This window comes from Arthrobacter sp. UNCCL28, assembly GCF_900102805.1.
In the GTDB taxonomy this organism is placed as follows: Bacteria; Actinomycetota; Actinomycetes; order Actinomycetales; family Micrococcaceae; genus Arthrobacter; species Arthrobacter nicotinovorans_A.
Genome location: NZ_FMWE01000006.1, coordinates 1 through 57,671, shown reverse-complemented (window position 1 = coordinate 57,671; position 57,671 = coordinate 1). Strand labels below are relative to the sequence as shown.

Genomic DNA, 57,671 nt, shown 5'->3' with positions numbered 1-57,671 from the left:
TACGGAACCTTCGTTCCATCCGCGGAGAGGGCAAAGTGCTGCTGGACCTCGTACGCGGCTTCGTTGAAGAACGACGGCGACCGCTTCACTTCCGCATGCCGGCTCACAACGCCGCCGGACTGCTTGTCCCCGGCGGTGGTGAGGGTTCCCCGGGTCAGGGTGGTGGGAGTGATGAAGCCGGTGGCCACCAGCCAGAAGTCATTGCCGGCAGCGCCTTGGTCTTCGTCATCCACGGCGTAGGCGTTGACGTCATGCAGGGGTGGGCAGGCGTCCAGGGGGGTGGACGCCCAGGCCCCTGCGGAGTCAACCGTGGAAGGGTCCAGTACCCGGATCTCGGAAGAAACGTCACGCAGGAGGTTCAGCAGCAGGTAGTCCTTGGTCCAGCTCCAGGACTGCAGCGAGGTCTGGGTATCCGGTGTGAACAGGACCAGCAGTGCACGGGATCCGGCCAGGTAGGACTCAAAATCGGCGGCCAGCAGCGATCCGGCAGGGTAGAGGGAACCGGACAGCTCCCAGTCTTTCTGCGGACGGAACAGCAACCAGTCGCGGTGTGCACTGATGTTGACGTCCGTGGGAACGTCGATTGCCACCCACGAGTCATCGCGCAGCAGCCAGGTGCTCCTGTTGTAGAAATCGATGTAGTCCACGGCGAAGGTGCGCTCGTAGCCGGGGGTTGAGTCGTGGGCCACCATGGCCAGCATATGGTCTTGGGGGATCTCGAAAAGTCGCTCCGCCTCGGCCAGCGTCTGGCCGCGTCGGAGCTTTACGCCGGTCCGGGCGTAGGAGGACGTCGTTGCAGGCAGCCCGTCCGCTGTGCTGGATACCAGCAAAGTGTCCGCATCGAGCCAGCTCACATTTCCCTTGGCGGTGGGGAGGTCGAAGCCGCCCTCCACAAAGGTGCGGGATTCGACGTCGAACTCGCGGTGCCGGTCCGCATCGCCGCCGTCGGGGGAGAGCGAGACCATGGCCAGCCGGTACTCCCCGCCGTCGGCCGGCCGGAGGAAGCCGGCGCCGTGGAAGACCCACTCCACGCCTTCGGCGGCGGAAAGAGCGTCGATGTCCAGCAGGACATCCCATTCCGGCTGCTCAGTGAGGTAGCTTTCCCAGGTGGTGCGGCGCCAGAGGCCTTTCGGGTGTTCCTGGTCTTTCCAGAAGTTGTAGTAGTAGTCCCCGCGTTTGGAAACCATGGCGATGCGGTCCGTTGAGTCGAGGACTTCCAGGATCCCGGCTTCAACAGCGGCGTACCCGGCGTCTTCGAGCAGTTCCTCGGTGCGGGCGTTCTGTTCACGGACCCACGCCAGCTGTTCTTCGCCGTGGATGTCCTCGAGCCAGACGTTCTCATCGGTGGGCTCAGGCGCGAGGTCTGCGGCATGGCGCGGCCCGGAGGTAGTGGTGCCCGTCCCGGGAAGTGGCGTCTGATCAGCTTCTGTGGTGGTCATCGCCCCATCCAAGCAACAGTGTTCGACTGGAAGCAAGTCACACAGAAGTTAGGCTTGAGCGTGGCTAAATCGCAAACCATCCGTGTTGCCCTGGTAGGGGCCGGCCCCAGGGGCACCAGTGTCCTTGAGCGGCTGCTTGCGAATTGGGCTGCAACCACACCAGAGGGATCACGCCTCCAGATCGATGTGGTGGATCCCTTTCCTGCCGGTTCGGGCCACGTGTGGCAGCCGGAGCAGTCGCGCCTGTACCTGATGAACACCCAATCGTTTTATCCGACGCTCATCCCCGAAGACCCGCAGCTGGCTGAGCCCTTGGCAGGTGGTTCCTTCGACCAATGGCGTGAGGCCCGGCGTCGTGTTGGCGAGGGACTCAACGAGGCCGAAAAGGCGGAGCTGGCCACGCTGGAATCGCGCGACTTCCCCAGCCGCGCCCTGTACGGCAGGTACCTCCGCCAGACTTTGGCGGGCGTGCTGGAACGGCTGCCCGACGGCGTCGAAGTCACCTTCCATCAAACGCTCGCCGTTGCTGCGCGGCCGGTAAGCCGCGGCACGCAGGACGGATTCGACGTCGAACTCGCCAACGGCGACACCCTCACCGTCGGCTCGCTGGTCCTCGCGCTGGGGCACATTGAGTCCCGCCTGAATCCGGAGCAGCGTTCTTTCCAGCGCGCAGCCGAGGACCAGGGCCTGCTGTATTTCCCGCCTGCCCCGCCGGCGGATGTGGACTGGCAGGGGGTGCCGGACAACGAGCCTGTACTGGTCCGCGGCATGGGCCTGAATTTCTTTGACGTCATGGGCCAGTTGACGGAAGGCCGGGGCGGGAAGTTTGTTGAGGCCGGTGCCCCGGGAGCCGGGGTTCTGGAGTACCGGGCGTCGGGGAGGGAACCCAAAATCATCGCAGCTTCCCGCCGCGGCACGCCGTACCGGGCCAAGGCGGGCCTTGATGGCTACTATCCGGCCAGCGTCACCATGAGGTACCTGACCGAAGATGCCGTGGATGTTTTCCGGGCAGCAGGAATCCAGCCTGGTTTTGACCATGATCTGTGGCCGCTGCTGCACCGCGACGCTTTGTGGGCCTACTATTCAACCCTGGCCCGTTCCCAGCCCGCGGCCATCAAGGACCCCGCGCAGTTCCTGGCCGATCTTGAGGATGCGCTCCAGGTCCACGCCCATACCACCACGCATTGGGAAAGCAGCGTGGGCGACCTCGTCGAAAAACACGTTGTCCCCTCACGCCGCTTGAATCTCCGGGGGCTGGCCGCACCGCTCGCGGGACGGACTTTTGCCTCCCGGCACGAGCTGGACCTTGCCATCACGGCCTATTTGGATGACGATGCCCGGCGCTCCGCCCTGGGCGAGGCAGACCCCGTCAAGATGGCCATCGGAGCGCTCCACACCGGCCGGGCCATCCTCAAATCGGTGGTGGCCGATGGCGGCATCACTGACGAATCATGGCTCTCCGGCTTGCGGGGCTGGTTCGAGTCCTTCGTGGAAGGACTGGCCAGCGGAGCCCCTGCGCTGCGTTCGGAGCAGTTGGCAGCTTTGGCGCGTGCCGGCGTCGTGAGTTTTGTCGGTCCGGATCCGAAGTTCAGCGTGGACCGGTCCGCCAAGGTTTTCCGGGCCGCCTCGCCGTGGGTGCATGACGCCCCGGTGGAAGCCCCCACCCTCATTGAGGCGATGTCGCCGGCGAACCGGGTGGCCATGAATGTTTCCCCCCTGCTGGAGCAGATGCTCGCCGATGGCCTGGTACGCCCCAAGATCATGATGGGTGGTGAGGGTGCGCCCGTGCAGACCACCGGACTGGACGTGGAGCCACATCCCTACAGGCCATTGGCCGCGAATGGTTCCATTACCCGGAACCTGTACGTCCTGGGCCTTCAGCTGTCCGCAACCCAGTGGGGCACTGCCATTGCTGCCGAGGCCCGGCCAAAGAAGGGTCCCGCCTACGCCAGCGGACAGCGGACCCTGCGCGATGCCGACGAGATCGCCCGAAGCATTCTGGGTTGCTGACGGCTTCAGGTTGTGGGGCACCCGCCCTTCAATGCGTGCGGTTCTCCGGATGGAATGTACCCCGCCACCAAGTAGCTGCCAAGCACAAGTAATTCCCAAGCAGAAGTATCTCCCAAGCACAAGGCAGGGCCCCTCACGACCAAGATCGTGAGGGGCCCTGCCTTTATTGTTCATGCCCGGAAGCGGTTAGCCCCTCAGGCACCTCTGGTACTCCAACCAGGCGAGCCCATACCTGAGCCAGCCCACGATGTCGTACCACTTGGAGGGTTTGGTGGGTGCGGTGCACTGGGGCGGGTTCGGGCCGGTCGCGGCAACCTTCACGAGTGCCTTCACCACGGTCCCGCTTTCGACGGCGGTCAGCACCACGGTGCCGGTACCTGCGGCCGCCGCTGTGGGAACCTTGAGGTCCACGGTGGCCGCCCCTGCTGTTACCGGCACGGATCCGAGGGCCAACGTGGCACCCTTGCTGTCAACAAAGACTGCGTTCAGTGTTGCGTTGGCTGGGCTGCCGATCGAGGTGAGGTTCAGCTTGGAGACAGCCAGCGTGATGGATCCGCCTGCTTTGACCTCTGCTGCGGTGGAGTTCACCACGGCGACGGAACGGCGGGCGAAGTCCGGCGACACAGGCTTGTGCCCCTGCAGATACTTGATCCACGCATCACGGTCCACCAGCCCGGTGTCCTTCGTGTTGCTCCCCTCCTTAAAGACCCGGAAGTTGTCACCACCGGTAGCCAGGAAGCTGAAGGTGCCGATCCTGTACTGCTTGGCGGGGTCGATCACGGCGCCGTTCACCCAAATGCCCGTAATCCGGTCTCCGGCAGCGCGTGCGGCGTCGTAGGTGTAATTGACGTTCTTGGACAGACCCAACTGCTGGTAGGGGCGGCTGGGTACGGTTCCGTCAGGGTTTGTCTGCCACTGCTGCTCAAGAAGGGTCTTGAACTGTGCACCCGTCAGGGAGGTGGTCCACAGGTTGTTCACGAACGGCAGGACCGCATTGGCCTCGGCGTAGGTGATGATGCCGTCCGGCGCGTAGTAGAGCTCGTTGCGCAGGCCGCCGGGGTTGACGACGCCGATCTCCGCGGCTCCCAGTTCTGGCGCCTTGAGCGTATCCACCAGGGAGTCCGCCACCAGGTTGCCCAGCGTGGACTCGTTCGCGCGATCATCGCGCTTAGGGGCCCCGCCGGCAGGATCGGGAGTGAACGCCGTGGTGATATCAGCAGTGACTGCGCCTACTGGCTGGTTGCCAATTTCCGCTGCCTGGGCCAGTGCCTTGTCCACGATCGTCTTTACCGCGGCAACCCGTGGGTAGGCAGCCACCAAGGCCTCCGCGGTTTCGGTGGTCCGGTCCACCACGGCTGCCTTGTAAGCAGTCACAGCTTTGCTTGCGGTATCCACCGTGAGCGTCACGCTGCCCACATTCTCGCCGTAGTTGCCGGTCTGAACGATGGGGCGGGTCTTGCCGGTCGGCTGGCCGTTGGAGTCCAGTACCGGGGCGTCCCAGGCGTATTCCTTATGCGTGTGGCCGGTGAAGATCGCCGCCACGTCCGGAGTGGTTTCGTTGACCAGTTTGGCGAACGGGCCACCCGCTGCGATTTCCTGCTCCAACGTGGCACCCTCAGGGGTCCCGGAAGCCGCGCCGTCGTGGTTTTCCACGATGATGAGGTCGGCGAGGTTGCCGGCCTTGATCTTGGCCGCCACCCGGTTGATGGCCTCCACAGGATCGCCGAATTCGAGGTCCGCGATTCCGGCCGGGGTAACCAGGGAGGGAACTTCCTGGGTGACCGTGCCAATGACGGCCACCTTCATCCCGTTCATGTCCAGGACCTTGTACTCCGGCAGGACCGGTGTGGTGGTGCCTTTCTGGTAGACGTTGGCTCCGAGGTAGGCGAACTTCGCGTTGGCGCCTCCAGCGACGACGCGGTCGCGCAGGTCCGGCCAACCGCCGTCGAACTCGTGGTTGCCCACAGCAGAGGCCTGCAGTTCCAAAGCGTTCAGGACGTCAATGGTGGGCTGGTCCTTTGCCACCGCAGAGGCGAAGAGTGAGGCTCCGATGTTGTCACCGGCCGATATGAAGGCCGTAGCGCCGGGAGCGGCCGCCGCCCTGAGCTTTTCGACCGTTCCGGCAAAAAGCACCGTGTTGGTGTCGATGCGTCCGTGGAAGTCGTTGATCCCCAGGAACTGCAGGTCAACACTTGCCGGTGCGTCCGTGGCCAGGTTCAGGCCCACCACCACGGGGTCGTGGTCGCTGGCCCGGAACTCGTCCGCGGCGTAGTGGTTGGTCACATTGTTGTTATACCTGCTGTACTCCAGTGCGACGGACTCCACGGAGTTGATATTCCAGATGTCGGTGCCGGTGACCACCTTGTGGGCGGCCGGGGAGGCGAGGATGTGGTCCAAAGAACCCACCATGCCGCCAAAGAGGTACGAGTGCTTGCCGGTGCCTGCCTCAAGGTCGGTGTACCCGGCTCCGGTGAGGACGTTGATGGGGTCTTCCTTGGCGTAGGCATTGAAGTCACCGATCAGGAAGACCTTATCGGTGCCCTTTGAGGCCTGGAGTTCCTTGGAGAAAGCGAGCAATGATTCGGCCTGCTTGGTACGGGCGATGTTCGAGGCACCCTGGCCCTTGTCGGTATCGTCCGCGGTGGCGGCCGAGCCCTTGGACTTGAAGTGGTTCACGATCGCGATGAACTTCTTGTCATCGGCTCCGCCCACCGGCTTGAAAACCTGCGCGAGGGGCTTGCGGGCGCTGGCGAATGCCACGGTGTCGTTGTGGATGACTGACTCGCCCACAGGCTCCGCCACGGACTTCTTGAAGATGAATGCGGTCCGGATCATGTCCTCATCGCTCAACGGCGGAGCGTTTGCGGGAGTGCGCACGTAGTCCCACACCCCAGGTGTCTTGACGTTGAGCGCGTCCACCAGCTTGGACAGGGCGTCATCACGGTTCTTGCCGAACTGAGCCGAGTTCTCGATTTCCTCAAGGGACACGACGTCGGCACCCGACTTGGTGATGGCCGCTACGATTTTGTCCTGCTGGCGCTCAAAGTTCTCTGCGTTGGCAGCGCCGCGTGCATTGCAGCCGTCCTTGACCGTGATCGGGTTGCCCTCGCGGTCAGTGTAGAAGTTGCAGCCCGTGAGCTGGTCCCCGGTGGTGGGGAAGTAGTTGAGCACGTTGAAGGAAGCCAACTTGAGGTTGCCGCCAACATCGGACGGACCGTCGGGCCGGCTGGCGGTGAAGCCGGCCGGTTGGACGGACTCAGCGTTGGCCGGGCTCAAGGCAGCAAGGGGCTGGAATTTCCAGGAGTTGTTGCCGTAGCCCAGGATGACGTCCGTGCGGAACTGCGCGGCTGAACCGACGCGTACGGGATCTGTGGTTGTCAGGTACGGCAGGGCCTGGGCTTTGGTGGTGGCGTCCTTGAGGAAGTTGGTGGACGCGCCGTCGTCGAGCTTGATACCACGCAACGCGTTGTCCGCCACCACTGCCGCGTACTCGGCTGAGCCGTAAGCGGCCACAGCCGTGGGCTGCACCAGGGGCGACTTCCCGGCCGCGAGGCCGATTTCGCCGTACTGGTTCAAGGAGTAGTTGTCCGTGACGGTGAAGTCGCCCTGGGGTGCCACGAGCATGCCTTCGAGGCTTTCCCTGGCGGCCTCATTGGCCGGCAACGTGAACGGTGTGGACTTGACCTCGGGGGCGGCCTCAGCGAGCTTCTTCAAACCGGCAGCTTCAACCGTGAGCTGGGTCTGGTTGGCGAATTCGCTGACCACGCCTGTGAGTTCCAGATAGTCGCCTGCCTGGACTGTGGCGGCCGTTGACGGTGAGTAGATAAATACAGCGTCCGACGCCGGCCTGGCCGCCCCGGCGGTCCCGCCGCCGGTTCCGGGAGTCTGGACGTAGTAGCCGTTAAGGCCGCCCGTGGCATACACCGCGGTGACCTTGCCCCGGGTAGTGACCGTGCTGCCCACCAATGGGCTGGCCGTGCCGGTTCCCTGGACCTCGGCAATGGTCTTGACACCGGGCTCCGGGTCAGGGCCCGGGTCAACGGGCGGAGTTCCGCCGCCGTTGGAGGAAGTGGGGGTGATGGTGGCGCTGAGGCTGAAATCGGCCGCGTTGGAATTGGTGTCAACGCCGTTGGTGCGGTTCAGGCTCTTGACGTCCGAGTTGCCGGTGGGTGCAGTTACCGCAGCCGTTTCGAAAGTGTTGGAGGTGCCGTAGCCCAGAAGGTCGGCAATTGATGCGTTCTCTGTTACCGGGCCCGCAGGAAGCGGGTTAACGGCGGTGGCCTGCCGTGCCAGGACCAGCGTTCCGGTGGTTCCACTGGGGTTCAGTGTCCCGGTGGCCTGCACATCGGCCGTGGGAAGGGCCGGAGCTGTGGAGGTTCCGCTGTTGGTGGCGCCCTGGACCAGGAAATAGCCCTTGGCGGGGATACTGCCGGTCAGCGGGGTGATCCCCGTGGGAGCAGCGGTGGCAGTGCCGGACCGGTACTGCAGCGACCATCCCGCCAGACTGACGGGAGAGTCGGAGGAGTTGTAGAGCTCCACGAATTTGTTCTTGTAGGCGGCACCGGCGCTGCCACCGCTGAGGTAGGCCTCGTTGATGACCACCGGCGACCCGCCGGCAGACGCCGAGGGATCATCCGCTGCCATGGCCGGAGCGGCTGTCAGCGGGGCCGCAAGCAACCCCGCCGACAGGACCGATCCTGCCAGTACTTTCCAATGTTGTTGGTGCATCCGCTCTAACTTTCATTAGGGGGCCCTGTGGGGCCCTTTGGACGACGCCCACGCTCTTGTGAAGTGGGCGTTGTTCCGGAAGTTACTCCGGGGTAAACCTGTTGCTCGGGCATAGCAGAACACGGTGGAATGAATGGGAGGTGGACCGGGGGTGGCCGGACGGTTCCTTGGATCACAAGGACTATTTGGCGGCGCCCTTGAGTGACCCGGTGGTGGCGGCTCCGGACGCTCCGCCGACCAGGCAGACGATTTCGCGGTCGCCGTTTTTCCAGGAATCACTGGTGGGGTGCAGGAAGGTGACCTCCAGCTCGGATTCGTCGAACGGCAAGCCAACGAAGGTGGTGAATTGGGCACCGCAGTACTTTTCGGCCTCGGCACCGACTTCCGTGTCGCCGGGGAACGTTGAGGCGTCCATATTGGTTACCCCGTAGGCCTCAAGGTCGTGGCTCTGATCGCACGGAATGATGGTGACATCCACAACTTCCTGGCTGTCCGGATTGGCGATGCAGTCGCCAAGTTTGACCTTGAAGGCATCGGCCTTGGACGATTCCGTGGGCTTTCCTGATTCGTCCCGTTTGGCATCGCCGCTGCTTATCAACGAACAGCCCGCCAGCGCGATCGATGCCATGCCAAGTGCGGCGGCAGTCTTCAGGCCTCGTGAAAAGTGGTGCATATGGGTCCTCGTTCCCGAAATGATCACAGGCGCCAGGCCTATGGTCGGCAGTGAGGGACCAGACAAGGACCCACGCCGGCGGATCCCCCAACGCCGGCAATGAGCGGATCCGGCCAGCCGCCCCTGGGTAGGAGGCAGACGGCCGGGCCCAATGGGTTAAATCTAGACGGTTTGGCCCAGGTCCTGAATGACCTTGAAGACAGCGCCCGTGGGGTCCTGGAGAGTGGCCAAACGGCCAAAGGGCGTGTCCTCGGCGGGCTGCGTGATGGTTGCACCCAAGGCTGTGGCTTGTTCCACGGCGGCGTCCGTGTCCTCAACGGCGAAATAGACGCTCCACATGGAAGGGACCTGTTCCGGGAGGAAACCGGAGGCATCCATAATGCCCGCCTTGGCCTCGTCCCCGGCGCCAAGGGTGGTGTACCTGAACTCCGGGGTATCGCTCATGACATCCGTGTTCCACCCGAAGACCTTCTGGTAGAACGTGACCGCGGCGTCGTAGTCCTTGGAAAGGAGTTCATGCCAGGCGGGAGCACCGGCCTCAGCCGCGAGCTCGTAGCCAGTCATTTCACCGAACTCCCAAGCGCCGATCGAGGCACCTGAGGCATCGCCGTACATGGCCATGCTGCCCTGTTCCGGGACCTCCATGGGTTCCAGGTAAACCTGTCCGCCATTGGCAGCTGCTGCCTCGGTGGTTGCCTTGATGTCGTCTGTGCGCAGGTAAGTGGACCACACGTCCGGCATGGCGCCCATGTCAGCCTGCTTGGCCATAATGCCTGCCACCATCCGGCCTTCTTTGAGTGCCGTGATGTAGCCGCCGTACTTTTCCTCGTCCCCGGTCTCGTACGTCCACCCGAACAGCGCGTTGTAGAACGTCTTCGCTTTCTCGGTGTCAGACGTCATCAGATCAATCCAGCAGGGTGCGCCGGGAGTGATGTCAGGCTTAGGCATGGGTCAGGCTCCTGTTGTCTTTCCGCGGCGGAAGCTACGGCATATGTCAGTGGTGTGGAGACAGACAGAACACTATGCGGGGGGTCAGACAGTTTCAATGATCTTCCGGGAGCCAGTTCCCGCTTCCGGGTTTCGCCGCCCTTGTAAGGGCCTTGGAAGGGCCTTGTAAGGGCCTTGTAAGGGCCCGCAAAGACGCCCGCACGCGGCCTGCGAAGGGCCCGCAGACGGCCCGGACACCCGGAAGAAAAGTGCTCCGAGGGCACAAAAATGCCCCGGGTCCTGGGACCCGGGGCACCTGCTTGGCGGAAGGTAAGGGATTTGAACCCTTGGTACGGGGTTACCGCACACTGGTTTTCAAGACCAGCTCCTTAGGCCGCTCGGACAACCTTCCTCGCCTAGTAGTGTTTCATAGGGAGTTGGCTGTTCCAAAACATCACGTCCTCCAACCCCTGCCCCGGGGGCCCGAGGACCAGCAAGAAACCGGGAGTTCGTCATGAAAGCCGTCTACATCCCAGAGCCAGGCGGGCCCGAAGTCCTCGAAATCCGCGAGGTCCCTGCGCCCGTGCCGGGCACCGGCGAGGTGCTCATCGACGTCGTCGCTGCCGGCCTGAACCGTGCCGATGTCCAGCAGCGGCGCGGCTTCTATCCGCCGCCACCGGGAGCTTCGGAGATCCCCGGCCTTGAAGTCTCCGGACGCATCGCAGCCTTTGGACCAGGAGTCACCAAGGCATTCTCCGTGGGAGACAAGGTCGTGGCGCTGCTCTCCGGCGGTGGCTACGCCCAGCAGGTGGCCGTTCCCGCTGAGCAAGTGCTGCGAATTCCCGACGGCGTGGACCTGATTACTGCCGCTGCCCTGCCCGAAGTGGCCGCGACCGTTTACTCAAACCTCATCATGACCGCTCAGCTGCAGCCCGGGGAGACGGTACTTATCCATGGTGCCACCGGAGGCATCGGCACCATGGCCATCCAGTTGGCCAAAGCGCACGGCGCAACAGTGGCCACCACCGCTGGAACGGACGAGAAGGTGGGAACCGCCAAGGCTTTCCTGGGTGCGGACATCGCCATCAACTACACCGAAGAGGACTTCGCCCAAAGCCTCAAGGCACAAAACGGGGGCAAAGGCGCGGACGTGATCCTCGACGTCGTGGGTGCCAAGTACCTCCAGCAGAACATTGAGGCGCTCGCCGACTACGGCCGGCTCATCGTCATCGGCCTCCAGGGCGGGACCACGGCCGAGATTAACCTGGGACAACTCCTCAGCAAGCGTGCTGCGGTGATTGGCACAGCGCTTCGGCCGCGCCCGGTGGCGGAAAAGGGCATCATCATGTCCGCCGTCCGCGAGTCCGTGTGGCCGATGCTCACCGATGGCAGGATCAAGCCCCTGGTAGCCAAGTCCTTCCCGCTGGACCAAGTCCGTGAAGCCCACCGGTATTTTGATTCCGGTGAGCATGTGGGCAAGGTCCTGCTGCTTCTCTGACCTGTCCGTCCAATCCGCAGCGAGGAGCTTTATGTCCATCCGGCACAGCCTGCTGGCCCTGCTCCAGGACCAGCCCCGGTACGGCTATGAGCTCAGGGTCGAATTCGAAGACCGGACCGGCGCCGCCTGGCCGCTGAACATCGGGCAGGTCTACACCACCCTGGACCGCCTTGAGCGCGATGGCCTGGTCAGTAAAGACGGCGACGACGGCGGTGGCCACGTCATCTACAGCATCACTGACGCCGGGGCTGAGGAAGTGGTGGCTTGGTTTGCAGGCGCCGTGGAGCGCGGCACTCCAGCGCGAAACGAGGTGGCCATCAAGCTGGCCCTTGCCGTGACCTTGCCTGGTGTTGATACATCCGCTGTGATCCAGTCCCAGCGGGAGGTCTCCGTCAGGGCGCTGCAGGAGCATACGCAAGCGAGGAAGTCAGTGACCACCAATCAGCGCGCTGTGGATACTGCCGGACTCCTGGTCCTCGACTCGTTGATTTTCCAGGCCGAAGCCGAAGTGCGCTGGCTGGACCTGTGCGAGGCGCGCATGGTGCAGGCCCAAGGACGTCCGGGGGAGTCCGGCGCCAGCTAAGGACCGTTCGTCGCACCATTGATACCGCTCGTCGCAACAGCATCGGTGTTCCGGTGGGTTTTGTCCCTCCAAGGGGTACCTCATTGCTAGCTTGCCCGTGACACGCGCCCGTGCCACGGCAGCGCAGTGGTTCTCAAGGAGGAGATATGGCCAAGGTTCCTGACAAGACCGGACCCGCGGAAGGACTGGACCCCACACTTCCTTCGCCGGCCGTTGACGACGCCGCACGGGAGGCCGAAGAGCGGAACTGGACTCCGGCCAAGATCGGGCTGTGGATAGCAATTTCGTTGCTGGGTGCGGTGGCATGGTTCATGCTGGCGCTGGTCCGGGGCGAAACCGTGAATGCGATCTGGTTCGTTTTCGCCGCGGTATGCACCTACCTGATCGGCTACCGGTTCTATTCCAAGGTCATTGAGCGCTACTTGCTCAAGCCCGATGACCGGCGCGCCACTCCTGCCGAATACAAGGCCGATGGCAAGGACTACGTCCGCACTGACCGCAACGTGCTCTTTGGTCACCACTTCGCCGCCATTGCCGGCGCAGGTCCGCTGGTGGGACCCGTCATCGCAGCCCAGATGGGGTACCTGCCAGGCACTATCTGGATCATCATCGGCGTCGTTCTTGCCGGCGCAGTCCAGGACTACCTGGTCATGTTCTTCTCCATGCGCCGCGGCGGCCGTTCCCTCGGCCAGATGGCACGTGAAGAGCTGGGCGTCATTGGCGGAACGGCGGCCCTGGTAGCCACGCTGCTGATCATGATCATCATTGTGGCCATCCTGGCGCTTGTGGTGGTCAACGCCTTGGGAGAGAGCCCCTGGGGCGTCTTCTCCGTGGGGATGACCATCCCCATCGCGCTGTTCATGGGTGTCTACCTGCGCTTCATCCGGCCCGGCAAGGTGATGGAAGTGTCCATCATCGGCTTTGTCCTGCTCATGGCTGCCATCATTGGCGGCGGGGCAGTGGCCGGAACCGAATGGGGTGCGGCCTTCTTCCACCTGGACAAGGTCACCATCGCCTGGGGCATCATCGTTTACGGCTTCATTGCCGCCATCTTGCCGGTCTGGCTGCTCCTGGCGCCGCGTGATTACCTCTCCACCTTCATGAAGATCGGCGTGATCGTGATGCTCGCCCTCGCCATCATCGTGGTGCGGCCCGAAATCAACGTCCCGGCGTTCAGCGAGTTCGCCAGCCGCGAGAACGGTCCGGTCTTCTCCGGTGCGCTCTTCCCGTTCCTGTTCGTCACCATCGCCTGTGGTGCCTTGTCAGGCTTCCACGCCCTCATTTCTTCCGGCACCACGCCCAAGTTGATCGAGAAGGAACGGCAGACCCGTTTCATTGGCTACGGCGGCATGCTGATGGAATCCTTCGTGGCCATCATGGCCCTGGTGGCTGCCATTTCGATCGACCGTGGCATCTATTTCGCCATGAACGCACCCCTTGCGCTCACCGGCGGAACGGTCGAATCCGCGGCGCAATGGGTGAACAGCCTCGGCCTGGCCAACGTGAACATCACTCCCGACGTCCTGGCCCAGACAGCCAAGGACGTGGGCGAGGAAAGCATTATCTCCCGTTCCGGCGGCGCACCCACCTTGGCGGTGGGCCTGGCGCACATCATGCAGCAGTTCATCGGCGGGCCCGGCATGATGGCCTTCTGGTACCACTTCGCCATCATGTTCGAAGCGTTGTTCATCCTCACCGCAGTGGACGCCGGCACGCGTGTTGCCCGCTTCATGCTGCAGGACTCCATCGGCAACTTTGTTCCCAAGTTCAAGGAAGCCTCCTGGCGTCCCGGTGCCTGGCTGTGCACCGCCATCATGGTGGCAGCCTGGGGCGCGGTGCTGATCATGGGCGTGACGGATCCGCTGGGCGGCATCAACACCTTGTTCCCGCTGTTCGGGATTGCCAACCAGCTCCTGGCCGCAATCGCTTTGGCCGTGTGCATGGCCATCACGGCCAAGAGGGGAGTGTTCAAGTGGTTGTGGATCGTTGCTGTGCCGCTGGCCTTTGCCGCAGTGGTGACCATCACGGCCAGCTTCCACAAGATCTTCTCGCCGGTTCCGGCAGTCGGTTACTTCGCCAACAACCAGGCGTTCTCCAAGGCCCTGGCTGATGGCAAGACGGAGTTTGGCACCGCCAAGACCGTGGCCGCCATGGAGGCGGTGGTCCGGAACACCATGATCCAGGGCGTGTTGTCGGTCATCTTCGTGACCCTGAGCATCATCGTGATCGTGGCGGCCCTGCTGGCAACCGTCAAGGCCATTCGTGCCGGTGGCGGACAGGACCATGAAGACCCCGCCGTGCCCTCCAGGGTGTATGCGCCCGCGGGCTTGATTCCCACAGCCGCGGAGAAGGCACTGCTGGCCGAGTGGAATGCCCTGCCTGCGGAGAAGCGAACGCAACCAGCCGGACACCACTGATGAACGCCGTGGCCAAAGGGCTCCGCGGGTTCGCTGCGTACATGGGCTCACTCATGGGGGCGGATGCGTACCGGAAGTACCTTGAACACTTCAACGCCAGTGGTCACGCCGGTCCCGCCATGACCGAGCGTGAGTTCTGGCGGGACCGCATGGACCGGCAGGACAGCAACCCCCAGGGGCGGTGCTGCTGAGCGGAAACCAGGTTTCGCTACGAACGAAGTCCAAATTGAGGGACCGGACGGCGGTTCCGGGGAACCCCATGAGAGTATGAACGAATGAGCGATCTGAACAACATTCAGCCCACGGATGACGCTTCGGATGACACCCCCGTGGAGGGAACCATGCTGGAAGAGGGCCTTGAGACGTCCCCTGCTCAGCAATCGGGCGGGGGAGAGTCCGGGAAGACTGCCAAGCCCAAGGGTGGGAATCTTCACGAACTTGTTGACGAGCCGGCCAAGGTCATGAGGATCGGGACCATGGTCCGCCAGCTCTTGGAGGAAGTTAAGGCCGCTCCTTTGGATGACGCTGCCCGTGGGCGCCTCGCCGAAATCCACGAGCGCTCCATCAAGGAACTCGAGGACGGGCTCGCGCCCGAACTTATTGAGGAGCTGGAGCGCATCAGCTTGCCTTTCCCTGATGAAAAGGCGCCCTCGGATGCTGAGCTGCGTATCGCCCAGGCGCAACTGGTTGGCTGGTTGGAGGGCTTGTTCCACGGCATTCAAGCGGCGATCGCGGCCCAGCAGGCTGCCAAGGAACATGCCGCGGCACAGATGCAGCTTCGTCAGCTCCCGCCGGGGACCATGATCGCTCCGGGGATTGTCATCGGCGAGAATGGCCAGCCGCAGCGCGCCGCTGCCCCGGGAGCTCCCGGGGCTGCTCCCCAGCAAGGCCGGCCGGAAGACCCCGATCACGGTCCGGGTCAGTACCTCTGAGCTCCCGGGTGGGTTTCTTTGGGGCAGTCCGCCAAGGACGTAAAGACGATCTGGAGCTTGGCAAGGGGTTGTGGCGCCGTGCGCACGACCGCTTCCACCGTGGCCTGGATCGGTACCACCAGGTCCTCGAGGGCGTCGATGACGAGCAGCTCTACAACGAGCTTGTGGAGATCGCGAACGAGCTCGCGGAGTTGTCGCCCCGTGTCAGGACCATTTGCGTGGAGGCGCAGAGGCGCTCGCCCAGTGATGGGCTGGATGTCCCCGGGGCTCTGGCGGGAGTACACCGGGCGTTGTCGAAAGCCGGAAATTCCCTCGCCACCACTGCCGAGGCTGCTGCCATGTTGAGGTTGGCGGTGGGGCCTGTTCCAGTGGGTGCGCTCTCCGTCCGGCGGCGTGCGGAGTCAGTTTTCGAGCAGGTTGCTGATGCGGAGCGTCTGCTCGCTGCGGAGTAGGCCGGAGAAATAAGCAGCGCGTGCGCAACTACAAGCGTGCGCCGATATTCCTCAGGTGCAAGAAGTTAAGCGCATAGCTTATATGCGTAACAAACCGAGCTTTTGGGAGCTTCTTGCTGGCAGGATGGCAAACATGACTTCGTCACCAACACTTACTTTCAACGACGGCAACACCATCCCCCAGCTCGGCTACGGGGTGTGGCAAGTTGAAGACGATGTAGCCGAAAAGGTAGTACGCCAGGCGTTCGACGCCGGGTTCCGCCACATCGATACCGCCAAGATCTACGGCAACGAGGCAGGCGTCGGCCGCGCCATTGCTTCCTCCGGCCTCTCAGCCGAGGACATCTTCATTACCACCAAGCTGTGGAACGCCGACCAAGGCTACGATTCCACCCTGGCTGCCTTCGAGGAGTCCATGGACCGCCTCGGCCTCGAGACGCTGGACCTGTACCTGATCCACTGGCAGCAGCCCAAGCAGGAAAAGTACGTTGACACCTGGAAGGCCCTCATCGAGCTCAAGAAGCGCGGCCGGGTCAAGTCCATCGGTGTCTCCAACTTCACCAAGGAAGGCCTGCAGCACATCATCGATGAAACCGGCGTTGTTCCGGCCATCAACCAGGTGGAGCTTCACCCCTTCTTCAACCAGGCCGAGCTTCGCGAATTCAACGCGTCCAAGGGCATCCTGACCCAGGCCTGGTCCCCGCTGGGACAGGGTGGCGAGCTGCTCGAAAGCGCCACGGTTGCTGAGATTGCCGCCAAGCACCAGGCAACCCCCGCCCAGGTGGTCATCGCCTGGCACCTGGCCATCGGCAACGTGGTCATTCCCAAGTCCGTCACCGAGTCCCGCATCCAGGAGAACTTCGCGGCGCTCAATGTCACGCTGGACGCCACGGACATCGAGGCCATCAACGGTCTTGACCGCGGTGCCGAAGGACGCATTGGACCCGACCCGGCAGTCTCCGACTTCGCCTAGAGCCGAAGCCTGGTCATCAGTGCCCCGTCCCCCTCGCCGGGGGCGGGGCACTTGCCGTTAACGCACGACGCCGGCACTCGGCGTCGTGACGCACCGCACCAAAGTCCGTGGTGAAATTGAGCAAACCCAGCCCACGAAGGACGGAACTTGCATGGTGGTCTTTGACGCCCTGGAACGGCAGATCGTTGCTGCGCTCCAACTTGATCCCCGCTGCCCCTGGCGGAAAATGGCAGCCGTCCTGGGCGAGGCGGAGCGAACTGTCGCCCGCCGTGGGTCACAGCTTTTGGAGTCCGGTGCCGTCGCGGTGGTGGGTATCCGGCCCCAGCCGGCCGTGGTCCTGGTGCAGATGCGCTGCCTGCCCGGTACGGTGCGGGCGGCAAGCCATGCCCTGTGCCAACGGCTGGACACCACCTTCGTATACACCACCACCGGTGCCGGGGATTGCGTGGCGGAGATCCTTACGGAACCTTCACGCATGGGCGACGTCCTCTCTGACGGGTTGCCCGCCACCATCGGCCTGCGTGACTCCACCAGCTACCCTGTGCTCCGGTACTTCCGCACCATTCGCGGCTGGCGGCCGGAAATCCTCGGCAATGACAAGGCGGAGGCGCTCCGCTCGAGCCTCACGCCGGACTCAGGAAGCCTGGTGGCGCGGCAGGATCTCAGCCGTCAGGACCACGAGATCGTGGACGCCCTCTGCGCTGATGGTCGGATGAGTTTTGAAGCGTTGGGCCGGCGGGTCGGCGTTTCGGAAGCGACAGCCCGCCGCCGCACCGACTGGCTCCTGGCCAACAACCAGGTTCACCTGCGCGCGATCGTCGAGCCCGCATCCTTTGGGCTGGACGTCGAGGCATTGCTGTGGGTCCGGGCTTCTCCCCAACATGTCGAACAAGTGGGCCGGAGCTTGGCCGAGCTGCCCACCGTCCGCTATGCAGCGGCCATTGCCGGCGACTACCAGATCATGGCGGATGTGACGGTGGAGGACATGGCCGCCCTCTACCGCTTCATCACCGACTCCGAGTGGGCACAGCATGCTGTCACGGTTGATGTTTCCATCCTGCTGGACGCTGGAAAACGCGGCGGCCGGGTTATGCGTTCACGGTAGTCAGTGGCTCCCGGGCCGGGGTAACAACGGGTGCGACGGCGGCGTAGCCGGTCTGCTGTTCGAAGGCGCGGCCATACCGGAGCAACTGCATGTCCGTGTAGTGGTTGGTGGCCAGTTGCAGCCCGATGGGGAGGCCGGAAGGTCCAAAGCCTGCCGGCACGCTAAGCACAGGCAGCCCCGTTGCCGACAACAGGCAGGCCGAGCGCATCCAGTCCAGATACGTTTCGGAAGGCACCCCGGCAATGTCCGCCGGGTACCGCTGCGAGGCATCGAAGGGGAGGACCTGGGCGCACGGGCTGGCGAAGAGGTGGTACTGCCCAAAGAATGACTGGACGCTTTGTTCCAGCCGTGTTCGGGCCGCCGCGGTCTCAATCAGGTCCCGGGCAGTGAGATCGAAGCCCTTCCGGACGTTCCAATGCACCTCGGGCTTGATGACGTCTCCGGCGCGTTCCAGGATCGGTCCCAGCCCTGCGGCGAAGTCCATGGCCCGGGTATTGCCGAACACGAGGTCTGCCTCGCTGAAATCGGGGGTGGCTTCTTCCACGATTGCGCCCAGGCCTTCGAAGACCTTTAGTTGCCGTTCGAGGTGCTCCAGGATTTCAGGATCCACGGGAACTCCGATTCCGAAGTCCCTGGACCAGCCGATCCGGACCCCGCGCATGTCCGCCTCGAGCCCTGCCCGGAAAACGCCGGGTTCCAGAACCGCAGGGTGCGGAACGCGGGAATCCTTGCCCGCAGTCACGGACGTGAACAAAGCGATGTCCTCCACGCTCCGAGCCATGGGGCCAGTCCTTCCCAACCACGCGTAAGCGTTGACGTCGGACGGCATGGGGATCACCGCCGTCGAGGGCCTGAAACCCACCACGTTGCAGAAGGAGGCCGGGATGCGGAGCGAGCCGCCCATGTCGCTGCCGTCGCCGATGCTTTGGACGCGGGATGCGACGACGGCGGCCACCCCGCCACTGCTGCCGCCGGCGCTGAGGGTGGGCGCGTAGGGGTTGGTGGTGGTACCGAAGAGGTCGTTGAATGTGTGGGAGCCGGCTCCGAACTCGGGAACGTTCGACTTTCCGGTACTGACCACGCCGGCCGCCTTCAACCGCGCGATGATGAGGTCATCGGCGTCGGGAACGAAGTCGCGCAAGGCGAGCGAGCCCTGCGTGGTGCGCATTCCAGCGGTGTTGTTGGTGTCCTTGTGGGTCATCGGCACACCGTGAAGCGGCGGCAGCTCTGCTCCCGTTGCGGTCATCTGGTCCGCACGATGCGCCAAGGCCTGGGCACTTTCGGCGTCCAGGGTGACCACTGCATTGACCACGGGGTTGACCGCGGCAATCCGCTCCAGGTGATCGGCCAGGGCTTCGCGTGCCGAGATCTTCTTGTTGCGGATCGCTGCGGAAAGTTCGACGGCGGACAGCTCGCCAATGGACTCGGGCATGGTGCTCCTTTGCTGGATGTGTACTGCTTGAAGTGTGCCGCGTCACACCGCGCTGCCGGAAGCCCATGCGAAGCGAAACAAGGGTATGACGGATTCGGCCATGATTCAGGCTGATTCCGTCAGCTATTGAAGGTGATCAGGCTCATAGTCAAAGGTGTTGGTAACCCCACGGCCGATCCGGCTGGTGGGAATGGATTTGCCCCATTGCGCCACACGCCGGACAACGTCGTCCGGAGGTGGAAGTGCTGCGGGGCACACACCGGAGGTTTCCATGCACCGACTCCTGGCCCAACAAGCGGCCCTGCAAGTGCCCACCGAATCAACCGACATCATGTCCGTCGCCAACAATCCCGTCCTGTGGATCTGCGTCGCCGGCGTCTTCGGCGTCATCATCATCCAGTCAGTCATCTTCATGAAGGCCGCCCGCCGGGCAGCGCCGTCGGTAGAGATGAGCCCGCAGGACATCAAGACCTCGTTCCGTTCCGGTGCGGTCTCCGCGATCGGACCTTCCTTGGCGGTGTCGCTCGTAGCCATTGCCCTGCTGGGCCTCTTTGGTGCTCCCGCAGTGCTCTCCAGGATCGGCCTCATCGGTTCAGCAGCCTATGACGTATCGGCCGCCGGCATTGCCGCAGGCTCCATGGGGGCCAAGCTCGGCGATGCCAGCTATACACAAAGCGTCTTCGCCGTGGCCTTCTTTGCCATGAGCATTGGCGGTGCCATGTGGATGCTCGCCACCCTGATCCTGACCCCACTGCTCCGCAAAGGAGACGCCAAGATCCGCTCGGTAAATCCTGCGGCCATGGCCATTGTTCCGGCCGCTGCCCTGATCGGAGCCTTCTCTTGCCTGGGCTTCACCGAGCTCCCCAAATCCGGTGTCCATGTGTTGTCGTTCATGGTCTCGGCCGCGGTGATGGGCCTGTGCCTGCTGCTGGCCAGGAAACTCGGCAAGAGCTGGCTGCGCGAGTGGGGGCTTGGTTTCTCCATCGTCATCGGGCTTGGGGCCGCCTACCTCGCCGTCGGCGCGTGATCCCATCCGCGTGATCCCGTCCGCGTGATCCCGCTTCCGGTCAAAAGCCTTGATTCTTGAGCACGAAAGGAACACCCCTCATGTCCTCCATCACTTCCGCTCCTGCCAGTACCAGCAGCTCCACAATGGCTGATTTCAACCGCACCACCTCCCGCTGGGGCCAGATCACCATGATCTGCGGCCTGCTGATCTCGGTAGCCGGGCCCCTGTTTCTCGTCTTCGCCAGTGGCCTGGACATCGGGCCCGCGCAACTGTGGATTGCTTTCGCCGCAGTGGCTGCAACCTTCGGCATCATCTGGATCGTTGAGCCCCTCACCTACTACCCCATCCTTGGCCCTGCAGCGATGTACCAGGCCTTCATGATCGGCAACATCTCCAACAAGCTCCTGCCGGCCGCCCTGATCGCCCAAACCAACATCGGCGCCAAGCCGGGAAGCAAGCGCGCCGAGCTGGCCGCCGTCGTCGCTATCTGTGGTGCCGCAGCAGTGCATCTGGTTTCGCTCGCCATTTTCGTGGGCCTCCTGGGGAGTTGGCTGATCAGCGTCATCCCGCCGTCGGTGCTGCTGGTGACGCGTTCATACGTGCTGCCCGCCGTCCTTGGCGCGGTGCTGGTGCAGGCCATCGTGTCCCTGAAGCAGCCCCGCACTACGGTATTCGCCCTGCTGGTCTCGGCAGTGGTCGTGTTCGTGGTGTTGCCGCTGGTGCCCTCGCTCGCCATGGTCTCCACCGCCATCGCCGTCCTGGGCACCATCTTGCTGGGGTGGTTCTTCCGCGGCAAGACATCCTTCACCGAAGCGAAGCCGATCCACATGGAATAGCACCCTCCAGCGCAGCACGCAGCAGCCCCAAAAACCACCCAGGAAGACAGGCCAATGACCCAGACAGCCACCTCCACCGCACTTGCCACCGCCACGCCACTCGATGCCGAACAGACCGCCAAACTGCACTCCCTGTACCGTCGCTTGCATGCGCATCCGGAACTGTCCATGCAGGAGTTCGCCACAGCAGGATTGATTGAAGATCAGCTGGACGAACTCGGGATCGAGCACTTCCGATGCGGCGGGACAGGGGTGGTGGGCATCCTTCGGAACGGCGACGGACCGGTAGTGGCGTTCCGCGCCGACTCGGACGGGCTTCCCATTGAGGAAGCCACAGGACTGGACTACGCCAGCACAGATACCGGTACCCTTCCGGACGGCACGGTGGTGCCCGTCATGCATGGTTGCGGGCACGACACCCATGTTGCCAGCCTGCTGGGTGCCGCCGAAGTCCTCGCTGGCAACCTGGAGTCCTGGTCCGGCACGCTGGTACTCATTTTCCAGCCCGGCGAGGAAACTGCAGCAGGAGCACTTGCCATGCTGGACGATGGGCTTTGGGACAAAGCACCGCGTCCGGAGGTGGTGTTCGGACAGCACGTCATGCCCCGGCCTGTGGGTACTGTCGCGATCTCCAACGGTCCGGTAGCCGCTATGGCGGATTCGCTCCGGGTGACGGTCCACGGCCAACAGTCCCATGGATCCCAGCCGCAGGACTCCATCGATCCCATCGTCATGGCCGCGCACATGGTCACGCGGCTCCAGGGGATAGTTTCCCGGGAACTTGACCCACGCAAGTCCGCCGTCGTCACGGTGGGGACCTTCCACGCAGGACTGAAAGAGAACATCATTCCCGCCTCGGCCGAGTTCACGCTCAACATCCGCACCTTCGACGACGACGTGCGTGGGCAGGTTCTCTCCGCCGTTCGCCGCATCATTGAGGCAGAGGCCGCAGCATCCGGGGCGCCTGCGCCGGTCATCGAGGAAATGTACCGCTTCCCCCAATGCTTCAACGACCCCGACGCCGTCCCTGACGTGGTTGAGGCACTGCGGCTGGCGTTGGGGACTGAGGCAGTTGAAATCACTCCGCCCATGATGGGCAGCGAAGACTTCGGGCACTTGGGCGCCGCTATCGGGGTCCCGTCAGTGTTTTGGATGTTCGGCGGTACCCCTGCCTCCGGGCACGAAGGCCCCGGCCCAATTCCCGTCAACCATTCGCCGTTCTTCGCCCCGGAGTTGGAAGGTTCGCTGGCCGGAGGAGTCGCGGCCGCCGTCGCAGTGTTGATGTCCCGGCTGGGAGTCAGCCTTTGATCCGGTGCCCGTAATCCGGACGCAGGGCCAAACCTACGGGCTCGGCCTAGGATGGGCGCATGGGGGATACCGAGGATCTTTTTGACGGGCCGGCATCTGCATTGCCGGCAGCGCTTTCGAGCAAGGCTGTGCTGAATCGACGCACTGCCGGGTACTTGCCGGCGCAGGAGGAGGGAACCCCGGTCAAGCACCTGGGCGGGTACGCGCCGTTCGTGCTGTTCTGCGAAAGCAAGGGAGTCTCCGGCGGCCGGCTTGCCGCGGACATATCAGCGTTGCTGGAATTCCTTCGCTCCACTATCGGCGATATCTCCGTTGAACCGGGTTTGAGCGAGGCCGCCACAATATTCGTGGGAAACGCCATTGCGGCCATGCGCCCGGAAGCATCCTGGAGAATCATGCCGGACGGTTCCCGCGAAGTCGGAGACCGCGGCATGGTGGTGACGGTGGACCGCTTGGTTGAGGGATTGCGGAAGGCCGACGACGAGATGGTGGCCGGCCTCCTGGCCCACCTTATGGAGTGGGCCAGCGAAGAGCCGGACGGTCCCGCGCCCGCCGAATTGCGGCCGGTTCCCACGGGGCAAGCTCCTGAGCTTTTCATACGGCCGGAGTTGCCATCACGCGAGTACCGGGACATCAACGGCCAGGCGATCGAATACGGGAGCAGATGGGGTTCGGACAGCCCTCCGGAGGACTCCTACAGCGTTGACACCCACGGCGAACGCTTCGAAGGGCTGCACTTGGTTGCCCGGGCCTTGATGGGGTTCCTCGACAAAACCTATGACGTAGATGTCAGTCAGGTCCCGGCACACGCGCCGGAGGTGTCAGTGAGCGCCGGTGAGGTGATCGACGTCGTTCGTTTGGCACCCCGGGACCCGCTTGCGGCGCCATTGACGTTCGTGCTTACCAGTCTTCCGTCAGTGGTGGTCCGTGCTGGAGTGCTGCACGACTTTCCGTTCCCCATCTGCGGTTGCGACGCCTGTGACGAGACCGCAGAGAGCGAAGCTTCGCGTTTGGAGGAGTTGGTCCTTGGCGTTGCAGCAGGCGGTTACGGGGAGCGCTATCCTGTGGGCCGGAAGCGCTGGGCGGAGTATGCGCTCTTTGCTGCCGATGGATCCGGCAGCCGCAGCGGTTCGGGTCCTCGGTCGGCCTCACCTGATCAGCTCGCCGCTGCTGAGAAGCGGCTGCAGGCCGTCCCGAATGGATGGAGGGCGTGGCCACCCAGGGGGAGCAGAACCCCTGTTCGCGCTTCGGGGACAGCACCCGCCTAGGTCACGGCCGCACCTCCAGCTTGGAAAAGCGCGGTACCAAAGCGACGTCGCGGCCCACTGCCCTGATGGCCTGCATGGCAACGACGACGGAGACTGCTCCGCCGGCTTCGAGACGTACGATGGTTCCCCGGGTGACGCCCAGTTTCACGGCGAGATCCTGCTGCGTGATTGCGGCTTCTTTGCGCGCATCTGCGATGGACCTACCTAGGGAGGCGGCATCGACAGCCCGGCCCACTTCCTGAAATGTCCTATATCTCGAACATTTTGTAAATTACGGTAAATGTTCGATATTTCCAACATCACCTCTGCCGCGCGGGCCGGGCTTAAAGCGAAAAGCCCCGGACTACCCAACAAGGGTTGTCCGGGGCTTGGCCCGAGCTTCCTATCAGAATCGAACTGATGACCTTTTCATTACGAGTGAAACGCTCTACCGACTGAGCTAAGGAAGCACCGCGTCCATCCCCGGTTTCCCGGCGATCACGCAAGACATAACTGTAATAGAGGCACCGCACCCGGGTCAAAACGAGGGCGGTGGCGGCAGTTGCGGGGATGTTCACTCACGCGTCGGGCCGGGTTCAGGCGGGCGTTTCCCTGCCGCCGGAAGCTGGGGAATCAACTGTGGCGGGTACACCCGCCACACAGACAAGCCAAAGGAGCCGCTCAATGACCGGGGACGCATTGACCAGGGACGCCAGCCACACCACCAACCGGCTGCGGCTGGCCGTAGTGGACATGGTGGGTACCACCATCACCGATGACGGCCGCACGGAGCGGGCCATGTCGCGGGCATTGGTGGAGCACGGCGTCGAACCCGGCAGCACCACCTTCGAGAGCATGCTGGGCTATGCCCGGGACACCATGGGCTTCTCGAAAATGACCGTGTTCGGCCACCTTTTCGACGACGCAGCGGTGGCAGCCAGCGCCAACAAGGTCTTCGAGAAGGCCTACGACGAAATGATTGACGACGGCGGCGTCCGGGCCATTCCCGGTGCCGAAGACGCCATCCTGTGGATGCGTGAGTCCGGAATGCAGGTCTGCCTGGCCACGGGCTTCGGCAGGCATACGCAGAACATGGTTTTGGAATCCCTGGGGTGGATGGGCCTGGCGGACTTGAGCCTGTGCCCGGCGGATGCGGGGCGCGGGCGGCCCTACCCGGACATGATCCTGACCGCCGTCCTCGCCCTGGACCTTGACGACGTCCGCGAGGTGGCGGTGGTGGGCGATACGAGCTCGGACATGCTCTCCGGCGTCCGTTCAGGAGCCTCCCTTGTTGCGGGCGTCCTGACAGGATCCCACTCCGAGGCGACGCTGCGCGCGGCCGGCGCCACCGCCGTCGTGGATTCCATCAAGCACCTCCCGCTGCTGGTGGAGAAGCGGGAAGCCAGCCGCCTTTAGCAGGTGAGGCCGTCCTGCGGCAGCTTTCCGTCCACAAAGTACTCGTCGACGGCGGTGCTGACGCACGAGTTCGAGCGGCCGTAGGCGGTGTGCCCCTCGCCTTCCCACGTGACCAGTGAGGCGTTCTCCAACTGCTTCCGCAGCGACTGGGCCCACTCCAGGGGAGTGGCGGGATCGCCGGTGGTGCCTACCACCACGATCGGAGCGGAGCCCTTGTAGTCAACCGGTGCAGGGGTCCGGGTGTTTTTGTACGGCCAGTCCTTGCAGTTGACTCCGCCGTAGGCAAAGAAAGCGCCGAAGGTGGGGGAGTCCTGGATCAGTCGGGCTTCCTCTGCGCGCATGCCTGCGGTGTCAGTGACCATGGGGTAGTCCAGGCAGTTGATGGCTTGGAAGGCAAAGGCGGAGTTTGAGCTGTAGGTGCCGTTTGGCTCGCGGTCGGCGCCAAGGTCAGCGAGCCGCATCATCTGGGAGGCGTCGCCGGAGAAGGCGCTCTCCAATGCCTGGGTCAGGGCGGGCCAGCTTTGGTCGTTGTAGAGGGGGAGGATCAAGCCGTTGACGAAGTCGTTGCCCGTCACCAACCGGCCGTCCTTGGCCGTTTGTGGGTTCTGGTCCACGGCGTTGATGAGTTCACGGATTTCCTGGACCCCGTTGTCTACGGAGCCGCTGAGCGGGCACTGGTTCTGGCCCTGGCAACTGGCCACGTAGGTGCGGATGGCCCGTTCGAAGGCCCGGGCCTGCCCGGCCGTCAGTTCCTCGTTGCTGATGGAGGGATCCACGGCACCATCGAGCACCAGGTGGCCGACGTTGTCCGGGAACAGTGTTGCGTAGGTGGATCCCAGGAAGGTGCCGTAGGAAAAGCCCAGGTAGTTGAGCTTGGCGTCATTAAGCACCGCACGCAGGACGTCCAGGTCCTTGGCCGCACTGACGGTATCGATGTGCCCCAGGACATCACCGGTCTGCTCCGAGCACTGCTGCGCGAAGGACTTGTTGAAAGCCAGTGCAGCTTCCAATCCTTCGTCCGTGTTTTTCCGGAATACCTTTTCGCGGGCAGCGTCACGTTCGGCGTCGGTCATGCAGGTGACAGGAGCGGAGCGTTTCACACCGCGGGGATCAAAGCCCACCAGATCGAAGTTGTTCTTCAGCTTTTCGGTGAAATTGGTGTTGCCCGCATCCTTGAGGTAATCCACGCCCGAGCCACCGGGACCACCGGGATTTACCAGGATGGACCCCTGTTTGTTGCCGGTGCTGGCCAACTTGATGACGCCGAGCGAAATTTCACCATTGCCAGGGTTGGCGTAGTCCTTGGGTACCTGGACTTTGCCGCACTGGAAGCCGTTTTCGCAAGAGCTCCACTCCACCGGCTGGGAGTAGAACTTCTCCAAGCCCTTGGGTGCAGAAGCTGCGATGGACGGATCAACCGTGCTGGTGGACGGCTTGGCCGTAGGCGCCGGAAGGAACGGCACAGTGCACGCGCTCAGAACCAGCGCGGCCGCAACGGCAACACAGGCAGCCACGAAGCCGCGACCGGCCCCACGCTTGGCGGACCGGTCCCTTGAAGGGGCACCGGCGAACCGGCGGGGTGCGGACGTCATGGGGTTCTCCTATTGCTGGATGAGGCTCGTGGCCATGGACTCGACCGCCAACAAGGGAGCCACGTTGGTGGTGGTGATTCGGACACGGGCTTTGTTGATGGCATCCATCCGGGCCAGCGTGGTTTCCGGGGTTGAACTGCCGGCGTAGTCTTCCAGTTCGCTCTTGAGCTCAACGTTGACCAGCTCCACGGCGTTCCCCAGCTGGATGATCAGCACGTCGCGGTAGAAGGACAAAAGATCCGTCAGGGTACGGTCCAGGGAATCGGTAATGGACCGCTTGGCGCGCCGCTTCTGGTCGTCCTCGAGCTGTTTGACCTGGCTGCGCATGGAAGGGGGCAGCGTGCCCGACTCCGGAGCGCCCAGGCTTGCCAGCAGCGCAATCTTTTCCGCGGCATCGCGTTCGTCATTGGAGCTGTTGGCTTCCTCGGTGGCGATCTTCACCAGCTTCTCGGCCATCATTACCGCTGCCGTGACGCCCCGCAAACCCAGCGGAATCCTCACGGTATCCAGCCGGCGCTGCCTGGCATCGGCGTCGCGGGCCAGCCGCCGTGCGATGCCGATGTGGCTCTGCGCAGCCCGGGCGGCGCGGTCAGCGAGTTGACGTTCGACGCCGTCGCGCCTCACCAGGAGATCGGCGACGTCGGAGGCAGGCGGGAGACGGAGGCTTACCGGTCTGCACCTGGAACGGATCGTGACCAGGACGTCGGCGGGGGAGGGGGCGCACAGCATCCAAATGGTGCGGGGCGTCGGTTCCTCGATCGCCTTGAGTAGTACGTTGGTGGTCCGCTCGGCCATGCGGTCCGCGTCCTCCACCACGATGATGCGCCAGCGGCCAGTGGCAGGCCTGTCGCCGGCTTTGGAGACCAGTTCCCGGGCTTCGTCGATGGTGATGGTGACTTTTTCGGTCCGCACGAACGTGACGTCGGAGTGGGTTTCGCCAAGGATCGTGTGGCAGGCCGCGCATTCTCCACAGCCGCGAAGGGTTACATCATCCTGCTGGCAATTCAGGGCAGCGGCGAAGGCCTTTGCTGCGTTGGAACGGCCGGATCCGGGTGGACCGGTGAACAGCCAGGCATGGGTCAGGCCGGTTTCACCCTGAGCCGCCTGCTTCAATTGAGCTACAACCGGCGCCTGCCCCTGGAGGTCGTCCCAGACACTCACGGACGGTCGCCTGGAACAGTTTCGCCGGTGCGCAACACAGGGTTCACAGGTTCACCATCGCCGTGGCCGGCCAGGAGGGATTCCACCCGCTCCAGGATCTGCGCTGCGAGTGTTTCAATATCGCCGTTGGCGGGCAAGACGAGGTAGCTCGAGGGAGCGGCCCCGGCAAGTTGCAGGAAAGCCTGGCGGATGGCGGAGTGGAACTCATCAGGTTCGGACTCCAGCCGGTCTTCCGTGGCGTCCCCCGCGGTCCGCCGCCGGCGGCCGTCGGAGGGGTCGACGTCGAGCAGTACCGTCAGGTCCGGGTGCAGGCCTTCGGTGGCCCACTGGTTCAGCGCAAGAACTCCTTCGGCACCCAGGCCGCGTCCGGCACCCTGGTAGGCGACGGAGGAGTCAATGTAGCGGTCAGTAATGACCACAGTTCCCTCCGCGAGGGCCGGACGGATCACCTGGCTTGCATGGGCGGCGCGTGCAGCAGCAAACATGAGGGCTTCGGTGCGGGCATCGATCGTGCCGTGCCCGTGGTCCAGGACCAGGGAGCGCAACTTTTCACCGATGGGAGTGCCGCCGGGTTCGCGGGTACGCAGCACGGAAAGTCCCCGCGACTGGAGGGTCTCAGAGAGCCGGGCCGCCTGCGTGGACTTACCCGCTCCGTCCCCGCCTTCGAAGGCGATAAATAGACCTGGGCTCTGAATACTCACCCGTCTAGCCTACCGAGCTTCACTGACTTCCAAGCGCGTCATGCCTTTCATCCACAGCCTGCACCCCTACTACGCTGACACCATGAGCCTTTCCGATCAGCATGCCGCCGAATTGTCGCCGGAAACCGTGGTTGTTGCAGCCGGCCGGCCGGACCGCGCCCACGATGAGCCGGTCAATCCGCCCATCGTCCTGTCCTCCACATACTTCGGTACCGGCTCCCTCAGCGACGGTGACCGTGGCTACGGACGCTACGCCAACCCCACGTGGGATCCCTTCGAGGACGCACTGGCCAAGCTGGAGGGTGCCACCCTCCCCGGCCTGCTGTATGCCTCCGGGCTGGCGGCAGTCAGTTCGGCACTGTCCCTGGTGCCGGCCGGGGGCGTCGTGGTGATGCCCTCGCATAGTTACGCCGGTTCGTTGGTGATGGCAACGGAGCTGGCAGAGAAGGGATTCCTGGAGCTGCGAACGGTGGACATCACGGACACGGATGCAGTGAAGGCCCTCATCAGCCCGGAAAACGGCAAGGCAGCCGATCTCCTCTGGCTGGAAAGCCCCACCAACCCCATGCTCGGCATCGCCGATATCCGGGCATTGGCGGATGCCGCGCACGCGGTGGGCGCAATCGTGGTGACGGACAATACCTTCTCGACGCCCTTGGTGCAGCAGCCGCTGAGCCTGGGTGCCGACGTCGTACTTCACTCGGTGACCAAATACCTGGCCGGACATTCGGACGTCGTGCTGGGCGCCTTGGTGACCTCCAACCCGGAACTGCGCGCCACGCTCCTGCACCACCGGATCATCCACGGCGGAATCGCCGGACCGTTCGAAGCCTGGCTCGCGCTGCGCGGCCTCCGCACGCTGGCGCTGCGGATTGAGCGCTCGCAGGCCTCGGCTGCAACCCTTGCCGAACGGCTCAGCAGCCACCCGCGCGTCGAAACAATCCGGTACCCGGGCCTGCCCGGCGATCCCGGGCACCAGCGCGCCAAAGAACAGATGAAGGGTTTCGGTTCCATCCTCTGCATCCAGATTGCCGGTGATGAGCAGCGCAGCGGTGCCGACGCCGCGGACGAACTGGTCCGCGCCCTGCAGCTCTGGCTGCCTGCAACATCCCTGGGCGGGGTCGAATCACTGATTGAACGCCGACGCCGGCACACGGCCGAGCCGCTGAGCGTCCCGGAGAATCTGGTCCGGTTGAGCGTTGGGATCGAGAACGTGGAAGACCTCTGGTCCGACCTTGAGCAAGCGCTGAAGTCGCTGGACATATAGGCTAAAGGGCGTGGACGGAAAACTCTTGATCAGCTTTGTCACCAGCGGGATCTACTTGATCCTTGGGCTGGTGGCCCTTGCCTTGGAAGTGTGGGCCTTCGCGGACTGCCTGCGCCATCGTCCGACGCTCTTCGTGGCTGCTTCCAAGCGGACCAAGACGTTTTGGACTGCGCTGACCGGCATCGCTTTTGCGATCGGTGCACTGACGGTCTTCACTGGCGGAAACGGACTGGGCCTCTTCGGCATCGCAGCAGTGACCGCAGCCTGCGTGTACCTCGCCGATGTCCGTCCCGCCCTGCGCGAGGCCGGCAGTGGCGGCAACCGCAATGTGGGCCCTTACGGTCCCTGGTAGAAGGCTCTACCTGGGCGCCACCGCGTCCCACGCCACTGTCACTTCACCGAGGCGCCACCGTGCCGGACCATCCTGAAGCGGCCACCCGGCGTCGCGCAGTGAATGGCACATGGCTGTCCATCGCTGCCGGTTCCCGAACGATGCCAGCGGGGCCGCCTCCAGCCAGGCCTTGTCCATCGCCTGGAGGAACGCGTGGATGGGTTCGCCGGGAACGTTCCGGTGGATCAGGGCTTTAGGCAGCCTCTCAGCTATCTCCGAAGGCAGCTCGAAACTGCCGAACCGCACCGAAAAACTGAGGCTCAATGGGCGCTCGGAGTCCAGGGCCACCCACGTGACGCGGCGGCCGATCTCATCGCACGTGCCGTCAATGAACAGTCCGCCCGGCGCGAGCCGCGACTGCACCAGATGCCAGATCCCGGCGACGTCGGCTTCCTCGTATTGCCGCAGCACGTTGAAGGCGCGGACCAGCACGGGGTTTCCCGGCACCGGAATCTCGAAACCGCCCACGTGGAAGCTCAGCCCGGGCCGCTCGAGAGCCATGGCGCTCCGGACCCGCTCCGGTTCAATCTCGATGCCGCAGAGCCGCACATCCGGACGCACGGCCTGCAGCCGTTCGAAAAGTTCAACCGCTGTGGCGGGCGAGGCGCCATAGCCCAGATCCACTACAAGGGGGTCGACGGCGGTGCGCAGCCGCCAAGATTGCGGACCGGCGAGCCATCGGTCCAAACGGCGCATGCGGTTGGGGTTGGTGGTACCCCGGGTGATGTTGCCAACCGGCTTGCCGCCCCTGCTTCGGGGAGAGCCCACCCGTTCCGCCTTTTGCACCACGGCCACCACTTTATCCTGCAACCCGGGGTCACTTATGGCCCCTTGAGGGCTTTCAAAGGGGCCATAAGTGACCCCGCGTTGCTCTTCGTAACGCCGGGCAGGCAACGGAACCGCTCAGCTAGGATGAAAACCATGACTTACAAGCTGATTCTGCTGCGCCACGGCCACAGCGACTGGAACGCCAAGAACCTGTTCACCGGTTGGGTGGACGTTGACCTGAACGATCAAGGCCGCAAAGAAGCAGTACGCGGTGGGGAACTGCTGGTTGAGAACAACATCCTCCCGGACGTCCTCTACACCTCGCTCCTGAAGCGGGCCATCAACACTGCCAACATGGCGCTGGACAAGGCCAACCGCGGTTGGATCCCCGTCAAGCGCGACTGGCGGCTCAACGAGCGCCACTACGGCGCCCTGCAGGGCAAGGACAAGGCCCAGACCCTCGCCGAGTTCGGTGAAGAGCAATTCATGGAATGGCGCCGGAGCTACGACACCCCGCCGCCGCCCCTGTCCGACGACAGTGAATTCTCCCAGGCACACGATCCCCGCTACGCGGATCTCGGCGACGCCCTGCCGCGCACCGAGTGCCTCAAGGACGTCCTTGTCCGCCTGCTCCCTTACTGGGAATCGGACATCAAGGAAGACCTCAAGGCGGGCAAGACCGTCCTGGTCACCGCCCACGGAAACTCGCTGCGGGCCCTGGTCAAGCACCTGGACGGCATCAGCGATGAAGCCATTGCCGGACTGAACATCCCCACGGGCATCCCGCTGGTGTACGAACTGGACGAGGACTTCCAGCCGGTCACCCCCGGCGGAACGTACCTGGACCCCGACGCAGCAGCACAGGCCATCCTCGCGGTGGCGAACCAGGGCAAGAAATAATTCCTCCGCTGCTGCCGCGGCGACTGCTCGGTCGTCCCTCCCTTGGACGCAGTTCGCCCGCGGCACCAGCTACGGAGCTGGATTGAACGACGGCGGCCGGTCACTTTACGTGACCGGCCGCCGTCGTTTGTTTGCGGGTGAGGGCTAGAAGCCTTCAGGCTGCCATTCGCCCGTCACCAGGTAGGTGACCTTGCGGGCAACCGAGACGCCATGATCGGCGAAGCGCTCGAAGTAGCGGCTTGCCAGGGCAACGTCCACGGTGGTTGACGGGCTCTCGCTCCACTCTGGGGCGGCGATGGCCTTGAAAACGCTGAGGTGGAGGTCGTCCACGGCGATGTTGATCTTGAGGATGTCCCGGGCCACTTCGAGGTCCCGGGTTTCCAGGAGCTCGATGACCTTGGCGGTGATCTCGATGTCGTGCTGGGCCATGGCCTTGAAGGTCTGGGTCAGCGAAGCGGGGATCACAGTAGCCGGGTAGCGCAGGCGGGCCAGCTGGGCTACGTGGCGGGCGAGGTCGCCCATGCGCTCCAGCGAGGCACTCATGCGCAGGGAACCCACGATCATACGGAGGTCGCTGGCAACCGGGCCCTGCAGTGCAAGGATGTCGATGGCGCGTTCGTCGAGGCTGTTCTGGAGGAAGTCGATCCGTGCATCTGCCGCGATGACGTCCTGTGCCAGATCCACATCGGCACCTTCGAAGGATGTTGTGGCCTTCGTGATTGCTTCGTGAACCAGCTTGGAGATCTCGATGAGGTCGTCACCTACCTGGGTGAGTTCCTCCTGAAAAACCTTGCGCACTAAGGCGTCCTTTCCTTGGAAATCCGGTTCCCGGGGGATGGGCCGGACTTCAAAACCATTGGCAGTCCAACCAGTAACTGTGTCAGGGCCCAGTGAACTGTTCGGCACCTTTAGATGAACGTTAGTTGAACCGTCCGCGTTTGGCGCCGGATCACTGCTTGCCCGTCTTTCCACAGCATAAGCTGGAGCCGTGGATCCATTGCTCATAGGTGTCGTCGCCGGCCTCGTTGGCTTGTCGTTGGGCGTCTTTGGCATGCTCGCGTTCAGGATCAGCGAACGTCAGCGGAGCATCGTGGACCTGGACGTTACCGAGCCCCGCCTGCCTGAGGGTGCCGCCGAGGTGCTTGCCGTCGTCGGGCGTGCGTTTGTCGTAGTGGACGTGATCGACGGCGTCGTCCGTGCCAGTCCCGCCGCCTACGCCTACGGACTGGTCCGTGGGCACACGGTGGTGCATAAGCAACTGCTGGACATGACTGCCAAGGTACGCCGCGATGGCGTGATCCTGGAGGAGCAATATGAGCTTCCCCGCGGTCCGCTGGGCAAGGGCACCATCGTGGTGCAGGTGCGTGCGGCCATGCTGGGCCAGGAATACATCGTCCTCCTGGCCGATGACCGCACCGAAATTACCCGTACCGAAGAGATCCGCAACGACTTCGTGGCCAACGTCTCCCATGAGCTTAAGACTCCCGTTGGCGCCATCTCGCTCCTTGCCGAGGCCCTTGAAGCCTCGCCGGACGACGAAGAAGCAGTACGCCGCTTCGCCAAGCGCATGCACAAGGAATCCGGCCGGCTCGCAGCCTTGGTCCAGGACATCATTGAACTGTCCCGCCTCCAGGGTGCCAACGTCGCCCAGCAAGGTCACTCGGTGGATATCAACACTGTGATTACCGAGGCCGTGGACCGTTCGCAGCTGCCGGCAGAGAGCAAGAACATCCAGATTGTGGTGGGCGGCCACTCGGACTCGCTGGTCTTCGGCGACAGGGACCTGCTGGTCACCGCACTGCGCAACCTGATCGACAACGCCATCCGCTACTCACCGGAAAACACGCGCGTGGGGGTTGGTATCCGAACCCGGGAAGGTGTCGTCGCCATCTCCGTGACTGACCAGGGCGAGGGCCTGACCCCCGAGGACCAGGAACGGGTCTTTGAACGCTTCTACCGCGTTGACGCCGCCCGTTCCCGGCATACCGGCGGCACCGGCCTTGGCCTGAGCATCGTCAAGCATGTGGTCTCCAACCACGGCGGCGAGGTGACCGTATGGTCCCAGCCCGGCCAGGGGTCCACCTTCACCATCCGCCTTCCGGAAATGGAAGGCCAGGACGACGACGGCGGCCAGCCGGCTGCCGCTGCAACAACGGTTTCCGCCGCGGAACCTGCGGCACCAGGCGTCGCCGTCGAGCCCCAGCGGACCGTTCACCAAGCCAACAATGCGATTCAGCAAACCCCTATCGCGGGTCAACAAAGGGGCGCCAGCGGCGTCCAAGAGCAAGGAGCCAGCGCTTGAGCCGGATTTTGATTGTGGAGGACGAAGAGTCCTTCAGCGACCCCCTGTCCTATCTCCTGGGCAAGGAAGGGTTCGACGTCGAGGTAGTGGACAACGGCAGTGATGCCTTGGTGGAATTCGACAGGAACGGAGCAGACCTGGTCCTCCTGGATCTGCAGTTGCCCGGCACCCCGGGCACCGAAGTCTGCCGCCAGCTGCGCCAGCGTTCCAGTGTGCCTGTGATCATGTTGACTGCCAAGGACTCCGAGATCGACAAGGTCGTAGGCCTGGAACTCGGCGCCGACGACTACGTCACCAAGCCGTATTCCTCCCGGGAACTCGTGGCCCGTGTCCGCGCGGTTTTGCGACGCCAGGGTGAACCGGAGGAACTCATCACCTCCACCGTCCAGGCCGGGCCGGTCCGCATGGACATTGAGCGGCACGTGGTCAGCGTCAACGGCGAACAGGTGTCGTTGCCGCTGAAGGAGTTCGAACTGCTGGAAATGCTGCTTCGCAACTCAGGTCGGGTGCTGACGCGTGGCCAGTTGATCGACCGCGTGTGGGGTTCGGACTACGTTGGCGACACCAAGACCCTGGATGTGCACGTGAAGCGGCTCCGCAGCAAGATTGAGCCCGATCCCTCCGCTCCACGCTACCTGGTCACGGTGCGTGGGCTGGGCTACAAGTTCGAGCCGTAAAGGCCTCCTGCCAATAACAGCTGCAACAACAAAGGAAGGGTCCCGCCGAGGCGGGACCCTTCCTTTGTTGTAAGGCTTGTAGCGTATTGCCTGCTAGTGTCCGGCTGCTGCGGACTCGGAGGGCGTCGCGGACGATGTCGACGTCGGCGTACCGGACTCCGTCGACGTAGGCGTTGCCGATGAGCTGGCCGTGGCGGGCAGGTACTTGGCGTACTCGGGCAGGGTGCCGTCTACTACCGGGACGTTGATCGTGGCGGAGTCGGATCCGCTGCGGATCGTGATCGGGGTAAGACCACCGGGGATCACGCCTGCTGTGCTCAGGATGGCGGCGTCGGCGGAGTCGTTCAGGTACGTCTCCGAGTTTGCCTTGACCGGGATCTCGGTCTGGGCGCCGTTCGCACCACTGATGGTGAGCGTCGCATCCGAGCTGGACTGGTTGAACACAGCGCCGATAACGCGGCCGGGCTCGTTCTCACCCGAGGCAACGATCAGCATGTTGCGCAACTGCAGCTTGCCGAGATCAGCTTTGACCCCGTCCGATGCCGAGTACTGGTGGGTAGTCTGCTGGGCGTTGACGAATCCGCAGCCGGTGACGGACAGAAGACCGACGCCGATTGCAGCCGCCGCAATTGCCAGCTTGCCGCGCTGGACAGGGTTCATCGCAGTATTGCGCACGACACCTACTCCTCAAGAGTCATTGGAACACTTTTCAGCCATAGCCTATCGGCAAACAGGTCGAAATAAGGATTCGAGGAGGCATTATGGCGCGGCCTGCGGGGGAGATCTTGCTCGCACTTCGCTTCCTCGAAGCATCTTTAGGCCAATACGTCAAGACCTTGGAGGAAGTCGTTTAAGGCCTTTTCCCCTGTATTGGCGCGGCAGAAGCGCCTTCCGGGTGCCAGTCGTATGCCTTAATCGTGATAGACTAATCTGCGGGAAAGGGGAAAGTCCACATGGTTTTTGAGGTCGGCGAGACAGTAGTTTACCCTCACCACGGTGCAGCAAAAATTGAGGAAATCAAGATGCGCACCATCAAGGGCGAAGAGAAGATGTATCTCAAGCTCAAGGTGGCTCAGGGTGATCTGACCATTGAAGTTCCAGCAGAGAACGTTGACCTTGTTGGGGTCCGGGACGTAGTGGGCAAAGAAGGCTTGGAGCACGTGTTTGACGTTCTCCGCGCCGAGTTCACTGAAGAGCCTACCAACTGGTCACGTCGTTACAAGGCGAACCTGGAGAAGCTTGCTTCAGGCGATGTCATCAAGGTGGCGGAGGTCGTTCGCGATCTTTGGCGTCGTGATCACGATCGCGGCCTTTCCGCAGGCGAGAAGCGGATGCTGGCCAAGGCGCGGCAGATTCTGATTTCAGAACTGGCCCTGGCGGAGAAGACGGACGAAGAGAAGGCTGCAAGCGTTCTTGACGAGGTCTTGGCTTCCTAAGAATTGAGCCCCGGTGGTGCGAAAGCGCCGCCGGGTTTCTTTTTGCCCAAATAGGGTCGGAGGTACTTGATCATCAAGTATCTTCAGGCGGAAAAGTGCCCGGAGACGCATGATCATCAAGTATCTGCAGGTACTTTCCCAGTAACGTTGGGCGCATGAGTACTCCTTCCAAGCGCGCCGTTACGGCCGTGATCCTGGTTGCCGCCGGTTCCGGTGAGCGTCTGGGCTACGGCATGCCCAAATCCCAGGTCCCGCTCGGCGGTGAAGCCATCCTGATGCATGCCCTTCGGGGAGTAGTGGCAGCAGACGTAGCCCGGCAGATCTGCATCGCCGTCCCCAAAGGCGACACGGAGCTCCGTGAGTTGATCGCCGACTTCACCGTTGATCTGGTGGACGGCGGCCCGGAGATCTCCGTGGTCGACGGCGGATCGTCCCGCGCGGATTCCGTCCGCTCCGCTTTGGGTGCTTTGGAAGACGGCACGGAATTCGTCCTCGTGCACGATGCTGCCCGTGCCTTGGCCCCGGAGCGCGTCTTCCAGCGCGTCGCCGACGCCCTGGCTGCGGGTGCGAAAGCCGTCATTCCCGCCATGCCCGTGGTGGACACCATCAAGACAGTCTCCGGGACGTCCGAAGCTGACTCCTCCATCGCTCCGGAAGTTGTCACTGGGACGGCGCCACGCGAACAACTCAGGGCCGTACAGACTCCGCAAGGCTTCGAGTGGGCCACTCTGCGCCGTGCCCACGAGGCTGCTGCACTCTTTGACGACAAGCAAGCCGCGTCCGTCACTGATGACGCCATGCTGGTTGAGCTGTTGGGTGTTCCGGTCCATGCCGTCCGGGGAGCGAGCCAGTCCCTGAAGATCACCACGCCATTGGACCTCATCATCGCCGAAGGACTCCTGGAGGGACCTTTGGGTATTCGTTGGGTGGAGGGCTGATGGCATTGGACCGCAACGTGATCCTGCCCCGCACCGGTATCGGCATTGATGTCCATGCATTTGCCCCCGCGGACGACCCCCAGCCGCTCTGGCTTGGCGGGCTCTTCTGGGAAGGTGAACAAGGACTTTCAGGGCATTCCGACGGCGATTGCGTGGCCCACGCTGCGGCGGACGCACTCTTCTCCGCCTGCGGAATCGGCGACCTCGGCACGCACTTCGGCACGGACCGCCCCGAGTTTGCCGGGGCCTCGGGAGTGAAGTTGCTCGGGGAAGCGGCGCGCATTGTGCGCGAGGCCGGATTCGCGATTGGCAACGTCGCAGTGCAATTTGTGGCCAACCGTCCCAAATTCGGGCCGCGGCGCGAAGAGTCCCAACGCGTCCTCAGCGAAGCAGCCGGCGCTCCTGTCAGCGTCACCGCCACCACCAGCGACGGACTGGGTTTCACCGGCCGTGGTGACGGAATCTCCGCTGTTGCGACGGCCCTGGTGTATCCGGTTTCCGGACACGAGGCCACCGTAGCGGAGCCGGGACCGGCGAAAGGTGCGCCGCATGGATAAGCCGCGTGCCGGCGTCGTGCGTTCGGCGGTGGTGCTTTCCGCCGGCCTTGCGGCCGCGCTCTTGCTGGGCGGTTGTGCGGGTTCCTCCACCATGGACGTGGCGGCCAGTTGCGAATTCCTGAACAACGACACCTTCAAGCCCGATGGCAACCAGCAACAGCAGTCCAAACAGATCGCTGCGCACTATCACGAGATCGCGGGCAAGCTTGCTCCGGAGATCGGAAACCCCATCAAGGAGATGGCGTCGATCATGGATGACGCTGCGGCTTCATCGCTCGGTGCGGCCACCAAGGACCAGCAGGAAAAGCTCAAGGTTCAGTTCAATAAGATCGGCGAATACTGCAAGTAGGCAGGTCACGCCGCGTCATCGGCTAATCTGGAGCGGTGACCCTGCGCTTCTATGACACCGCCTCCGCCGAAGTCCGAGACTTCGTTCCCCTCGAAGACGGCAAGGCCAGCGTGTACTACTGCGGGGCCACTGTTCAGGGAATGCCTCACGTGGGCCACGTCCGGTCCGCCATCGCCTTTGACCAACTGACCCGGTGGCTTGAATTCCGCGGCCTCCGCGTCACAGTGGTGCGCAATGTCACTGACATAGACGACAAGATCCTTGCCAAGTCCGCCCAGTCGTTCGGACCGGACTGGGATGCCGAGCCCAGCGCGCGCCAAGCTGAAGAGTGGTGGGCCCTGGCCTACCGCTACGAGCAGGAATTCCAGAACGCCTACGACTCCCTTGGTGTTCAACGGCCAACCTACGAACCCCGGGCCACGGGCCACATTCCCGAAATGCACGCGCTCATCCAGCGCCTCATCGACCGCGGCCACGCCTACCCCGCACTGGACGATTCCGGCGACGTCTACTTCGATGTCCGCTCCTGGAGCAAGTACGGCTCGTTGACGCGGCAGAATATTGATGACATGCAGGGAGCCGCCGACGCGGACCCCCGCGGTAAGCGGGATCCCCGCGACTTCGCGCTGTGGAAGGGTTTCAAGGACGGTGAACCCGTCACCGCCAAGTGGGAGTCCCCTTGGGGTGCCGGACGTCCCGGCTGGCACCTCGAGTGCTCTGCGATGGTCACTAAATACCTCGGGTCCCGGTTCGATATCCACGGTGGGGGATTGGATCTGCGCTTCCCGCACCACGAGAACGAGATGGCCCAGTCCCAGGCGGCCGGCGACGACTTCGCCAACTTCTGGATGCACAACGGCATGGTCACCTACGAGGGTGAAAAGATGTCCAAGTCCATCGGCAATACGGTGAGCCCGGCCGAAATGCTGGAGCTCGCATCGCCCCGCGTGGTCCGCTACTACCTGGGCCAGGCGCACTACCGCTCCATCCTGGATTACCGGCCGACGTCGTTGCAGGAGGCTGCGGCCGCCGTCGAACGCATTGACGGGTTCATCCACAAGGCGTCGGCGAAAGTCGGGGCAGCCGTCTCGGACGTTTCCCCGCAGGCCAACATGCCCGCTGCTTTCATTGCAGCCATGGACGACGATCTCAACGTGCCCCAGGCCCTCGGTGTGCTTCACGAAACCGTGCGGGCAGGCAACACAGCGTTGGCTTCGGGCGATCTCGACGCTGCCAAAGTTGCCCTGTACAGCGTGCTCTCCATGACCGAAGTGCTTGGCCTGGATGCGGTCAAGCGCCCCGAAGCTGTTCAAGGACGCGAGCACGCCGCATTGGAAGTGCTGATCGATGCCCAACTCGCCGCCCGGGCTGCTGCCAGGGCCGCCAAGGACTGGGCTGCATCGGACGCGATCCGGGACACCCTGGCTGCTGCGGGCGTCGTGGTCGAAGATGGTGCGGACGGGGCAACCTGGAGCCTCAAACGCGACTGACAAAAGGCCGCGGCGGCCGAATTGCATCGGGTCAGTAGACTTGATTCCAGACTTACTCACAAAATCAAGGATGGAATCTCATGGCCAACAACGGTCGCCGGTCGGTCAAGCAGAAGAAGGGCCCCTCCACCGGAACCGGTGGCCACGGCCGCAAGGCCCTGGAGGGCAAGGGTCCCACGCCCAAGGCGGAGGACCGCACCTACCACAAGGCATACAAGAACAAGCAGCTGGCTGAGCGCTCAGCTGCCAAGCGCGGCACAGGTCTCCGTCAGGGTGGCGCCGGTGCGCGCTCGGGCCCTAAGGGCCGTGCAACCGAAGAACTGGTCACCGGCCGCAACTCGGTGGTCGAAGCCCTCCGCGCCGGCATCCCGGCCAAGGCACTGCACGTGGCCATCCGCATTGAGATGGACGACCGCGTCAAGGAATCCCTCAAGCTTGCGGCCGAGCGTGGCATCCCCTTGCTCGAAACCGGCAAGGTTGAACTGGACCGCATGACCGAGGACGCCGTTCACCAGGGCCTGGTCCTGCAGATCCCGCCGTACGAGTACGAGGACGCCTACGACCTCGCCGAGACGACGCTGGCCAAGTGGAAGAAGGGGCACATCTCCAACGCCCCCATCTTCGTGGCACTGGATGGCATTACGGACCCTCGCAACCTTGGTGCGATCATCCGCTCCGTATCCGCGTTCAGCGGCCACGGCGTCATCGTGCCCGAACGTCGCTCCGTCGGCGTCACTGCGTCCGCCTGGAAGACCAGCGCCGGTGCCGCTGTCCGCGTGCCGGTGGCCCGCGCGTCGAACCTGAACAACGCCCTCAAGCAGTTCAAGAACATGGGCATTTACGTGCTTGGCCTCGATGGCGACGGCGACGTCTCGTTGCCCGACCTCACCGTTGCAACCGAGCCCGTGTGCATCGTGGTGGGCTCCGAAGGCAAGGGCCTGAGCCGGCTGGTCCGCGAAAACTGCGACCAGATCGTCTCCATCCCGATCGACTCCGCCATGGAATCGCTCAACGCGTCCATGGCCGTTGGTATCTCGCTGTACGAAGTGTCGAGGCAGCGCTCGGCTAAGTAGTCTTCGCTAAGGCGCCGCAAGCGCCGTCCACCTGGCTGAGGCGCCGCAAGCGCCATCCTCCTGGCTAAGGCGCCGCAAGCGCCATCCTCCGCATGCTCGCTCGTACCTCGCTTAGACGCATGCTTCCGGATGCCCCTTGCGGCGCCTTTTCCGTGCCCAACGCTCTCGCACATCCCCCGGGTGTGGGCTGGACGCTCTATCAGTTCCCCCTGGGATTGGGCCGGACGCTCTATCAGTTCCCCTGGGATTGGGGCGGACGCTCTCGCACATCCCCCGGGTGTGGGGCGGACCCTCTCGCACATCCCCCGGGTGTGGGCTGGACGCTCTATCAGTTCCCCCTGGGGTTGTGCCGGACGCTCTCGCATATCCCCTGGGGGTGTGGCCGGAAGGGTGGGGGATGTGGGAGAGCGTTCCGGTGAAGGGCGGGGGATGTGGAAGAGGGTTAGAAGTGGTGGCGGTTGGCCAGCACCGGCAGCTTCGCACGCGCTTCTTCCACCGCTGCGGAGTCGAGGTCGTGGAAGATGAGGCCCGGTTCGCCCTCGAGGGCTTCCAGCACTTGGCCGAACGGGGACACGACGGCGGAGTACCCCACTCCTGTGGGCGCGGAACCCTTGGCCTCAACACCTTGCGTTGCCGGATCACCCTGGCCGCAGGCGAGCACGAATGTGGTGGTGTCCACGGCGCGTGCACGGGCCAGGAGTTGCCATTGCTCTGCTTTGCCGGGCCCGGATCCCCAGGAGGCCGAGACTATGTTGACCACTGCTCCGTGGTCGGCGTTGGCCGTGAACAAGGCAGGGAAACGGATGTCGTAGCAGGTGGCCAAGCCAAAGGTGAGGCCACCGGCGTCGAACGTCACAGGTTCAGAACCCGCCTCAACGGTGTCTGATTCCGCAAAGCCGAACGCATCAAAAAGGTGGATTTTGTCGTAGCTTGTTTCGACTCCGGGTCCAGTGGCCAGAAGCGTGTTCCGCACACGGCGCGACCCTGAGGATGAGGGAGCACCGGGAGTGAACATGCCTGCCACGATCACCAGTTGCAGTTCTTGGGCGAGATCGCGGACCCGGCTGGCCCACGGTCCATCCAGTGGTTCGGCGATATCCAGCAGCGAGTTCCCGAACGCGCGCATCATGGCCTCAGGGAAGACCACCAGCCCGGCTCCACCCTCTTTTGCCAGGCGGGCGTACTCCTCCAGGAGCCGCAGGTTGCCGGCAACGTCCCTGCCGGTGATGACTTGGGCGAGTGCCACACGCACGATAGAACCTCCAGTTGTCTCCGTCCCAGTATGCCAAGTGCCCGCGCCGAAAGACTGAGCCTGCGACTTATTCGTGCAACTGCAAAGGTATGCATGCACAAGCTGAAACCGCGTTGCAGCACGTGAACGGTCCGAGGAATCCGGCCCTCCCCAGGCAAGTAATCAAATCGCGATGGGGAACGTCGTCACATGCGGGGTCGGCGCGGCACTTACTCTGCGTGGAACTAAACTTGCAAGCAATGGTTATGCCTATTTTTGACACAGCAGCTGCCGTCGACGCCTCCCGGCCACGGCCCCTAGGACTGAGCGTGCCCCAGCCCGGCCTTGACGATGCCGAAAAAACGCAGGACCACCAGGTGAACGTGGCGGTTTTCGCGCCCGACTTGGAAGCGGTTGAAATCGCCTTCCAAGCCCCCGGAGAACCTTGGCGGGCCCACATCCTTCCGAACGCTGAGGACGGCGTGCACTTCGGAGTGGTCAGCGGTATGCCGCCGGGTACCCGCTATGGTTTCCGCGCGGCCCCCTCGGAGGGCACCTTCCCCATGTCCCTGCCGGCGGTGGACCTGGACGACGACGGCGAGCACCGCCTGCTGCTGGACCCTTACGGCCGCGCTGTGGACCAGCGGGGAGAGTTCCTCACCAGTGTGCATGTGGAAACAGGTTTTGACTGGGGCGATGACCAGCCGCCCCGCGTCCCTTTGCGGACTTCCGTCATTTACGAAGCGCACGTGCGCGGCCAGACCATGTTGCACCCGGACATCCCGGAGCACCTCCGGGGTACGTACGCAGGCATGGCCCACCCGGTGATGATCCAGCACCTCACGGAACTTGGCATCACCGCTGTCCAGCTCCTGCCCATCCATTTCCACTTGGACGAGTCCCACTTGCAGGACCTGGGCATGACCAATTACTGGGGTTACAACACGGCGGCCTTCTTCGCCCCTCATGCGGATTACGCCACGGAGGCTGCCCGCAACGCCGGCCCCCACGCGGTGCAGGATGAACTCAAGGGCATGATCAAGTTGCTCCATGCGGCGGGAATCGAGGTCATCCTCGATGTTGTGTACAACCACACCGCCGAGGCAGGTCCCGATGGGCCGGCGTTGAGCTTCCGTGGGCTGGCGGAAAAACGCTACTACCGGCACGATGCCCACGGGCGCTACCTGGATACCACCGGCTGCGGCAACACCTTGGACTTCAGTGATCCTGTAGTGGTGGACCTGGCCCTCGATTCCCTGCGGTACTGGGTGAACGACTTCCACGTCGATGGCTTCCGCTTTGACCTGGCAGTGACGCTCTGCCGGGACGCCGGCAACACCTTCGACCCCCAGCACCCCTTCCTCCAGGCGATTGCGGAGGACCCGGTGTTGTCCGAGGTCAAGCTGATCGCCGAGCCGTGGGACGTTGGCTATGGGGGCTGGCAGACGGGGCGTTTCCCGCAGGGCTGGTCGGATTGGAACGATCACTTCCGTGACGGCGTCCGCAGCTTCTGGCTGTCCGACCGCGCTGCGATTGAGGCCGGTGGCCAAGGTGGTTCCGTGGCCTCGTTGGCTGAACTCATGGCAGGCTCCGCAAATCTCTTCGCATCATCAGGGCGTACACGGCTGGCCAGCGTCAACTTCATCACGGCGCACGACGGCTTCACGCTCAAGGACCTGGTGAGCTACGACCGTAAGCACAACGAGGCCAACGGTGAGCAGAACCGCGACGGCCACGGCGACAACCGCAGCTACAACCACGGCGTGGAGGGCCGGAGCGAGAACGAGGCCATTGTGGCTGCCCGCGCCCTGTCCGTCCGGAACCTGATGGCTACCCTGTTGCTGTCCTTCGGCGTCCCGATGATCACGGCCGGCGACGAAATCGGCAGGACCCAGCAGGGCAACAACAACGCCTACTGCCAGGACAATCCCACGGCATGGCTGGATTGGAGCCGCACGCAGGAAGCCAACGCCATGTTCAAGACCACACGGGAGCTGGTCCGGCTCCGCCGCTGGTTCCTGCGGCACCAGCCCGAGAGTTTCCCTGGCAACGCAAACAATTCCAGCCTCCAGTGGTTTGACGACAAAGGCCAGCAGATGACTCCAGCACGCTGGAATGATCCCAATGTGCGTTCCGTCCAGCTCCTGATGGGGCATGAGGACAGCGAAATCCGTGGCTTGATCTCGGTAAACGGCAGCAACCAGGACGTCAAGATGGTCCTGCCGGAGATCCTCAGCGAAACCGGAATCGGCAAGCGCATGTTCGAGCTCCGCTTCACTACATCGGTGCTGCACGAGCGCCGGAAGGGCGCGTTGGTGGCCTCCGGCGAGCGGGATATCCTGCAAGCCAACACCATCAACATTTACCGCACGTAGGCACTTACCCCAGGAGCACTTCAGATGAACCGCAGCCGCAGCAAACTGGTGGCATTCGCGGGGTTGGTGATCGCCGTCGTCGTGCTGGTTGTCGCCATGGTGGGCGGAGGCTCGCTGACGGCGCCAAGCGGTGCGCCGCCATCCGGCGGAGAAACAACAGCGCAAAGCACGACGCCGGCGCCTGGCCCTGCGTTATCGTCGTCGGCTGCCGCCGTGGCAAACCCCTCAACGCTGCCCGCCATCAACGCCTCTCAGCTGCCCAGGGAAGCCCGTCAAACCCTGGCCCTGATCGCCAAGGGCGGCCCTTACCCATACGACCGTGACGGCGTGAACTTCGGCAATTTTGAAGGCCTGCTGCCCAAGAAGTCCGGTGGCTTCTACAAGGAATACACGGTGACCACACCAGGAGAGTCCGACCGTGGAGCCCGCCGCATCATCGTGGGCAAGGACTCAGCAAAGTACTACACCCCGGACCATTACGAGTCGTTCAAGTTCATCGTCGAAGACAAGTAGGAGCCCATGAAGATCTATTCCGCAGACACCTGGACCTTGGAAGAACTGCAGGAACAAATTTCCGACGCCGGCCGCAGGACAGTGATGGTCCCGCCGGCAAACACCAAGCAGGCCGTGCTGGAAGTCTTCGCCCAAGTACTGGACTTCCCTGAGTACTACGGCGTGAACCTCGACGCACTGAACGACTCCCTGCACGACTACGCTGACGCCCTTTCAGAGGACGACGGCAGCCCGGTGACCATGATCTGGCAGGTCCCGGCCGCCTACCGCACGGACCGTTCCTTCGGCGTGGTCTGCGAAGTACTCCAGGACGCCGAGCGCTACGCCGGCCGCGACCTCGCAGTCATCGCCGTTTTCGAAAACTAGTCGCGCCAACGGGCCCTATGGATCCCAACCGTAGCGGCCCGCCAAACAACAAGCCGGATGCCAGTTATCCGGAAGCGTGCGTCAAAGCGACGAAGGAGCAGCACGCGGAGGATGACTGACATCCGGCGGATGTCGTCTGGTTAGGGCTTACGCGTTTGCGATCAATCCCAGTTCAGCCTTCGATGCCAGCGCCGAGTGCTTCGGGAATACCCGGACGGTGTAGCCGAAGGAGCCGGACCGGTTGATGACCAGGGAGCCGTGGAAGAGGTGGCGTCCGCCGCCGAGGTCTTCCAGGGAGTCCAGTTCTGCAACCACTACGTCCTCGAGCTCGTCGGAGTCCTCCGCGCGTCCAAAAGCTACCTCCACTGACACGTCGTCCGGGGTGAGGCTGTTGAGGGCCACGTAGGCGTTGACTTGAAGGCTGTCGCCCACTTGGGGTTCCTCGGAGACGCCCACGGAGTCAACGTGTTCCACCACAACCTGGGGCCAGGCGTTCCGGACCTTGGTGGTCCAGGCGGCGAGTTCCTTGGCTTCCTTGAAGGCTTCGGCAACAGCCCTGCGCCCGGATACCGCGGCAGGGCAGTAGAGGTTGTTGACGTAATCGTGGAGCATGCGTTCAGCGGAAACGGCCGGGCCGAGGTTCGCCAGGGTGTGCTTGATCATGGACACCCAGTGCGTGGGCACTGTTTCGCGGCTGGACTCGGACGGTCCTGCAGCTCCGGCGCCTTGGGCCACTGTGGTGCCGTAGAAGCGCGGGGCTACCTGGTTTTCGAGGAGTTCGTAGAGAGCGGACGCTTCGATGTCGTCGCGTTCGTCGGCTGAGGCGCCGTTGTTGGCCGTGGGGATCGCCCAGCCGTTTTCGCCGTCGAACATTTCGTCCCACCAGCCGTCCAGGACGGAGAGGTTGAGCGAGCCGTTGATGGCGGCTTTCATGCCGGAAGTGCCGCAGGCTTCGAGCGGGCGGAGGGGGTTGTTGAGCCACACGTCGCAGCCGGGGAACAGGGTCCTTGCCATGGCGATGTCGTAGTTGGGCAGGAACACAATCCTGTGCCGGACTTCGGGATCGTCGGTGAAGCGGACCAGGTCCTGGATCATTTTCTTGCCGGCGTCGTCTGCGGGATGCGACTTGCCGGCGATGACCAGTTGGATGGGGTGTTTGGGATCCAGCAGGAGGGCCTTCAGGCGTGCGGGATCGCGCAGCATGAGGGTGAGGCGCTTGTAGGTGGGTACGCGGCGTGCGAAGCCAATGGTGAGCACGTCCGGGTCCAGTACGGAGTCGGTCCAGCCGAGTTCGGCGTCGGCTGCGCCGCGCTTTTTCCAGGAAGCCCGGAGCCGGCGTCGGACGTCCTCGATGAGCTGGGCGCGCAGTTCCCGGCGCAATGCCCAGACGTCTTCATCGCTGACGTTGTAGGCAAGGTCCCAGCGGCCCAACGCCTCGGCTTCGGCACCGAACTGGGTGCGGGCAAGAGTGGAGATGCGGGGGTCCACCCAGGTGGGGACGTGGACGCCGTTGGTGACGGAGGTGATGGGGATTTCCGAGTGGTCGAATCCTGGCCACAGGCCGGCAAACATTTCACGGGAGACCACGCCGTGAAGCTTGGCCACGCCGTTGGCACGCTGCGCCAGGCGCAAACCCATCACTGCCATGTTGAAGACCGAAGGGTTGCCGCCGTCGAAGTTTTCACGGCCGAGTTCCAGGATGCGGTCCGTGGGCACGGCCGGAGCCAGGCCGGCTTCGAAGAAGTGCTTGATCTGGACGGTCTCGAAACGGTCAATGCCGGCGGGGACGGGCGTGTGCGTCGTGAAGACGGTGGATGCGCGTCCGGCGGCCAGGGCCTCGTCCCAGCTGAGGGGCTCGGCGGGATCGGACATCGCTTCCTGGATCCGTTCGATGCCCAGGAACCCGGCGTGGCCTTCGTTGGTGTGGAAAACTTCCGGCGCGGGGGTGCCGGTGAGTTCCTGGTAGACGCGGAGGGCCTTGACGCCGCCCATGCCCAGGAGCAGTTCCTGCTGGAGCCGGTGGTCGCCTCCGCCGCCGTACAGGCGGTCCGTGATGCCGCGGGCGGCTTCGTCGTTGGAGGGAACGTTGGAGTCCAGCAGCAGCAGCGGAACGCGCCCGACGTCGGCACGCCAGACGTGCGCGTGGAGCTCGCGGCCGTTGGGCAAGGGAAGGGAGATGTGGACGGGCTTGCCGGGCATGCCGTCCTTGCCGGGGTGGCGGAGGAGGGTCAGCGGCAATCCGTCGGGGTCCAGTACCGGGTATGTTTCCTGCTGCCAGGCGTCGCGGGACAGGGACTGCTTGAAGTAGCCGGCCTGGTAGAGGAGCCCGACGCCGATCAGCGGCACGCCGAGGTCCGAGGCGGCTTTGAGGTGGTCGCCGGCGAGGATGCCAAGGCCGCCGGAGTACTGGGGCAGAACTTCAGTGATGCCGAACTCGGGGGAGAAGTACGCAATGCAGGCCGGTGCATCTTCCCCGAGGCCCTGGTACCAGCGGGGTTCGCTGAGGTAACGGTCCAGGTCGGAGGCGGCGTCCTGAACGCGGCTCACCACGTCGCCGTCGTTTGCGAGGTCCTGCAGTTGTTCGCGGCTGATGGACCCCAGAAGCGCTATGGGGTCGTGCTGCGAGGCCTCCCAGAGAGCCGGGTTGAGGCTCGCGAAAAGTTCCCGTGTGGGCCGGTGCCAGGACCAGCGCAGATTGGTCGCCAATCGGGCCAGGGGCCGGATGGGCTCGGGGAGGACGGTACGGACTGTAAACCTTCGAATAGCCTTCACGAGCGCCACACTAACGGACTCACATGGCAGCCGGAACTGGATTGGGTTTCTTTTAGGTAAAAGTCATCTTGCGTCGGGTAGATAGGTCGTGTGCTTAGCATTCTGTGATTTTTCTCGCTAACGTCGTGGTTGTGACGAAAACCGCGCGAACCATCACCGCTCTGAAATCCAAGACGACTACGGACATCACCCAGGGACTCCGCTTCGGCCGGTTCCCCATCACTGCCGTGCAGCCGGTGGTTGAGGGTGGCCGTTTCCCGGCGAAGGCATTGCCGGGAGAGGACCTCGTTGTCGGCGCCACGGTCTTCCGGGAAGGCCATGACCAGCTCGGCGTGTCCGCTGTCCTGCTCGATCCCAGGGGCAAGGAGCGCCAGCGCGTCCGCCTGTCCCCGGCCGAGGGCGAGCAGTGGAAGGGCCTGGACCGCTGGGAGGGCCTGATCACGCCCACCGGCACCGGAGCCTGGTCCTTCGTCATTGAAGCCTGGCATGACCGCTACGGCACCTGGCACCACAATGCCGAAGTCAAGGTCGGAGCCGGCATCGACGTCGAGTTGATGCTCGCCGAGGGCGCTGCCCTCCTGGCCGGAGCAGCCGATGACGACGCCGGACGCAGCGCTGCGGAAAAGCGCACCTTGCGTGCCGCTTCCGTTGTGCTTGGCGACACCACCAAGACCGCCGAGGAGCGCCTTGGCGCCGGTTTCAGCCCTGAGGTGCAGGCCGCCGTCGGACGCGTTCCGATCCGCGAACTGGTGACCGTGTCCGAGCGCTTCCCGCTGCAGGTGGAGCGCGACCTCGCGGGACGTGGCTCCTGGTACGAGTTCTTCCCCCGCTCCGAGGGTGCCGTGCTGGATCACTCCACCGGAGTGTGGACGTCAGGCAATTTCCGTACGGCGGCCAGGAGGCTCGACGCCGTTGCGGACATGGGCTTCGACATCATCTACCTGCCGCCCATCCACCCGATCGGTTTCCAACACCGCAAGGGACGCAACAACACGCTCACGCCGGGACCGCAGGATCCGGGTTCGCCCTGGGCCATCGGTTCCAAGGACGGCGGCCATGACGCCATCCACCCGGAGCTGGGAACGTTTGAGGACTTTGATGCGTTCGTGGCACGCGCCAATGAGCTTGGACTCGAAGTTGCCCTGGACCTTGCCTTGCAAGCGGCGCCCGACCACCCTTGGGTGACGTCCAACCCTGAGTGGTTCACTACGCGTGTGGATGGTTCCATCGCCTACGCAGAGAACCCGCCGAAGAAGTACCAGGACATCTATCCGCTGAACTTCGACAACGATCCGGCCGGCCTGTCCAAGGAAATCCTGCGGATCGTCCAGCTGTGGATCAGCCACGGCGTCAAGGTTTTCCGTGTGGACAACCCGCACACCAAGCCCGTGTGGTTCTGGGAATGGTTGATCGGCAAGATCAACAAAAAGAACCCCGAGGTTGTCTTCCTGGCGGAGGCCTTTACCCGTCCGCCCATGATGCACGCCCTGGGCCGTGCCGGATTCCAGCAGTCCTACACCTACTTCACGTGGCGGAACACCAAGACTGAGCTGGAGCAGTACTTCCACGAGGTCAGCCGTGAGACCGCGGCGTTCTTCCGGCCGAACTTCTTTGTGAACACCCCGGACATCCTCACCGAGTACCTGCAGTATGGCGGTCCGGCAGCCTTCCGCATCCGGGCTGCACTTGCTGCAACGGCCAGCCCCCTCTGGGGCGTCTACGCAGGGTACGAGCTCTACGAGCACGTGGCCCGCCCGGGCGCCGAGGAGTACATCGACAACGAAAAGTACGAGTACAAGGCCAGGGACTGGGAAGGCGCAGCGGAATCCGGGCGCACCCTGGCGCCGTACATCACCAGGCTCAACACCATCCGCAAGGATCACGTAGCCCTGGGTGACCTGCAGAACCTGACACTGCACAGCAGCACCGATGACGCCACGATCGTGTACTCCAAGCACAAGACGTTGCCGGACGGCACCAAGGACACCTTGATCATGGTGGTCAATGTGGATCCGCACAGCGCCCGCGAAAGCACGGTTTCGCTGAATCTTGCCGCCCTGCAACTGGACCCGGGCGACCTCAACGAAGACGGCCGGTTCTGGGTGGATGACCTGATCACCGGCCAGAGCTGGGAGTGGGGCGAGCACAACTACGTCCGGCTGGATGCCCATGGTGAACCCGCGCACATCCTGAGCATCCGGAGGCAGCCTTAGTGAGTTTTTCTCCGCAGAACCCGAGCCAGTACTTCACTCCGAAGAACACCTTCGAGTTGAACGCCCCCGGTCTCCAGCATGATCCACACTGGTACCGGAAGGCAGTCTTCTACGAGGTACTGGTGCGGGCCTTTGCGGATGCCAACGGGGATGGTTCCGGTGATTTCCATGGCTTGATCGAGAAACTGGACTACCTGCAGTGGCTGGGCGTCGACTGCCTGTGGTTGCCGCCGTTCTTCCACTCCCCGTTGCGCGATGGCGGCTATGACATTGCGGACTACACCTCGGTCCTGGACGAGTTCGGCACCATCAGCGACTTCAAGCGGCTGGTGGCCGAGGCCCACGCCAGGGGCGTTAGGGTCATCATCGATCTTCCGCTGAACCACACCTCGGACCAGCATCCCTGGTTCCAGGAATCCCGCAAGGACCCCACGGGTCCCTATGGAGATTTCTACGTATGGAGCGATACGGACGAGAAGTACCAGGACGCCCGCATCATCTTCGTTGACACCGAGGAATCCAACTGGACGTTCGATCCCATCCGGCGCCAGTTCTTCTGGCACCGTTTCTTCTCCCACCAGCCGGACCTGAACTTCGAGAACCCCAAGGTCATTGAGGCCCTCTATGACGTGATCCGGTTCTGGCTGGACCAGGGGATCGATGGCTTCCGCGCGGATGCCATTCCGTACCTGTTCGAGGAAGACGGCACCAACTGCGAGAACCTGCCGGCAACACACACGTTCCTGCAGGATCTTCGCCGCATGGTGGACGCGAATTATCCCGGCCGGGTGATCATTGCCGAGGCCAACCAGCCGCCGCATGAAGTGGTGGAGTACTTCGGCACGGAGGAAGCGCCTGAATGCCACATGGCGTTCCATTTCCCCATCATGCCCAGGCTGTACTACGCACTCCGGGACCAGAAAGCCGCTCCGATCATCGAGACCTTGCGGGACACTCCGGATATTCCCAAGGGTGCCCAGTGGGGGACGTTCCTTCGCAACCACGATGAACTCACGCTGGAGATGGTGCCGGCCGAGGAACGGGCCGCCATGCTGGGATGGTATGCCCCTGATCCCCGGATGCGGGCGAACATCGGCATCCGGCGGAGACTGGCGCCGCTGCTGGACAACTCTCGCTCCGAGATCGAACTCATCAATGCCCTGCTTCTTTCCCTTCCGGGCAGTCCCTTCCTGTACTACGGGGACGAGATCGGCATGGGGGACAACATCTGGCTCGATGACCGCGATGCCGTGAGGACTCCGATGCAATGGAACCCGGATCGCAATGCGGGGTTCTCCGGAGCTGATCCGGGCAAGCTGTACCTTCCGGTCATCCAGTCCTTGGTTTACAACTACAGCATGGCCAACGTTGAGGCCGAGGCCGCGCACTCCGGTTCACTGCTGCGCTGGACCCGGCAGATCCTCAGCGTCCGCAAGAACCATCCGGTGTTCGGCCTTGGGGGCTTCCGGCACATCGAGGCCGACCATGAAGTGGTGCTGGCCTACGTACGGGAATTGCCGGCGGGCAACCCCGAGGGCGAGGACGCAGAGACCATTTTGTGCGTCTTCAACCTCTCCCAGCACCCAGTCGCGGCAACTTTGGACATCCCCGAATTCGCGGGTCGCGGCCTGCGCGATATTTTCGGCGGCCAGCCCTTCCCGGCCGTCGGAGACAACGGTCACCTGACCGTGATGCTGGGCAGCCACAGCTTCTATTGGCTGCGGGTGCGCTCGGCCTTTTCCAATCCATCGTCGCCTTTTACCCAGGCGATTCCCGTGGTGACCTCCAAAGGATGAGATGAGCAAGGACAACTTGAACCCCTCCATTGAAGGACTTCTCCTGACCTGGCTGCCAGGCAAGCGCTGGTTCCCCGTCAAGAGCCCCGACTTTGCCCTGAAGCAGGTGGGCGGCTTCAGGCTGCCCGGTGCCGACGGCGATACCGCGTTTGAAGTGGTGTTGCTGGCGGTCACCTACCGGACGGCCGACGGCGGTCCCCGGACTGACGTGGTGCAGGTTCCGTTGAGTTACAGGAAACAACCACTGGTGGATGCTCCGGCAGCATTGTTGGGCGAGTTTACTGACGATTCCGGCCTGCGCCTGGTGTACGACGCCGTCTACGATTCGGAATTCATCACCGCGTGGCTGAAGCTCATGCGGAGCGAAGGAACTGTTCCGGGCCAAGGCACGGCCGGCGCCCAGGGGCACCTGACCCGTGGCCGCGTGTCGCTGCCTGGAGACCCCACCTCCGTCCGCGTCCTGTCCGGTGAGCAGTCCAACACCTCAGTCATCATCGACGACGGTGACTCTGCTGCCATCCTGAAGATCTTCCGGGTGCTGGCGGCCGGAAAAAACCCTGAGGTTGAACTTGGCGCTGCCCTGACCGCAGCCGGGACCAGTGAGGTTCCCGCCACGCTGGGTTGGATCACCGGTTCCTGGGATGGGCCGGGAACGACCCGCTCCACGGTGGCCACCGGCGAGCTGACCGTGGCGCACGAATTCCTGCTCGGTGGGCTGGATGCCTGGCGGTTGGCGGTGGAAGCGGCCGCTGCAGGCAAGGATTTCACTGCAGAGGCCCGGGGTCTCGGAGCCGCCACGGCGACCGTTCATGCCAGGCTTGCAGAAACTTTCGGCACCCAGGACGGACAGGAACAGGGCTCGGACATCATTGCCACTGTAGCCCGGCGCGTCCGCCAGTCGTGGGCGGAGGCCGCGTCCGCCGTCGGGCCTTATGACGGGAACCTTGAGGAACTGCTGGCGGCTCTGGATCCCCGGGACGTAGGGCAGTTGCAGCGCGTCCATGGTGATCTCCACCTGGGCCAGATTCTGCTGGTTCCCGGCGAAGGGTCCCTGTCCGGCAGCGATGGGCAGGCCGGCCGCTGGGCCATCCTCGACTTCGAGGGTGAGCCGCTCCGGACCATCGACGAGCGCAACAGCCCGGATCTTCCCCTGCGCGACGTGACGGGCATGCTGCGGTCATTCGACTACGCCGCCGGTGCTGCCGAACGCGAAAACGAAGAAACCGCAGCCAAGGTGCCCGAAACCTGGGTGGATGACTGTGCTGCAGCGTTCCTTGAGGGGTACAGCGATGTCACCCCGGGAACCATAGACCGCCGCTCGCCGCTCTTTGTGGCATTGTGGCTGGACAAGGCCTTATACGAGGTGGTGTACGAGCTGCGGAACCGGCCGGATTGGCTGGCCATCCCGGTGAATGCATCGCGACGAATCCTCGACAACACAAACCGCGGAAAGCACGCGGCAGCTATAGCGGAAGGTAATGACATGACTGGCTCTGCACGCACCGAACGGCCCCGAGTTCCCCTGCACGTGGACTCCGAGACCTTGGAACGCGTGGCAGCCGGCGCCTACCACGCGCCGCATTCGGTCCTCGGCGCCCACTTGGACGACCACGGACACGTCACCATCCGTACTGTGAAGCACCTCGCCAAGTCCGTGGCAGTGGTGACCGAGGCGGGCCGTACCGAGGCCACGCACGAGTCCCACGGCGTCTGGACTGCCGTCCTTGAACCCCTGCAGGCGGGCCACGTGCCGGACTACCGTCTGGAAGTGGTGTACGACGTCGAACCCGTCACCATCGATGACCCGTACCACTACTTGCCTACCGTGGGTGAGGTGGACCTGCACCTGATCGGCGAAGGACGCCACGAGCGCCTCTGGGATGTGCTTGGTGCGCACGTCCAGCATTATCGTTCCGCGCTCAGCGAGGTGGACGGTGCCTCCTTCGCCGTCTGGGCTCCCAATGCCCAAGCCGTCCGGGTGAAGGGCGATTTCAACGGGTGGGACGGTCGATCCCACGGCATGCGGTCCCTGGGCTCCTCCGGGGTGTGGGAAATCTTCATTCCGGGCGTTGTAGCAGGGGCGTGCTACAAATACGAGATCCTGACCAAGTCCGGTCACTGGATAGAGAAGGCCGACCCCTTGGCCTTCGGTACCGAGGTCCCGCCGTTGACGGCATCGCGCGTGGTTGAACCCGGCTACCGCTTCAAGGATGCGGAATGGATGGCGGCCCGGGCCCAAAAGGACCCGCACAATTCGCCGATGAGCGTCTACGAAGTCCACTTGGGCTCATGGCGGCTGGGCCTTGGCTACAAAGAGCTCGCCAAAGAGCTGGTTGACTACGTCAAATGGCTTGGCTTCTCGCACGTCGAGTTCATGCCGGTGGCCGAGCACCCCTTCGGCGGTTCGTGGGGTTACCAGGTGACGTCCTACTTTGCGCCGACGTCACGCTTCGGCCACCCGGATGAGTTCCGGTTCCTGGTGGACTCCCTCCACCAGGCCGGAATTGGTGTGCTCTTGGACTGGGTCCCGGCCCATTTCCCCAAGGATTCCTGGGCTTTGGCGCAGTTCGACGGCCAGCCGCTCTATGAGCACTCCGATCCCGCGCTGGGGGAGCACCCGGACTGGGGAACCTTGATCTTCGACTTTGGACGCAGCGAGGTCCGGAACTTCCTGGTGGCCAACGCGCTGTACTGGCTGGAGGAATTCCACATCGACGGCCTGCGGGTAGACGCCGTGGCTTCCATGATTTATCTGGACTACTCCCGCGAGGAAGGCCAGTGGAGGCCCAACAAGTTTGGCGGCCGCGAAAACCTTGAAGCGATTTCCTTCATGCAGGAAGTCAACGCCACGGTCTACAAGTCGCACCCGGGGGCCATCATCATTGCCGAGGAATCCACGGCATTCCCCGGCGTCACCGCTCCCACCAACCACGGCGGGCTGGGCTTCGGACTCAAATGGAACATGGGGTGGATGCACGATTCCCTCAAGTACATTTCAGAGGACCCCATCAACCGCAAGTGGCACCACGGCACCATCACGTTCTCCCTGGTTTACGCTTTCACCGAGAACTTCCTGCTGCCCATCAGCCACGATGAAGTAGTTCACGGCAAGGGCTCCATGCTGCGGAAGATGCCAGGGGACCGTTGGCAGCAGCTGGCAAACCTGCGTGCGTTCTTCGCCTACCAGTGGGCGCACCCGGGCAAGCAGCTGATCTTCATGGGTACCGAGTTCGGCCAGGAAGCAGAGTGGTCCGAACAGTACGGACTGGATTGGTTCCTCGCTGACATTCCCGCACACCGCGGACTGCAACTCCTGATCAAGGATTTGAACGGGCTTTACACCTCCACGCCTTCCTTGTACCAGCGGGACAACGAGGCCGGCGGTTTCCAGTGGATCAACGGCGCGGACGCTGACCACAACGTCCTCACTTTCATCCGTTGGGACCACGAGGGCAAACCCTTGGTGTGCGCAGTGAACTTCTCCGGTGCTCCGCACAAGGACTACATCCTGGGTGTGCCTGCTGGTGGGGAATGGACCGAAGTCCTCAATACCGACTCCGAAACCTACGGCGGCTCCGGAGTCCTGAATGCAGGATCCCTGACGGCATCGACTCCCGGAGCAGATGGGCAGCCCGCAGCGTTGACAGTCACCCTGCCACCGCTCGGTGCTTCGTGGTTCACCCTGGCGGACTGACCCTCGTTACCTTTTTCGTAGCCCGTTTCCTGGTGCAGGATATGGGTGTGCTGGCCTGCTGATCCCTTCATGATTGGGACCCTCTGTTGATTCGATGATCTTGGGAGTGTTGTCACCGGGGTTGGTAGGTGCCGGGAGACCGCTGATAGGGGCAGGACAGTTCGGGAACGTCGTGCGTAACGTGGGTGCCGGGTCCTGACACCGCTGGCGGGCCAGTGCGGTAGTTGACTACGACTGGAGGTGCCAGATGATCACGAACCACGACGCTGTTGAGGTTTTCGTTGGCCTCGATGTTGGTAAGGGCGTCCATCATGCCGTTGCCGTGGACCGGGCAGGCAGGAAATTGCTGGACCGGGCGCTGCCCAACGACGAAGCCAAAATCCGGGAGATCATGGCCGAGCTGGAGGACAACGGCCGGATCCTGTTTGTTGTTGACCAGCCCGCCACCATCGGTGCGCTTCCCGTCGCGGTTGCCCAGGCCGCCGGGGTGCTGGTCGGCTACCTGCCGGGCCTGGCGATGCGCCGGATCGCGGATCTTCACCCCGGAGAGGCGAAAACCGATGCCCGGGACGCGTTCATCATCGCCGAGGCCGCCAGGACCATGCCGCATGCCCTGCGCTCGGTTCAGTTGGTCGATGAGCAGCTCGCTGAGCTGAGCATGCTGTGTGGGTTCGACGATGACCTGGCCAAGCAGGCCACGGCGACTTCGAACCGGATCCGCGGGCTGCTCACGCAGATCCACCCAGCTTTGGAAAGGGTGCTCGGACCCTACATGGACCACCCGGCGGTGCTGGATCTGCTGCGGACCTGGCCTACCCCTGAAGCGCTCCGTCATGCGGGCCGGCGCCGGATCGGGAACCGGCTGACCAACCTCGCTCCGCGGATGGGTGAACGTCTTGCCGATGAAATCATCGAGGCCCTGGGCCGGCAAACCGTCACTGTCGTTGGAACGAACGCCGCAACCATCGTGCTGCCCCAGCTCGCGGCCATGCTCGCCGGGCTCCACGAAAGCCGCGCCACGGTCCTGACCCAGGTCGAGACTCTTGTGGAGGCCCACCCTCTTCACCCGGTCCTGATGTCTCTGCCGGCCGTGGGCATCAGGACCGCTGCACGAATCCTCACCGAAGTCGCCGGGAAAGACTTCCCCACCTCCGGGCACCTGGCCTCTTACGCGGGACTGGCCCCTGTTACCTGGCGCTCCGGGTCTTCCATCCGTGGCGACCATTCCTCCAGGAAAGGCAACAAAGCCCTCAAACGAACCCTGTTCCTCTCCGCGTTCGCCGCGCTCAAAGACCCGCCCTCCCGGGCCTACTACGACCGCAAACGAGCCGAAGGAAAACGCCACAACCAAGCACTCATCGCCCTGGCACGACGACGCTGCGACACCCTTTACGCCATGCTCCGCGACGGCACCCTCTACCAACCCCCAACACCCGCAACCGCTTGACGAAAAACATAGGGGCACTCCCACATCACCGCCCTTTTCCAGCGTCCCTCTCTCACATAACAGCCGCTTTCGAGCAACGCTCCCTCACTCAGGTGGGGGAGCGTTGCTGGTTCCGCCCGGCTTTGGTTTGCGGCCCGGTTCAGGGGCAAACGTCCGACGACGGCGGCCCTCACCAAGGTGGCTTTGCCAACGGGGGCAAAGTGTGGGTATAGTTAGTACCCGCGCTGCTCCACTGGTTGAGACCGCAAACTGACAAGAAACCGCAAGGAAAAATCAAGTCAGTCTTGCCGATTTGACTCAGGTGAAGCTAGCCGGTAAGTTTGAAAAGTTGCTCCGGAGCGACCAGCCAAGGCTGGTGGTGACGTTCTGGATTAGTGACCTGTTGTTTGAGAACTCAATAGTGTGCCAAGTTTGTTGATGCCGATTGTTTTATTGATTGGTTGAAATTATGGCCGGGTTGCTGCGCACCCCCGTGTGTGGTGGTCTGGTTTTCAGCTGGTTTCGAATTTTGTGCAGCCGCGTCCTGTCGTTATTTCCGGTGGGTGTGGTTGTGTCTGTTTGATTTGTTTTACTTCAACGGAGAGTTTGATCCTGGCTCAGGATGAACGCTGGCGGCGTGCTTAACACATGCAAGTCGAACGATGATCCCAGCTTGCTGGGGGATTAGTGGCGAACGG

At 63.5% G+C, this 57,671-nt stretch carries 47 protein-coding genes, 2 tRNA genes and 1 rRNA gene (1 of these 50 running past the window's edge); 33 read left to right on the top strand and 17 right to left on the bottom strand.

The annotated features are described in order from the left end of the window. Positions 1 to 1,439, bottom strand: the 5' portion of a protein-coding gene (locus tag BLQ01_RS16085; protein WP_091552843.1) for a prolyl oligopeptidase family serine peptidase. It extends 790 nt beyond the left edge of the window; 1,439 of the gene's 2,229 nt are visible here — the first part of the coding sequence; it begins with the start codon at positions 1,437 to 1,439; its stop codon lies beyond the left edge, outside the window. Between the two features lie 60 nt (positions 1,440 to 1,499). Between BLQ01_RS16085 and BLQ01_RS16080 the strand changes: the two genes are divergently transcribed. Then, a complete protein-coding gene (locus BLQ01_RS16080; protein WP_091552842.1) occupies positions 1,500 to 3,449 on the top strand; it encodes an FAD/NAD(P)-binding protein in 1,950 nt (649 codons plus the stop codon). A gap of 186 nt (positions 3,450 to 3,635) precedes the next feature. Here the strand turns inward: BLQ01_RS16080 and BLQ01_RS16075 are convergent, their stop codons facing one another. The 4 genes from BLQ01_RS16075 to BLQ01_RS16060 all read right to left on the bottom strand — a co-directional run bounded on the left by BLQ01_RS16075 (position 3,636) and on the right by BLQ01_RS16060 (position 10,189). Continuing rightward, on the bottom strand, positions 3,636 to 8,177 hold the full coding sequence (locus BLQ01_RS16075) for an ExeM/NucH family extracellular endonuclease (RefSeq protein ID WP_091552840.1): 4,542 nt from the start codon (positions 8,175 to 8,177) through the stop codon (positions 3,636 to 3,638). Between the two features lie 181 nt (positions 8,178 to 8,358). Beyond that, the gene (locus tag BLQ01_RS16070) at positions 8,359 to 8,850 is read right to left on the bottom strand and encodes a septum formation family protein (RefSeq protein WP_051420825.1); all 492 of its coding nucleotides are present in this window, start codon (positions 8,848 to 8,850) and stop codon (positions 8,359 to 8,361) included. Between the two features lie 162 nt (positions 8,851 to 9,012). Further along, a complete protein-coding gene (locus BLQ01_RS16065) occupies positions 9,013 to 9,798 on the bottom strand; it encodes a VOC family protein (RefSeq protein ID WP_091552838.1) in 786 nt (261 codons plus the stop codon). Positions 9,799 to 10,098: 300 nt separating this feature from the next. Then, positions 10,099 to 10,189 (bottom strand) — tRNA-Ser (locus BLQ01_RS16060). A 102-nt stretch (positions 10,190 to 10,291) separates the two neighbouring features. Here BLQ01_RS16060 and BLQ01_RS16055 point away from each other — a divergent pair. From BLQ01_RS16055 to BLQ01_RS16020, 8 genes are all read left to right on the top strand, one after another. Further along, positions 10,292 to 11,275, top strand: a complete 984-nt coding sequence (locus tag BLQ01_RS16055) for an NAD(P)H-quinone oxidoreductase (protein ID WP_091552836.1) — start codon at positions 10,292 to 10,294, stop codon at positions 11,273 to 11,275. A gap of 31 nt (positions 11,276 to 11,306) precedes the next feature. Beyond that, entirely contained in the window at positions 11,307 to 11,858 is a 552-nt protein-coding gene (locus BLQ01_RS16050) for a PadR family transcriptional regulator (protein ID WP_091552834.1), read from the top strand. Positions 11,859 to 12,004: 146 nt separating this feature from the next. Further along, positions 12,005 to 14,275 (top strand): carbon starvation CstA family protein, encoded by a 2,271-nt coding sequence (locus BLQ01_RS16045; RefSeq protein ID WP_091552832.1) that lies wholly within the window; start codon positions 12,005 to 12,007, stop codon positions 14,273 to 14,275. Then, on the top strand, positions 14,275 to 14,466 hold the full coding sequence (locus BLQ01_RS16040) for a YbdD/YjiX family protein (RefSeq protein WP_026542189.1): 192 nt from the start codon (positions 14,275 to 14,277) through the stop codon (positions 14,464 to 14,466). The genes BLQ01_RS16045 and BLQ01_RS16040 overlap by 1 nt, the downstream gene beginning before the upstream one ends. An 84-nt stretch (positions 14,467 to 14,550) precedes the next feature. After that, on the top strand, positions 14,551 to 15,207 hold the full coding sequence (locus BLQ01_RS16035; protein ID WP_091552830.1) for a bacterial proteasome activator family protein: 657 nt from the start codon (positions 14,551 to 14,553) through the stop codon (positions 15,205 to 15,207). An 8-nt stretch (positions 15,208 to 15,215) separates the two neighbouring features. Next, on the top strand, positions 15,216 to 15,659 hold the full coding sequence (locus BLQ01_RS16030; RefSeq protein WP_091552828.1) for a hypothetical protein: 444 nt from the start codon (positions 15,216 to 15,218) through the stop codon (positions 15,657 to 15,659). Between the two features lie 133 nt (positions 15,660 to 15,792). Then, positions 15,793 to 16,632, top strand: a complete 840-nt coding sequence (locus tag BLQ01_RS16025) for an aldo/keto reductase (RefSeq protein ID WP_091552826.1) — start codon at positions 15,793 to 15,795, stop codon at positions 16,630 to 16,632. A gap of 151 nt (positions 16,633 to 16,783) precedes the next feature. After that, complete coding sequence (locus BLQ01_RS16020) at positions 16,784 to 17,737, top strand: Lrp/AsnC family transcriptional regulator (protein WP_026542185.1); 954 nt, start codon at positions 16,784 to 16,786, stop codon at positions 17,735 to 17,737. Here BLQ01_RS16020 and BLQ01_RS16015 read toward each other — a convergent pair. Continuing rightward, positions 17,721 to 19,169 carry an amidase family protein gene (locus BLQ01_RS16015; RefSeq protein ID WP_091552824.1) on the bottom strand — a complete coding sequence of 483 codons (1,449 nt, stop codon included), beginning with the start codon at positions 19,167 to 19,169 and terminating at the stop codon, positions 17,721 to 17,723. The genes BLQ01_RS16020 and BLQ01_RS16015 overlap by 17 nt on opposite strands. A gap of 123 nt (positions 19,170 to 19,292) precedes the next feature. Next, entirely contained in the window at positions 19,293 to 19,442 is a 150-nt protein-coding gene (locus BLQ01_RS22435) for a hypothetical protein (RefSeq protein ID WP_175493464.1), read from the bottom strand. On the opposite strand from BLQ01_RS22435, the gene BLQ01_RS16010 reads away from it, so the two are divergent. The 4 genes from BLQ01_RS16010 (at position 19,441) to BLQ01_RS15995 (ending at position 23,590) form a co-directional block, all read left to right on the top strand. Further along, positions 19,441 to 20,196 (top strand): DUF5058 family protein, encoded by a 756-nt coding sequence (locus tag BLQ01_RS16010; RefSeq protein WP_035761132.1) that lies wholly within the window; start codon positions 19,441 to 19,443, stop codon positions 20,194 to 20,196. The genes BLQ01_RS22435 and BLQ01_RS16010 overlap by 2 nt on opposite strands. Positions 20,197 to 20,276: 80 nt before the next feature. Further along, positions 20,277 to 21,014, top strand: a complete 738-nt coding sequence (locus tag BLQ01_RS16005; RefSeq protein ID WP_026542182.1) for a hypothetical protein — start codon at positions 20,277 to 20,279, stop codon at positions 21,012 to 21,014. Between the two features lie 54 nt (positions 21,015 to 21,068). Further along, a complete protein-coding gene (locus BLQ01_RS16000; RefSeq protein ID WP_091552823.1) occupies positions 21,069 to 22,322 on the top strand; it encodes an amidohydrolase in 1,254 nt (417 codons plus the stop codon). A gap of 59 nt (positions 22,323 to 22,381) precedes the next feature. Next, entirely contained in the window at positions 22,382 to 23,590 is a 1,209-nt protein-coding gene (locus BLQ01_RS15995; protein WP_091552821.1) for a DUF6226 family protein, read from the top strand. 1 nt (position 23,591) lies between these two features. Here the strand turns inward: BLQ01_RS15995 and BLQ01_RS15990 are convergent, their stop codons facing one another. After that, positions 23,592 to 23,825 carry a helix-turn-helix transcriptional regulator gene (locus tag BLQ01_RS15990; RefSeq protein WP_091552820.1) on the bottom strand — a complete coding sequence of 78 codons (234 nt, stop codon included), beginning with the start codon at positions 23,823 to 23,825 and terminating at the stop codon, positions 23,592 to 23,594. A gap of 141 nt (positions 23,826 to 23,966) precedes the next feature. Then, a tRNA-Thr gene (locus BLQ01_RS15985) sits at positions 23,967 to 24,039 on the bottom strand. A 214-nt stretch (positions 24,040 to 24,253) separates the two neighbouring features. On the opposite strand from BLQ01_RS15985, the gene BLQ01_RS15980 reads away from it, so the two are divergent. Continuing rightward, positions 24,254 to 24,985 (top strand): HAD family hydrolase, encoded by a 732-nt coding sequence (locus tag BLQ01_RS15980; protein ID WP_091552818.1) that lies wholly within the window; start codon positions 24,254 to 24,256, stop codon positions 24,983 to 24,985. On the opposite strand, the gene BLQ01_RS15975 is transcribed toward BLQ01_RS15980, so the two are convergent. From BLQ01_RS15975 to tmk, 3 genes are read right to left on the bottom strand one after another with little or no spacing between them, the layout of a single operon-like run. Continuing rightward, on the bottom strand, positions 24,982 to 26,577 hold the full coding sequence (locus BLQ01_RS15975) for an alpha/beta hydrolase (protein ID WP_091552816.1): 1,596 nt from the start codon (positions 26,575 to 26,577) through the stop codon (positions 24,982 to 24,984). The genes BLQ01_RS15980 and BLQ01_RS15975 overlap by 4 nt on opposite strands. Positions 26,578 to 26,586: 9 nt before the next feature. Next, complete coding sequence (locus BLQ01_RS15970; RefSeq protein WP_026542177.1) at positions 26,587 to 27,738, bottom strand: DNA polymerase III subunit delta'; 1,152 nt, start codon at positions 27,736 to 27,738, stop codon at positions 26,587 to 26,589. Next, positions 27,735 to 28,439 carry a dTMP kinase gene (gene tmk, locus BLQ01_RS15965; RefSeq protein WP_254779494.1) on the bottom strand — a complete coding sequence of 235 codons (705 nt, stop codon included), beginning with the start codon at positions 28,437 to 28,439 and terminating at the stop codon, positions 27,735 to 27,737. Before tmk ends, BLQ01_RS15970 begins: the two co-directional genes overlap by 4 nt. Positions 28,440 to 28,521: 82 nt before the next feature. Here tmk and BLQ01_RS15960 point away from each other — a divergent pair, with 82 nt between their 5' ends. After that, positions 28,522 to 29,706: a trans-sulfuration enzyme family protein gene (locus BLQ01_RS15960; protein WP_091553047.1), complete on the top strand. Its 1,185-nt coding sequence runs from the start codon at positions 28,522 to 28,524 to the stop codon at positions 29,704 to 29,706. Between the two features lie 10 nt (positions 29,707 to 29,716). Beyond that, positions 29,717 to 30,058 (top strand): DUF2516 family protein, encoded by a 342-nt coding sequence (locus BLQ01_RS15955; RefSeq protein ID WP_026542174.1) that lies wholly within the window; start codon positions 29,717 to 29,719, stop codon positions 30,056 to 30,058. A gap of 6 nt (positions 30,059 to 30,064) precedes the next feature. Here BLQ01_RS15955 and BLQ01_RS15950 read toward each other — a convergent pair whose 3' ends face one another. Further along, positions 30,065 to 30,886: a class I SAM-dependent methyltransferase gene (locus BLQ01_RS15950; protein WP_175493463.1), complete on the bottom strand. Its 822-nt coding sequence runs from the start codon at positions 30,884 to 30,886 to the stop codon at positions 30,065 to 30,067. A 132-nt stretch (positions 30,887 to 31,018) separates the two neighbouring features. Here BLQ01_RS15950 and BLQ01_RS15945 point away from each other — a divergent pair, with 132 nt between their 5' ends. Further along, positions 31,019 to 31,765: a phosphoglyceromutase gene (locus BLQ01_RS15945; protein WP_026548400.1), complete on the top strand. Its 747-nt coding sequence runs from the start codon at positions 31,019 to 31,021 to the stop codon at positions 31,763 to 31,765. Between the two features lie 144 nt (positions 31,766 to 31,909). Here BLQ01_RS15945 and phoU read toward each other — a convergent pair whose 3' ends face one another. Further along, positions 31,910 to 32,563, bottom strand: a complete 654-nt coding sequence (gene phoU, locus BLQ01_RS15940) for a phosphate signaling complex protein PhoU (protein WP_026548399.1) — start codon at positions 32,561 to 32,563, stop codon at positions 31,910 to 31,912. Positions 32,564 to 32,762: 199 nt separating this feature from the next. Here phoU and BLQ01_RS15935 point away from each other — a divergent pair, with 199 nt between their 5' ends. Both BLQ01_RS15935 and BLQ01_RS15930 read left to right on the top strand, forming a co-directional pair. Further along, positions 32,763 to 34,067, top strand: coding sequence for a sensor histidine kinase (locus tag BLQ01_RS15935; protein ID WP_175493470.1), 1,305 nt, complete (start codon positions 32,763 to 32,765; stop codon positions 34,065 to 34,067). After that, complete coding sequence (locus tag BLQ01_RS15930; protein WP_020608526.1) at positions 34,064 to 34,744, top strand: response regulator transcription factor; 681 nt, start codon at positions 34,064 to 34,066, stop codon at positions 34,742 to 34,744. Before BLQ01_RS15935 ends, BLQ01_RS15930 begins: the two co-directional genes overlap by 4 nt. Positions 34,745 to 34,837: 93 nt before the next feature. Here the strand turns inward: BLQ01_RS15930 and BLQ01_RS15925 are convergent, their stop codons facing one another. Next, positions 34,838 to 35,404: a hypothetical protein gene (locus BLQ01_RS15925; protein WP_091552814.1), complete on the bottom strand. Its 567-nt coding sequence runs from the start codon at positions 35,402 to 35,404 to the stop codon at positions 34,838 to 34,840. Between the two features lie 293 nt (positions 35,405 to 35,697). Here BLQ01_RS15925 and BLQ01_RS15920 point away from each other — a divergent pair, with 293 nt between their 5' ends. The 6 genes from BLQ01_RS15920 (at position 35,698) to rlmB (ending at position 40,587) form a co-directional block, all read left to right on the top strand. Further along, on the top strand, positions 35,698 to 36,180 hold the full coding sequence (locus BLQ01_RS15920) for a CarD family transcriptional regulator (protein WP_011690592.1): 483 nt from the start codon (positions 35,698 to 35,700) through the stop codon (positions 36,178 to 36,180). A gap of 155 nt (positions 36,181 to 36,335) precedes the next feature. Then, entirely contained in the window at positions 36,336 to 37,118 is a 783-nt protein-coding gene (gene ispD, locus BLQ01_RS15915) for a 2-C-methyl-D-erythritol 4-phosphate cytidylyltransferase (RefSeq protein ID WP_091552812.1), read from the top strand. Beyond that, on the top strand, positions 37,118 to 37,675 hold the full coding sequence (gene ispF, locus BLQ01_RS15910) for a 2-C-methyl-D-erythritol 2,4-cyclodiphosphate synthase (protein ID WP_091552811.1): 558 nt from the start codon (positions 37,118 to 37,120) through the stop codon (positions 37,673 to 37,675). Before ispD ends, ispF begins: the two co-directional genes overlap by 1 nt. Next, positions 37,668 to 38,024, top strand: a complete 357-nt coding sequence (locus BLQ01_RS15905; RefSeq protein ID WP_091552809.1) for a hypothetical protein — start codon at positions 37,668 to 37,670, stop codon at positions 38,022 to 38,024. Before ispF ends, BLQ01_RS15905 begins: the two co-directional genes overlap by 8 nt. Before the next feature lie 35 nt (positions 38,025 to 38,059). Then, the gene (gene cysS / locus BLQ01_RS15900; protein ID WP_091552808.1) at positions 38,060 to 39,514 is read left to right on the top strand and encodes a cysteine--tRNA ligase; all 1,455 of its coding nucleotides are present in this window, start codon (positions 38,060 to 38,062) and stop codon (positions 39,512 to 39,514) included. An 80-nt stretch (positions 39,515 to 39,594) separates the two neighbouring features. Next, a complete protein-coding gene (gene rlmB, locus BLQ01_RS15895; RefSeq protein ID WP_091552806.1) occupies positions 39,595 to 40,587 on the top strand; it encodes a 23S rRNA (guanosine(2251)-2'-O)-methyltransferase RlmB in 993 nt (330 codons plus the stop codon). 442 nt (positions 40,588 to 41,029) lie between these two features. Here rlmB and BLQ01_RS15890 read toward each other — a convergent pair whose 3' ends face one another. Further along, positions 41,030 to 41,839 (bottom strand): carbon-nitrogen hydrolase family protein, encoded by an 810-nt coding sequence (locus BLQ01_RS15890; protein ID WP_091552804.1) that lies wholly within the window; start codon positions 41,837 to 41,839, stop codon positions 41,030 to 41,032. A 239-nt stretch (positions 41,840 to 42,078) separates the two neighbouring features. Between BLQ01_RS15890 and glgX the strand changes: the two genes are divergently transcribed. The 3 genes from glgX to BLQ01_RS15875 are packed head-to-tail and all read left to right on the top strand — an operon-like array spanning position 42,079 to position 45,072. Beyond that, positions 42,079 to 44,193, top strand: a complete 2,115-nt coding sequence (glgX, locus tag BLQ01_RS15885) for a glycogen debranching protein GlgX (RefSeq protein ID WP_091552802.1) — start codon at positions 42,079 to 42,081, stop codon at positions 44,191 to 44,193. A gap of 24 nt (positions 44,194 to 44,217) precedes the next feature. Beyond that, entirely contained in the window at positions 44,218 to 44,706 is a 489-nt protein-coding gene (locus tag BLQ01_RS15880; protein WP_091552801.1) for a guanyl-specific ribonuclease, read from the top strand. Positions 44,707 to 44,712: 6 nt separating this feature from the next. After that, entirely contained in the window at positions 44,713 to 45,072 is a 360-nt protein-coding gene (locus BLQ01_RS15875) for a barstar family protein (protein WP_026542160.1), read from the top strand. A gap of 147 nt (positions 45,073 to 45,219) precedes the next feature. On the opposite strand, the gene glgP is transcribed toward BLQ01_RS15875, so the two are convergent. Beyond that, positions 45,220 to 47,844, bottom strand: coding sequence for an alpha-glucan family phosphorylase (gene glgP / locus BLQ01_RS15870; protein ID WP_175493462.1), 2,625 nt, complete (start codon positions 47,842 to 47,844; stop codon positions 45,220 to 45,222). A gap of 125 nt (positions 47,845 to 47,969) precedes the next feature. Here glgP and BLQ01_RS15865 point away from each other — a divergent pair, with 125 nt between their 5' ends. The 5 genes from BLQ01_RS15865 to BLQ01_RS15845 form a co-directional block, all read left to right on the top strand. Continuing rightward, positions 47,970 to 50,057 (top strand): alpha-1,4-glucan--maltose-1-phosphate maltosyltransferase, encoded by a 2,088-nt coding sequence (locus BLQ01_RS15865; RefSeq protein WP_175493469.1) that lies wholly within the window; start codon positions 47,970 to 47,972, stop codon positions 50,055 to 50,057. Beyond that, complete coding sequence (gene treS, locus BLQ01_RS15860; RefSeq protein ID WP_091552796.1) at positions 50,057 to 51,853, top strand: maltose alpha-D-glucosyltransferase; 1,797 nt, start codon at positions 50,057 to 50,059, stop codon at positions 51,851 to 51,853. Before BLQ01_RS15865 ends, treS begins: the two co-directional genes overlap by 1 nt. 1 nt (position 51,854) lies before the next feature. Next, complete coding sequence (locus BLQ01_RS15855) at positions 51,855 to 55,547, top strand: 1,4-alpha-glucan branching enzyme (protein WP_091552794.1); 3,693 nt, start codon at positions 51,855 to 51,857, stop codon at positions 55,545 to 55,547. Positions 55,548 to 55,794: 247 nt separating this feature from the next. Then, the gene (locus BLQ01_RS15850) at positions 55,795 to 56,994 is read left to right on the top strand and encodes an IS110 family RNA-guided transposase (protein ID WP_139183506.1); all 1,200 of its coding nucleotides are present in this window, start codon (positions 55,795 to 55,797) and stop codon (positions 56,992 to 56,994) included. Between the two features lie 573 nt (positions 56,995 to 57,567). Beyond that, a 16S ribosomal RNA gene (locus BLQ01_RS15845) occupies positions 57,568 to 57,671 on the top strand; the annotation flags it as partial.

Bases quoted from the DNA above. Each gene is read 5' to 3' on its own strand.
- ispF (WP_091552811.1), top strand. From the start codon at position 37,118: ATGGCATTGGACCGCAACGTGATCCTGCCCCGCACCGGTATCGGCATT.
- BLQ01_RS15960 (WP_091553047.1), top strand. From the start codon at position 28,522: ATGAGCCTTTCCGATCAGCATGCCGCCGAATTGTCGCCGGAAACCGTG.
- BLQ01_RS15850 (WP_139183506.1), top strand. From the start codon at position 55,795: ATGATCACGAACCACGACGCTGTTGAGGTTTTCGTTGGCCTCGATGTT.
- BLQ01_RS15920 (WP_011690592.1), top strand. From the start codon at position 35,698: ATGGTTTTTGAGGTCGGCGAGACAGTAGTTTACCCTCACCACGGTGCA.
- BLQ01_RS15995 (WP_091552821.1), top strand. From the start codon at position 22,382: ATGGGGGATACCGAGGATCTTTTTGACGGGCCGGCATCTGCATTGCCG.
- ispD (WP_091552812.1), top strand. From the start codon at position 36,336: ATGAGTACTCCTTCCAAGCGCGCCGTTACGGCCGTGATCCTGGTTGCC.
- BLQ01_RS16025 (WP_091552826.1), top strand. From the start codon at position 15,793: ATGACTTCGTCACCAACACTTACTTTCAACGACGGCAACACCATCCCC.
- BLQ01_RS15880 (WP_091552801.1), top strand. From the start codon at position 44,218: ATGAACCGCAGCCGCAGCAAACTGGTGGCATTCGCGGGGTTGGTGATC.
- rlmB (WP_091552806.1), top strand. From the start codon at position 39,595: ATGGCCAACAACGGTCGCCGGTCGGTCAAGCAGAAGAAGGGCCCCTCC.
- BLQ01_RS16015 (WP_091552824.1), bottom strand. From the start codon at position 19,169: ATGCCCGAGTCCATTGGCGAGCTGTCCGCCGTCGAACTTTCCGCAGCG.
- BLQ01_RS16000 (WP_091552823.1), top strand. From the start codon at position 21,069: ATGACCCAGACAGCCACCTCCACCGCACTTGCCACCGCCACGCCACTC.
- BLQ01_RS15905 (WP_091552809.1), top strand. From the start codon at position 37,668: ATGGATAAGCCGCGTGCCGGCGTCGTGCGTTCGGCGGTGGTGCTTTCC.
- BLQ01_RS15975 (WP_091552816.1), bottom strand. From the start codon at position 26,577: ATGACGTCCGCACCCCGCCGGTTCGCCGGTGCCCCTTCAAGGGACCGG.
- BLQ01_RS16065 (WP_091552838.1), bottom strand. From the start codon at position 9,798: ATGCCTAAGCCTGACATCACTCCCGGCGCACCCTGCTGGATTGATCTG.
- BLQ01_RS16055 (WP_091552836.1), top strand. From the start codon at position 10,292: ATGAAAGCCGTCTACATCCCAGAGCCAGGCGGGCCCGAAGTCCTCGAA.
- BLQ01_RS16070 (WP_051420825.1), bottom strand. From the start codon at position 8,850: ATGCACCACTTTTCACGAGGCCTGAAGACTGCCGCCGCACTTGGCATG.
- BLQ01_RS15875 (WP_026542160.1), top strand. From the start codon at position 44,713: ATGAAGATCTATTCCGCAGACACCTGGACCTTGGAAGAACTGCAGGAA.
- BLQ01_RS16045 (WP_091552832.1), top strand. From the start codon at position 12,005: ATGGCCAAGGTTCCTGACAAGACCGGACCCGCGGAAGGACTGGACCCC.
- BLQ01_RS16010 (WP_035761132.1), top strand. From the start codon at position 19,441: ATGCACCGACTCCTGGCCCAACAAGCGGCCCTGCAAGTGCCCACCGAA.
- BLQ01_RS16075 (WP_091552840.1), bottom strand. From the start codon at position 8,177: ATGCACCAACAACATTGGAAAGTACTGGCAGGATCGGTCCTGTCGGCG.
- BLQ01_RS15945 (WP_026548400.1), top strand. From the start codon at position 31,019: ATGACTTACAAGCTGATTCTGCTGCGCCACGGCCACAGCGACTGGAAC.
- BLQ01_RS16035 (WP_091552830.1), top strand. From the start codon at position 14,551: ATGAGCGATCTGAACAACATTCAGCCCACGGATGACGCTTCGGATGAC.
- BLQ01_RS22435 (WP_175493464.1), bottom strand. From the start codon at position 19,442: ATGGAAACCTCCGGTGTGTGCCCCGCAGCACTTCCACCTCCGGACGAC.
- BLQ01_RS16050 (WP_091552834.1), top strand. From the start codon at position 11,307: ATGTCCATCCGGCACAGCCTGCTGGCCCTGCTCCAGGACCAGCCCCGG.
- BLQ01_RS15925 (WP_091552814.1), bottom strand. From the start codon at position 35,404: ATGAACCCTGTCCAGCGCGGCAAGCTGGCAATTGCGGCGGCTGCAATC.
- BLQ01_RS15980 (WP_091552818.1), top strand. From the start codon at position 24,254: ATGACCGGGGACGCATTGACCAGGGACGCCAGCCACACCACCAACCGG.
- BLQ01_RS16005 (WP_026542182.1), top strand. From the start codon at position 20,277: ATGTCCTCCATCACTTCCGCTCCTGCCAGTACCAGCAGCTCCACAATG.
- BLQ01_RS15855 (WP_091552794.1), top strand. From the start codon at position 51,855: ATGAGCAAGGACAACTTGAACCCCTCCATTGAAGGACTTCTCCTGACC.
- glgX (WP_091552802.1), top strand. From the start codon at position 42,079: ATGGTTATGCCTATTTTTGACACAGCAGCTGCCGTCGACGCCTCCCGG.
- BLQ01_RS16020 (WP_026542185.1), top strand. From the start codon at position 16,784: ATGGTGGTCTTTGACGCCCTGGAACGGCAGATCGTTGCTGCGCTCCAA.
- BLQ01_RS16040 (WP_026542189.1), top strand. From the start codon at position 14,275: ATGAACGCCGTGGCCAAAGGGCTCCGCGGGTTCGCTGCGTACATGGGC.